Here is a 57,671-nt window from a genome sequence, read left to right as displayed (position 1 = left end):
TCTTGCTGCAATTGCAATTCCCAAGTAGCAAGCCGGAATATGAAGCAGCCAACCATTTGGAGTTGCTTTTTGCTCAGGGGTTACCATTTCAACTAAATCATCTTCATTCAGCTCAACATTTGTGAGGACAAGATCGTGACTTCCTGTACCTCTCATGGAAATTGTGTTCCAGGTTTCTTCGATTTCAACTCCAGACTTAGATCTTTCAACTAAAAACTCCCCAACTTGGTCCGTTCCTTCTATTGAGGCAATTACCCCAAAATAATCGAGGGCTGGTGACATTGTTGTAAAAGATTTTCTGCCAGACAAGACCCACTTATCGCCTTCTTTTCTAGCTGTTGTTTGAGGTTTACCTCCCCTCGTTGGGCTTCCTGTTTGAGGTTCAGTTGCCGCTCGATTATAAAGAGCACCTTGTAAAACTTCTTTTGCGTAAAATGTTCGCTTTTCTTCCGTCCAACGCTTTTTATCAAACAAATCCATAGTTGCGCCTAAATGCCATCCGATTGATAAAGCGGTTGAGCCATCTCCTACAGCAAGTCGTTCTTGAAGTAATACGAAGTCATATAAGGAAAGCCCTTCTTTCCCACCATATTCCTTTGGAACAGAAAGGCTAGTATATCCTGTATTTCTAAGTTCCTCTATATTTAATAGAGGGAACTCACCTGTTTCATCATACTCTGCTGCTCTTTCGTTAAATTTATCTGCTAATTCACATGCCAGCTTATATAAGCGTTCTTGTTTCTCTGTTTTAATAAATGAAATGGGCATTTTCACCTCTCCTTTTTCAAACACCCTTAAGTTATTTTCTTTTTATTATACTATTCCTATTGGAATAAATAAAAAAGGATGCCTTAATATGAGGATGTGATACTAAATGAGATAATGATTATTTCGCATTCAATAAAAAAAGCTAGACAAAACAGGACATGTTTTACCTAGCTAATTATTATCGATTTAGTCATTATCATTCTTATCGTCATCATCTTCGTGCTTTTTATGATGATGCATTGGGATATATCCGTGTTCTTTGATCTTCTGGTAATGTTCGTCTAACCAGTTCAGTTTTTTATCTGCTTTTTCTTTTGTAAGGACACCATATTCAACATATTTATTTATAATCTCCTTTTTTGTTTCAAGAAGATCAAGATACAGCTTATCAAGCTCTTGCTTTTGCTGATCGGTTAGATCCACCTTTGGCTTTTGGTCAACATTTCCCATTTCCGCAGATGCTTGGATTTCACCCACTAACAAAAAACTTAGAAATAAAGCTAAACCAGTAAAAATTATTCTTTTCATTATGATACTCCCTTTCTTCTTATGTACAAAACTCGTATATAGTATCCTTAGTTAAAACAAGAAATATACTTAGAAATTAGCAATAATTACCACACTGATTATTTGTAACCTTTCATTCATTAAATCGTAATAAAGGTATGATATATTAATCCCATCAAGAAACAAAGGAGGAGTTATATGTTAAAGAAGATAATAAAGACCATTCTAAAAGAGGCGTCCAAACCAAAAAAATATCACTATTCAAGTAGTGACTATAAATACAAACACAAGAAACATTCTCACTTAGGACATCAATATTATAAGAAAAACTATAAAAAGAAATTCTTCTCCAGTTAATGAATGGGCTATGGAAAATTCGTGAAAGAGCTTTAAAACCTGGAAAAATTATCTCGGATTATTTAATTGAGGATGTTATTGGAATCGGTGGTTATGGGATTGTCTATTCAGCTACATCGACCAATTCAGATGAACCTGTAATTATAAAACAACTTCGAGCACGTAAACAAAATAAAGCAGGGGTCGCCTCTTTTAACAAAGAAAAGGAGATCCTACAACATCTGGATCATCACTCTATTCCTAGCTTCGTAGACTTTTTCTATAACCGTGGTCGCTATTTCCTTGTTATGAAAAGAATGAATGGGATTACATTAGATAAATTAATTTTTGAGCATGGAAAAGCATTTACTAAAATTGAGGCCTTTCAAATTTTAGAGAAAATTTTGGAAATCCTAGACAATATACACTCTGAACGCATTGTCCACCTTGATTTACGCCCACCGAACATTATGGTGGATAATGAAGAACAAGTATCCATTATTGATTTTGGCTTATCTGCATTTATTAACTCAACCGTTAAAAAGCGAAGCAATTCATTGATGAGAGAACCCCAGCCAAAAAGTGATTTTTATGCAATTGGTCATACCCTACTTTTTATACTATATTCCGCTTATACTCCAACTTCTGAAAAGAGAAAAAGCTGGGAAGAGGAACTAGAACTTTCAGCCTTGCAAAAACAGTTTATACGAAAGTTACTTCAAATAGAAAGCCCATTCCTTCATACAAATGAGGTGTTAAGTAAAATTCGCCTTATTCTTAAAGACATAAAATAGTAAAGGCAGCCAAATGGCTGCCTTTCTTTAAGAAGCTTTTTGTTTTTCCTTAATTGATTGCGCTTTTGTTTTCTTCGCCTTTGTTCCAATAAATACAACCGCAATTACGATTAGCGCTTCAAACGCATACCTGAACCAAGGATTTTCAAAGAACTCTTGTAGAAATGGTTCTCCTACAATCATTTTTGCTGCTGTATAGGAAAGGATGGCTGCACCGATTGTAACAATAATTGGGAAACGGTCAATTAATTTAATGAACAGCGTACTTCCCCAAACCATGATTGGGACCGATATGATGAGCCCTGTTATGACCAGAACAAAGCTACCATGAGCTGCTCCCGCTACTCCTAGAACATTATCGAGTCCCATTAAAGCATCCGCTACTATAATCGTTCTAACTGCGGCTGCAAAAGATCCCTTTGCCTCTATATTATGTTCATCTTGATCATCAACTAGAAGCTTATACGCAATCCAAATGAGTAGAATTCCACCTACTAGATGTAATCCTGGTAACTCAAGGAGCCAAACAACAACTAATGTAGCTGCAGCACGAATGATGATTGCCCCAACAGTTCCCCATATGATTGCTTTTTTTTGCTGTTCCTTTGGTAAATTTCTTGCGGCTAAACCGATAACAATCGCATTATCGCCTGCTAAGACGAGATCAATTACTATAATCGAAAGTAGAGCTGAAAAAAACTCTGCTGAAAAGAATTCCATAAGTAATTCACCTCGGGATTAGGTTTCCCTAATCTTTCATGAAATTGTTCTTTAAATAATGGTATCACGATTGGAAAAATATATTATAATCATTACAACGATTCATCTTAACCACATATAGTATTAGTAGGATATTTATTTTTCCATGAGGAAATGGGGAGTATGAAATGAAGAAATTGATTCCTTTTGGTTACTTTGCTTCGATTGTTTTGGTTTTATCTGGAATTCTTTACTTTTTTGCTGCTAACTGGCCAGAATTTTCACGGTATGAAAAACTTTCACTTTCGGTTGCTGCAATGCTTTTGTTTTATTTGTTATCTGTGCTTTCCACAAAACTTCTTTCACAACAATTATTTTTAGGGAAATGGTTGTTAGTGGCAGGTGCAGTCACCTTTGGATTATCTATTGCATTAATTGGTCAAATTTATAATTCTCATGCAGACAGTTATGTCCTATTTCTTGTTTGGCTAATACCAGTTTTACTGCTTGCAATAAGCACAAATTATACTCCTTTTCCCATTATGAGCTTTATCCTTTTTCATCTCGCATATTGGTTCTATATGAATCCCTCATCGTACTTCATTGTTCACACAGATTTCCAAGAGTGGCTCATATATCTTGTAATTGCAGTACTCAATCTTATCCTCTTTATTCTTACCTTTACTCCGGTATTGGATAATAAAGCCCTTCGCTATATGTCCTATACGATGACCCATATTATGTTAATCGGAATGAGTATTTTCGAATTGTATGAACCCTATAGTGGCTGGACGAATGTCTTATATATTTTGTTTGCTGCCATTTGTTATTTTTATCTTGCAACGAAGAAAATTGATAAGTATCTTTCCATTATTCTTTTCACAATGGTTAGTATTTACGTCTGTACAAAAATTATTGAAATACCATTTTTATTCGGAGATTCAATAGGATATCTTGGCTTGCAAATAGTAGGTTCAATTGCCTCCATCGCTCTAATTATCGGCGGAATCTTATTGGCTAGGCATTTATCTTCTAAGCATTCAGAAGCTCCAATAGGTCAAGCGATTAAAGGTACATTAATCGTGATTGTTACACTCATTGGTTCTTTCATGTTTTCGATTAGCTTTGGGGGAGTTCTCTTCCTGTTATTCTCTAGCTTCTATGCCACGGTTGTTTTGAGTTTATTATTTATTACTACAGGTTTATTTGTGAAAAAGCTTGGGCCCTATGTTCGAAACACGCTACTGTTTATCGGATTTTTCTCAGGTCTACTTGAAGCATTTTTCCTATCTACACCCATTACAATTTTCTTTTTAATCGTATCTATTGTTGTAACTGTGGTCATGAAAGATGGAATCATTAGATTCATGAGTTACACAACTATCATTGGTTGTTGTGTAAATCTAATTTTAGATGAATTAGGAATGTGGGTTCATTTAGAATTTGTATTCATAGGTTTTGCACTAGTCAATGCAATAATCTATTATTTTGTTCGACCGCAAGCTGCATTAAAACGAATAAGTTTATTTTACAGCTTACTCTTGTTCTACGCTCTTACCTTTTTAGATAATTTGCTTTGGCAGGAAATTATCTATAGCTTATTGTTTTTTATCATAACAACAATACTTGTTCTTTCCTTCTCTCGAATAGACGATTTATTTCTATTTAGAATGACGTTATTGTTCTGGATTGCTCTATTTATTTCAACTTATTATGACCTTGTTTGGTCACTTGTACACAAATCACTATCACTACTTCTGATCGGCCTAATTTTCTTCGTAATCACTCAATTCTTTGAACGAAGAGCTGGAAAAAATGAATTAAAGAAAGAAAAGGTTTTTACGAAAAAGCAGTGGAGTCTTATTGGACTCATTCTTCTTTTACAGTTGACGATTGTAGGTTACCAAATTGGGACTAGTGAGTCATTATTAAAAAACGGGAAAGAAATTACACTGGAGTTAGCACCTGTTGACCCACGTTCGATGCTTCAGGGTGACTATGTGATTTTGCGTTATGAAATTGCAGAAGTCAATGAATTAAAAAATGTACAATCAGGAAATAAAGTGTTTATTCTTGCGAAACAAGACCAACACGGTATCTATCAACGGGAGAAAATACTAACTTCTATTGATCCCCGTGACTATCAACTCGATCAAGATGAGGTCCTTATTGCCGGTAAATACAACGGCTATAATGGCATTATCATCGGTATAGAAAGTTATTTTGTTAAAGAAGGTACAGGATTAGAGTTACAGCGTAATGCAAAGCACGCTAAAGTAAAAGTTTCGAAAAACGGAAATGCATTACTACAGTCGATTGAGTAGGAGGCCAAAAGCCTCCTTTTTTCATGCAAAATTACGATACTACACAACTTATCATGATATAATTTATAGGTATTATAAAGTGAAGGGGAGAATCGAGAAATGTTACAAAACCTATATGAATCTTTAGACAAAAAATATACTGAAATGGTTGATATTCGACGTTATTTACACCAACACCCAGAAGTTTCATTTAAAGAATATAAAACCGCTGAATACATCTCGAATTTTTATAAAAATTTAGGAATTGAAGTGCGAACAAATGTAGGCGGCAATGGTGTTGTGGCGAAGATCCATGGAAACAAACCAGGTCCAACTGTAGCTTTACGCGCTGATTTCGATGCCCTTCCAATTCAGGACGAAAAAGATGTACCTTATAAGTCAACTGTTCCTGGTGTCATGCATGCTTGTGGACATGATGGCCATACTGCTACATTGCTAGTATTAGCAAAAACACTTCAAGAAATGAAGGAACAACTCTCTGGAACAGTGGTCCTCATTCACCAACATGCAGAGGAATTTGCTCCAGGCGGTGCTATTTCTATGATTGAAGATGGCTGCCTTGAAGGAGTAGATGTTATCTTCGGTACACATCTATGGGCAACAACGCCTACTGGAACAATTGAATACCGCGTTGGTCCTATCATGGCTGCTGCAGATCGTTTTGAGGTTAAAATTCAAGGCTCAGGTGGTCACGGAGCACATCCGCATACAACGAAAGATGCTGTTGTTATTGGGTCTCAGTTAGTTATGAACTTACAACAAATTGTGAGCAGACGCGTTGATCCAGTTGAATCTGCAGTTGTATCAATTGGTTCGTTCGTTGCAGAAAATCCTTTTAACGTAATTGCAGACTCCGTAAAACTTGGAGGAACAGTAAGAACATTTAGTGAAGATGTTAGAGACCAAATCGAGCATGAAATTGAGCGAATTATAAAAGGAACATGTATTGCCGCTGATTCTACTTACTCCTATGCCTTTCATCGTGGGTATCCTGCTGTCGTCAATCATAAAGAACAAACGGATTTCCTAGTTGAGGCTGCTGAAAATGTACCGGGAGTGACAAATGTTACTGAAGCAGCACCACAAATGGGTGGCGAGGATTTTGCTTATTATTTACAGCATGTACCTGGAACTTTCTTCTTTACAGGTGCGAAGCCAGCTGATGTAACAGAGGCCTTTCCACATCATCATCCAAAATTCGATATTGATGAAAAAGCCATGCTTATAGCTGCCAAAACATTAGGAACAGCAACATTAAATTATCTTTCAGTCAAAAAATCTGAAGAAGCAACTGTATAAAAATAAAACGCAAGAATGATGATCATTTCACACCATTCTTGCGTTTTTATTATTGTAGTATTCGAATACGATAACAATTTTTTGCGACTTCACCTAAGTGATCGAGTAAATTGTAATTAGCATATGCCCCAACAACTGCTCCAACACCTGGGAGTAATTGAAGCATTTTTACGAAATCAATATAATCTCGGTATTCTTGCTGAAAGACACGCCAATCCATTTCCAATAAGCTTTCTTTCATTACTTCCCAATTCTCGATAATCCCAAATGTTTTCTTTTTATGTTCATCACTAGAAAAAGCCAACTGAAACACATACAACAAGAAAAGACGTTCCTCATAATTTTTCGTATCAAACCCATGAATCGCTGCTACTTCAAATAAAAACTTCATCTTTATTGAAAGAAGCAAAGGGAAATCGGCCAAGGCTAAAAAAAATCCTCCTGCACCTGTTCCAGCTCCTTCTGCAGCTGCAGTTCGTCTATATACTGTTAATTTTTCTTCTATTAGCTTTTCTTTTACCTGCAATGTCATTACATCTGGATAATTTCCCTTTGTTGTGTATTCTGACCCAACTAATGTAGCTTGAACCATCTTTTTGATGCTTTCGGTAATAACCGTATGGGCTTTTTCAGGAATCATCTCATTCACTTTTGTTTGAGCTTTTTTCGAAACACGTTGGAGCATAGTAGATTTTTTTATAAGCTTTTTTCGCCATTGAAATAATTCCTCTTCCACTTTTAACAGATATGAATCATCCATGCGCCTCTACCCCTCTTTTAATTTAATACTTACTACGATTTAAAATAGGGATAGGTTTCAAATGATTAACTATACATCCGGTCAAGCTTTTGTACCTTCCCCTTTGTATAAACAAATACAAAAAGATAGACGAACACTAGACCTGCAACCAATAATAAGAATGTTGTCGAGATTTCAACTGTTAGTAAAAGGATCACTGTAAATAAAACACATTGAACAACTAGTAACTGGAATAGAAACTGCAAATAGGAAGATAATTTCGATTCTTCACTCACCGGATATAATCGAACCCATATTTTCAAGCTATGGTGTCTCCATAATGTGATAAGCTGGTAGCCTGTTAAATACAAGAACAATATCATCACAAACGCTTTACCATATTGAAATGGGACGAAATAAATAATCAATCCGCCAATAATGGTGAGCCTCGTATACATTCCTAAGTAGTCGCTTGTCCGCAAAAAGGTACGCGTATATAAATAGCGGAATGTATTTTTCTTAGAGTATGAAATTAGACCGGTTACCCAGTTAAGCCATGGCCGTCTTTTCACCCGCTCCTTTAGTTTAGGAACATCTGTAAATAAATTTGCAATTCGATAAAAAGTAAGCATTCTCTTTGACTCTAACTCGATTAAAGTATTCCATTTTATCCCTTTTCCTTCAACTGCCTTATGAAAATAAAGAAGCAGCCCGAGCATGAGTAAAACAACACAACCGATAAAGATAATTGATGCACCAGAAAATAACAAGTACATAAGCACGATATTTAAAATAAGCCTGATTACGGTGTCAGTAAAATAAGTTGAGTTTTCCTGGTCATGCTGAGTTAACCATGTCAATAGCAGGTTCCATGCTTTGCTTAAAAGAACAATTACAAAGATAGCTGCTAAGGACGAAAAGGTTTTATCTGTAACAGCTAGATATAAAGGTGCTGCAATTGCAAACACAATTAATAATAAGTAAATTTGAGAAAACAGGCTATACCAAAATGCTTTTTGAAAATAAGCAGTTAACTTCGTTTCTATAGGCAATAAGAAAACAAGGTCAGGCTCTTTCACTAAGGTTTGAACTCGACTTCTTGTCAATATAGCTCCTAAAACAAGTGCAATTATAATCGCGTAAGGAAATTCCTTAGGAACATCCTGCAACCAATAATTATAGTAGTATGCCCCTCCCCCACCTAAAAAGAGGAGAGCGATTAGCAAATGGTCATTTAACATATACCGCAAATAACGGCTTATTTCCTTAAAATGTTGGATCTGGCGCTTTTTCCATAGTTCTTTGATATCAATCATTTTCTTCTTCCTTTGTCAGGCTGATATAAATATCATCGAGTGATGCATTCTCCATTTTAAATTGTCTACGGAGATCTTCTAAGGCTCCTGAAGCCTTTACCTTTCCGTTATGTAAAATGATAAAAGAATCGCAATACTTTTCGGCAGTCGCTAAAATATGAGTGGACATTAAGATGCCCGCTCCTTGATTTTTCTTTTTATTCATTAGTTCTAACAAGGATTGAATACCAAGAGGATCCAAACCTACAAAAGGTTCATCAATGATATAAACGTCTGGCTCAACTAAAAAAGCACACATAATCATAACTTTTTGCTTCATTCCTTTTGAAAAATGAGCCGGGAAAAACTTTACCTTTTTTTCCATTCGAAATTCTTTTAATAAAGGTTCAAGCCTTTCTTCAAACATTTTCTTATCAAGTCCATAGGCCATTGCTGTTAATTCAAGATGTTCATAAAGGGTTAACTCATCATAAAGGATCGGTGTTTCTGGAATAAAACTAAACTTGGATCGATAAGCTTCCATGTCCTCTTGAATCGTTTTTCCATGAATATGGATAGACCCTTTCTTTGGCTCCATTAGGCCAATAATATGTTTAATTGTCGTGCTTTTCCCCGCACCGTTTAAGCCGATTAATCCTACAATTTCGTTTTGATTAACTTTGAAGGAAACATCCTTAAGAACAGGATTTTGAGTGTAACCACCGGTTAGATTTTTTATCTCTAGTAGTGCCATGTAAAGCTCCCTTCTTACCTACCTATATTTCCTATATCATATCAAAAATTGCCATTTTTACATAGTTAAAAAATTTGAATAGAACATTTAAAAACGGCCATACTAATTTTTGAAGAGGGCAAGAAAAAAGCCTTTGATGTTAATCATCTACCTGGAATGAGGTGTTTGTTAAAGACAATATCCTTGTTTTAGACGACAGCTTTTTATACCTGTTATAAGGGGATGGTTACTTTGGGAAATGTGAGAGAAAAGTAAGTTCGAAACAAATTACCACTAACAAAATAACATTATTTTGTAAATGAGGTGTTTGTTAAAGGCTACCTAGTCGCTTTATAAGTTGTATTAACTTATAAACATTAGACAAGGGGATGGTCCGATTGAACTACGGAATTGACTCACTCCATTAGATAAAGACTTTCATTCCTAAAAAAAATGAGGTGTTTATCAAAGATACCGTTAACCTATAACAAAAAGCCTTCTTCAAAAACAGGATGCATCCTTTGCGATCGCATCCTGTTTTCTTTTTTTAAAATATTTATTACAACATGAAAATTTTAACATCGAATGAACATGTGATAAAATACTAGTTATTAACTGAATTTTTGAAAGGAATGGACGTAAATGAGTGATTGTATTTTTTGTAAAATCATCAATGGTGAAATTCCAAGTGCAAAGGTTTTTGAAAATGAACATGTGTATGCCTTCCTAGACATCAGCCAAGTATCAAAAGGACATACTCTTGTTATCCCAAAAATACATAAAGAAAATGTATTTGAATTAACGCCAGAAATTGCCCAAAATATCTTTGAAGTTGTTCCATCCATTGCAAATTCAATTAAAAAAGAATTTAATCCAATCGGTATGAACCTGTTACAAAATAACGGTGAGCAAGCTGGACAATCTGTATTCCACTTCCACTTACACCTCATTCCTCGTTATGGAAAAGGCGATGGATTTGGCATCGTATGGAAGTCTCATGAAAGTCAGTACTCAGCCGAAGATTTACAAAATATTGCCTCAAGCATTTCAAAATCAATCGAACAAAAAAATTAATCCTAAAAAGGCAAGACTTACGGTCTTGTCTTTCTTTATGGTTTGAAAGCGTTATTTCGTGTTTTTTCTAAAAATTTCACTTTTTTTTTCATAAAAACATGATAAGATAACTTTATTCAACTAAAGCAACAAAATAGGAGGATTCAAACATGCAACGAGCTTACAATTTTAATGCCGGTCCCTCTGCTCTCCCAATTGAAGTTTTAAGTCGAGCCCAAGCCGAACTTAATAATTTCAAAGGAACTGGCATGTCTGTAATGGAATTAAGTCATCGTAGTAAAGAATATGACCAAGTACATCAACAAGCTATTTCTGATTTACGTAGTCTCATGGGTATTCCAGATGACTACCATGTATTATTTTTACAGGGTGGCGCTAGTTTACAATTCTCAATGATTCCCATGAACTTTCTCACTCCAGGTAAAAAAGGTGACTACATATTAACTGGTTCTTGGTCTCAAAAAGCACTTGATGAGGCAAATAAACTCGGAGAAACCAATATAGTCGCATCCAGTAAAGAAGATAAATACAATTATATCCCTGAAATTGGTGAGAACGCTCATTCAGAGAACTCTGCTTATGTTCATATCACATCAAACAACACCATTTATGGGACACAATGGGAAAAGTACCCAACCTACACCAATGTGCCATTAATTGCAGATATGTCCAGTGATATTTTATGTAGAGAAATTAATGTAGAACAATTTGGGATGATCTATGCTGGTGCTCAAAAAAACCTTGGTCCATCTGGGGTAACCGTTGCTATCATTAAAGATTCCCTATTAAAAGAAGGCAATAGCAATCTCCCGACCATGCTAGATTACAAAACACATGTAAAATCTAATTCGCTTTATAATACTCCACCTACTTTTTCAATTTACATGCTTTCACTTGTGCTTGAATGGGTGAAGGAGCAAGGTGGCGTACCTGCAATTGAAGCGAAGAATAATGAAAAAGCATCTCTTTTATATCATACAATTGATGAATCAGATGGCTTCTATAAAGCACATGCTAAAAAAGGCAGTCGTTCCACGATGAATGTTTCATACACACTTCCAAGTGAAGAGCTTACGAAAAAGTTTTTAGCACAAGCAAAGGAAATGGGTTTCGTAGGATTAAATGGACATCGCTCAATCGGAGGTTGCCGTGCTTCCATCTACAATGCGGTCCCTTATGAGTCTGTTGAAGCCCTTGCCTCATTTATGAAGGCCTTTAAATCAGATAATTAGAACTGTAAATTGGTCTAATAGTCTGATATACTTATAGATAAGATTCTTGCAATAGGCAATGAGTGCACTATTGGAGAATCCAAAAATATAGCTTAGAAAAGCTGAGGAGAGATGAGAAATGAATACAAAGGTTTTAGTGTTTTTAGCATTATTAGTTGGAATGGGTGCTGTACTGCACACAGTTATGCCGGGAATTTACCTAGGGATGAAGCCTGATTTATTGTTAATCTTCATGTTTTTAGGTATTATGTTATTCCCTGAAAAGAAATACGTGTTGCTTGTAGCAATTGTCGGCGGTGTGATTTCAGCATTGACAACAACCTTCCCAGGTGGTCAAATTGCGAACCCTGTCGATAAATTAGTATCAGCATTCGTATTCTATGGCATGTTTACAGTTGCAAGAAAGCAGACACAATCACTAGTAATGGTATGTGCTATTACTGCAGTAGGAATTTTAGTTTCTGGATTTGTTTTCTTAAACACTGCACTTATTATTGCTGGTCTACCTGGAACATTCATCGGATTGTTCATTGGCGTAGTCATCCCAGCAACTGTAATGGGTACAATTGCAATGGCGATTATTTATCCAGTTGCACAACAAATTATTAGACGTACAAACTTTACAGTTAGTGCATAATCATGAATTTCTGGTGTCCGACTATTTGGCGGGCACCCTTTTTCTGTCCATTTATTTGTGAATTAGTTAAAGTCTATAGAACAGAATTAAAACTAATAGAATGAAAAAAAATTGATAGAAATGAAATAACGTCGATAGAATCAAGTGATCCACTATTTCTACTCTTCATCTCCAACAAAAATCTATGAAATTAAGTGATATCTAGTCATTTTTCATCATATAGTAGAAGTAAAAAGTGGGACAAGGAGTGGAATTCTATGTTAACAGTACCTTGGTTTGTATATGTAGCGTTATTTGGAGTTCTTTTTAGTGCATATATGGTGATTAGGACATCTAGAGAGGATAAGAAGATTGAAGACTCCTATATTGAGCAAGAAGGCAATGTATATATCGAACGTATGAATAGCGAAAAAGAAAAACGTTCTAAGCAAATGAATAAACCAGAGGCCATGTAAAAAACGGCACATAAAAAGGACCGTTCACTAAAACGGTCCTTTCTCATTATTCTGCTGCTGGAGCTTTGAATAAGTCTTTAAAATCGTCATCCTTCACTTTTACATCTGCATTATCAATTGCTTTGTCTAAAGCAGTTTGAAGGGCAGTTTGGTCTGCTTGAAGTAAAGCTTTACGAATTTCGTCCTTTTTCTCTTGTTCCATCTTATCGAAACCTTCAGTTGTTCCGGTTACTTTAATAATGTGATAGCCAAATTGGGATTCAACAATATCACTTGTTTCGCCTTCTTTAAGGGTAAAGGCAACTTCTTCAAATTCAGGAACCATACGTCCTTTTCCAAACCAACCAAGATCTCCACCATTTTGAGCTGAACCATCTTCAGAGTATTCCTGAGCTACATCTTCGAATTTTTCACCACTGTCAAGCTTAGCCTTAGCTTCTTCAATTTTCTTTTTTGCTTCTGCTTTTTGCTCTTCAGTTGCATCTTGCGGAACTTGAGCTAAGATATGGCTTGCTTTAACCACTTCTCCTTCTTTCACTTCAACTTCTTCCAATGCAGCTTTTTCTTTTAACATGTCAGACTTAAGAAGTTCACGAACGAATTCCTCTCCATTTTGCTCAACAATTGCATCAAACTGAGCACCAAGAGCAGCTTGCATTTCTTCATACTTTGCATCTATTTCTTTATCTGTCACTTCATATTTCTCTGATAATACTTTAGTATAAACTAAATCTTTAAGGATCACTGCGCCTGCTTGATCCTTCATTGCATTATATAATTCGTCTTTTGTTACATTTCCAGCTTTTGTCTCTACAAGTACTGCTGAATCGTCGGCATTATTACATGCACTTAGACCAAGAATACCTACAGCAGCCGTTAAAGCAATTATTGATTTTTTCATTACACACACTCCTACTATGTACATTTTTTATATACGGTTTGTCCAAGGGTACAAAAATTACTATAACATACTTTTAAAAAAGAAAGAAAACATTTTCGCAAGATTATTCAAAAATCTGGGACATTCGCACAGTCATATAGGCTTTATGCGAATAGGATATAGTGAACTGAATAACAAGGCTTTTGTCTTTCAAGTTCAAAAATTCAGTTGATTGTGAAAAAGAATTCCTAAAGGCGAGACACTCGCCTATTCGTTCACAAATGATTTCGCATAAAATACCGTACAAAGACATTGGAGGTGTTACTATGGGTCACGGATACGGTGGTGGATTCGCGCTAATTGTCGTGTTATTCATCCTTCTAATCATCGTTGGTGCTGCTTGGTTCTAAGAAAAGCTTAAGTGACTTGCTCAGCCCCGACAAGCATAAGAAAAGCTGGCTAGAAGGATGCCTTTTATCCTTCTTGACAGGTTGGCTAGACCAGAGAGGGGCTAGGCGCTTGAGCTAGACAATCTAAAAAACCTACTCTAAAAAAAAAGGATGGCCGAAAAATCGGTCATCCTTTTTCCATTTACGTAAACAAGACCTCTACATAGGAGGAAATAAGTAAAATGGTAATTAAAATATTAATTGTTCGATAAACTTTTGGCTGGCGGTCATCAGGAATTTCTTTTTGCTCACATAGCCGGAAAGTCATTTGATTAATGTAAAACAAAATAAAAGCAGCAAATGGAATATAAAATAAGAGCACTCCTCATCCCCCCATCTAAAATCAAACATGCCGTGGCATTTTTTCCCCTAGATTTTGTTCAATCATGAAAATCTAAGACTCCCAGAAGGCTCAACTTTATTCATTACTGAGTATCCAAAATCCCAAGTGAATAAAGTTTATTTATGAATTAAAATATCATAGCCATCCTCTACTTCTTCAACAGTACAAGATCTTGGTGCCTTAATAAACTGACCTAAATAGATAAAATCAGGAACACAGAATCCAAAATTGATCGCTGCAATAATGGAAAAATAATGTATATAGACCGGAAAAGCAACACACGCACCAAGCAGAAGAGTAGTAATCAATAAAAATGGTGTACTCATTACTAAAATGATAAACGGTTTAGAAAGTGCATCTTTTGAACGAGTAGAAACAATTGGAATGATTCCGTACATCCATTTAAATGTTACTTTTAGTTTTTTACCAGTTACCCAAAACGGTAAAACATGCAAGGTTGCATGTAATGGATAAATCAACAATAAAGCTAATAAAAAATAAATTGATCCATCTTCATTTAGTTTAATTGAAGAATACATAAGATTCATTGGCAAATAAAAAAGAATAAATGCAATGAACATTGATATCAAGGATACCAACACAATTCGATGGAATCCATAATCCTTTGAAAGATTAATGGTTTTCCAACAAGTCATACTAAATCACCATCCGCAATCATAAGAAGTAAATAATTGGAAGTCCTATCCAAATCAAAGTAAAAAAATTCTAAATTAGTTACTCTAAACTTACTAAACTACTTTACTTTGTTTCTAACAAAAATGCAATAGGTATCCAAAAGAACGATAAAATACATGTTTTTTCGACTTTTTTCGCGGTTTTTGGGCATATTATTTAAAAACAAACTTATTGTATTCATTCAACTAAAGAATTTGAGGTGTTAACTATGGAGTCAATTGAAGAGCGTTTGGAGCGACTTGAATATTATCAGTCACTCATCTTACCGTTGTTAGAGGATAAGTTATCACCGTTTCATCAATTAATAATGGAAGCAAAATTAACAAAAAAAGACGTTGAAGACTTATTGGACCTTTGTGAAGAGATGAGCATTAAATATAAAAAACAAAAAGCGGAGGGATTAATATGTTTCACGCCGCTTTTAACTCAATTTGTAGGGATGCTTCATCCCCACTTAGATCCAAAAACAACAATCGACGTATTAGCGAAAGAAAGAAAATATACCCCTTTAATGTACGAGTTTAAAGGGATAATCAACAAAATAAACTGAATCGAGATTACAACTCTATTTTTTCCTCTACTCGTTTGTAAAGCTTTCCATCTACTTCAATAAAATCATCTTCTATGTTTCGGAATGATTTCTCGAAGATTTCCATATAATCGTCTCCATAGATGTTACGGACAATGCTCATAACCTCAACGATTTCTGGGAACTTTCCGTAAAGCTTCTTAAGAGGAATTGCTCCTTCCAAAACTCCATTTTTACTAGGATTATAGCTCTCCACAATTTTTAAAAAGATTTCTTCCCCTTTTGGTGTCAACTCGATATACGTGTTACGCTTATCATTTTCCTTTTTTGAAAATTGTAAAAGTCCACGTTCCTCTAACTTTTTAGAAAAGTTAAATGCAGTTGAAACATGCATAACTCCAAACTTAGCAATCTCTGAAATTGAAGCACCTTTCAAATGATACGCTATCCAAATAATATGATGTTCATTAATATTTAAATCATAAGGCTTGATCCATTGTTGCCAGTCCTTTTCAATAGATTTCCATAATGCCTTACTTAGCTGTGCGATTCTCTGACTAAAAAGGAGCGCTTCTTTGATGGAGGCCATTTTTTCTTCATGTTTCATAGATTCACCCACTTTTCTATTTTCTCTTATTACTATTATGCCAATAAAATAAAAATTAATAAAGATGTAAATTTACGAAATTTTTAAATTAGGTTAAAAAATTTTGATTCTATGGGGTTGTAACCGCTTTTTCTAATTTTTCTAAAGCGCTTTCTATTTCCGAAAGCTCTTTTTGAATATTTTTTTGATTACCTTCAATCTCCTGTTTCCAATGATTTAGTGAATACTTAATATCACTGGAAACCTCTGCTATTGTATTCACCGCCTGTTTCGTTGACATAGAGACCTGTTCTGTTAAGGATTTTCCATCGGAAACAACCTGTGACATGGAATTAGAGATTTGCTTTTGATTATTTTTTAATGCCCTTCTAAATTCCTTGCCTGAAGTAGGTGAACTTAAAAGGACGGATACACCACCGATCACACTTCCAATTAATACTCCATATAATAGAGACTTTTTTGATGTCATCTTGATCACTCCAAATCAGAACTAGTATTTACAGAATTCTACAAAAACTGAAGAAATCCTTTTTCATTTTCATATTTTTCACAAAATTACAGTTGCTGTAATAAGTCATTTTGTTGGATATACCAACGGTCAACAATACTATTGCGGACCAGTACAAAAACGATTTGTTTTCGTTCCTTCCCTTGATTTTCCCGGTATATTTCGACTTCAACTGGTATTTCCATACTTAATAGTCCTTTTAAATCGCTTAGCGGTAAATAAGACATGTTTGTTATTGAAAAAATAGTAATTTGATTTAAGGTTTTGTAAAGCTTCTTATTTTTTGAATTCGGAATAACGGTTTGTTTGATAATTTTTCGATCTGACTGGTTAATACCGGCGACAAATATTTCAATTAGGTGATACGGATCCGCATTATTAATGTAATCGTCTAGCCTTCCTCCTGCCTTTAATAACATGAGTTTATGTGCAAAATCTGGTTCCTTCGAACTGTGGGTAGTACTTCCTAAGAAATGCACACAAAAATGGCCAGGAAAGCCGTTTTTTAATGCACCTGCACCATGTGGCATACCGTGCATGGAGGCGGCAATCATTTGATCTCCATATTTCACAATAATCGCCCTTCGCTTCCAGCTCCATTTCCCACTGTAGATTTTCTTCATGATTTTAGTGTCCTCAATTGTGAGTGGTTGAACATCAGCATGTCTGCTTCCGGCCCTTCTTTGCACACGAAATTGAAGACCCGTTTCAACGTCAATAATCGTAAAGAAGGATTTTCTAGGAAGAATCTCATTCACGATGTCCCAAGGAACCATTTCAACTTTAAAGCTTAATGGGCTATCTTTCTCATCATATTCATTTGTAACCGCAATGGCTGTATTATGAAAGACAAATAAAAAAAGAAAAAATAGAAGTATTGCTTTTGTCATTCTTCAGAACCTCTTTTTTTACATAGCTTTCCATAAATGATGAAAATCTATTTATAAAAAAACTCGACTCATTAAAAAAAGTGAGTCGAGTTTTGATTGATTATTTATGAAAGGTTGGTTTATAAAAACTTCGATTATCCAATGCAAAGACACGGTCTGAGAATTCGCCTGGTTTTACACGTTCTAATGCACGATCCAACATATTCATTTTTGCATCTAGGTTATCTATATAATGTAGAATTTCCGCTTCCTTAATCATTGGTGGCTTAGGGCTTCCCCATTCTGCTTTTCCATGGTGGCTTAAAATAATATGCTGCAAGACAGTAACTTCTTCACCTTCAATACCGAGCTCTTTTGCGGCTTGTCCGATTTCATTTACCATGATTGAGATATGTCCTAATAAATTTCCTTCTACTGTATATGTTGTTGAAATAGGGCCTGACAACTCGGTAACCTTGCCTAGGTCATGCAGAATGATACCTGCATACAATAAGTCCGTATCAAGTGATGGATATAGATGAGCGATTGCTTTTGCTAAGTCAAGCATTGAGACAACATGATAGGCTAAGCCAGACACGAATTCATGGTGGTTCTTAGTTGCTGCTGGATATTCATAAAAGGCAGCTTGATGTTTTTTCAGTAAATGTCTCGTAATTCTCTGGATATTCGAGTTGTTCATTTCAAAAATATATTGTGTGATCTTTGAAGCCATCTCATCCTGCGGTACAGGTGCAACTTCAAGAAAATCGGAAATAGTAACTCCATCTAAATCAGTTATAGGTCGGATATTTCTGATTTTCAACTGATTTCGTCCTCTGTAGCTATTAATTTCGCCAGCAAGTCTTACGATTTGTTGAGCAGCATAGTTTGTCTCATCCTCAGGTGTTGCATCCCAAAGTTTTGCTTCAATTTCTCCACTTTTATCCTGAAATACTAAAGTTAAGAATGGTTTTCCATTACTTGCAATGCCTTTAGTTGATGATTTAATAAATAAATATACGTCAACCTGTTGTCCCACCTCATAATGTACAATACCCTTCACCATATTTTCTCCCCCTGCTTATCTATTTACTCTCATTTCTATAAATGAGGACTATGAAAATAACAAATTTCTTACAAAAATTATAGCATATTTTTATGGTTTTCTAAGATACCTTCGTTACCTAGTATAATAGGTTTGACTTCACCAAATCCTTCCAAAACATGTTGATGACAAGTAAATAGGAGGACTTGATTTTCTCTTGACAGCTCTTTAATCAAAGAGATGACATTTGATAAACGTCCTGAATCAAAATTAACAAAGCTATCATCAATAATAAATGGAAATGATTGACTGGGATGCATCGTATTAGCAAGCGAAAATCTGAGCGCTATGTACAATTGCTCTGAAGTGGCCTGGCTAAGTTCATTCGGCGTATAGCGTACACCCTTATCGCTCTCGACAATAAAACCATCGATTTCATTGTCAAGGTAGATTCTTTTGTACTTCTTATCTGTGAGAATAGAAAAATAATGCTCTGCCCTTTTCATTACCTTAGGTAAGCGGAGCGTTCGATAGTGGTCAACAGTTTTAGCTAGTATATCTTTTGCAACTGCTAGTGTTGCCCAGTTTTTAGCATAGTTTTTAACTAACGAATTATTTGCCTCATAAGAATGAAGTAAATCTGCATAGGTTCCACCTTCTTCTAGTTCTTGTATTCGGTGGATTATTGCTGACAGTTGACCTTGCCTTTCTTTTTCAATTGCATGAAGTCGAGTGATTTCAGCTGACATCTCTTCAATTTGAACTTCATAATTTGTTTCTATATTACAAATTGCAACTAATTCTCCAAAGCGTTCGAGTTGCGCTATAAGGAGATTCATTCGTTCATTAAGTTCTCGTGCGGTATCATTTGCTTGTCCCTTTGCCCGAAACTCTTCTTCATTCGAAACTTTCGCGATATCCCATAGAACTTGAATTTCCTTTTGAAGATGCTCGATTTCAATAGTAAGTTTTAAGATCTGTTCTTCTGAATCCTTTATTTTCGCATCGATCTGTATAAGCTGTTCATATTTCTTTTTTTCTTCTTGTAATCGAAACGCCATCTGGTCAACTTTGATGGAACTTTGGTCTTCTATGTTTATCTGCTTTGCAACGGTGTAAATTTTAGATTGGAAGTTAGAAATCTCATTTTGAAGCTCTTCTTTTGCTACAGCAAGTTTTTGTTTACTTAATGCTTTCTCCTTGATGGCTTCAAGAATTTGAAAAGCATCCAATAATCGTTCATTTGAAATTTGCATTGGAAGTCCATATGTTTTCTTGATGTTTGTAGCTTTTTCCTCTAAGGAGTACTCAGATTTCTCCCATTCCTCAAAGTCTTTAAATACCTTATCTAATGCAAGTTCGTTTTGAAGATGTGTGGCTTTTTCAATTTCAATCTGCTGCATTAAATGCTTATCACGAATAAGAATTGCTGTTAGCTCTTCATGCTCTGAATAGTTGCTATGTGTTAGTTGCTCTTTAATAGCCTCCAGTTTTTTGATGAGTCTTTCTCTGTCTTCCTGGAGTTCATGTATGTATGAGGAAGACATCTGGGAGGTTACTGTATTCCCAACTGGCCACATGAGAGCACCGAGTATAGTTAATATCCCACCAATTATCCATTCTTTGGTAACATAGAAATATATCGAGATGATCAATAATGAAAGACCGATTCCATAAAACAAACGAGTATACTTTTGTTTGTTTTCGGATTCCTTTACTGTAACTCTTTTTATTTTTTGGTCGATTCTTTTTACCTCTTCCTCAATCAACAGCTTTTCATTTTCTAGGTTTTCCTTCGATGTATATTGACTTTTCTTTTTTTCATAGCGTTTTCGTTGATCCTCAGGGAGAACTTGTTGCTTTAAGACACTTAACTTTTGTTCACTATGATCTAGCGCTTCCTTTACTTGCGTAAAGCTATTATCTAAGAAATGCTTCTGTTGCCTATGTCGTGCTGTTTCAGAAACAATTTCAGAAAACATATCTTTTGCAGAAATGCTAAGATTTAATTTCAAAACATCTGACTCTGGTAATGTTAAATTTATTCGATCTTTTAGTTGATTTAATTCATCTTCTATCTCTTGAAGTTCTTTAGTAGTGAGTTGGAATCTGTTTTCTTTTTCAGTAAATAGGCTTTTATTTTCAACCAATTCCAAAATCCGTTGTTCGTTATCGATGTATTGTTTGGCCAATCGGATTTCACTTTTTTCCTTGTTCCATTCTATAATTTGGCCATTTATGGCAGTTAATTGTGCCTGATACGGTTTTATCTGCGCATGCAGTTGTTCTAAGCGTTTCAGCCCATCTTCGGGGTAAGGCTCAAACTCTGGTAAACCTTGCAATCGATTTTGTAAGGTTTGATATTCTTCTACGATTGGTTGAATTGATTGGAGTTTCTCTGATTCTTGAATTTTTTGCTTTAAAGAATTTATTCGGGTATCATAGGACACAAGTTCCTTTTCGATTTGTTGTTGTTCGTTCAGGAGAGATTCATATTCACTATTTTTCTCCTGCCACTTCGTAACTTTTGCATGTTCCTCCTTTAGTCGGATAAGTTCCATATTCAGTGGTGGATTCTTTCCTTTTGGTTTATATAAACCATCCATTTCCTTCACTAATTTACTCTGTAATTCAAGTAATGCGTCTGTTCCAACTGTCCCCGCAGAAAATAAAAACCTTCCTACATCCTCACTCTTTAAATTATGTAGACCTTGTAGTCCATGAATATTGAAAGAATAAACATTTTGAAAAAGATTTTTATCCATTCCTTGGAATAGCTCTGATATAAATTCTTCTCCTTTAACTGTTCCATCTGGCATAAATACAGATACGTCTCCTGCAGCTTTCCCAGGCAATCTTTCAATCATAATTGTTCCATATTCGTCGGTTTGGAGAATGAGCTTTCCACCATATTTGTTTCCTGTTTTAGGGATATAACGTTGCTCATTTTGTTGTTTTGTAGGAAATCCAAATAAAACGCTATGAATAAACGACATAAGCGTTGATTTTCCAGCTTCATTTTGACCAAAAAAGACCTGAAGATGTGGAGATAGGTCTCCAAGTTCCAAGTTTTCAAGTTTTCCATATCCATAGACCTGAATACCAATGATTTTCATATCGTCACCTCCTATTGGAAAAATAGAGTTCTCGTAAAATTAAGTTCTCCGCATCGTGAAGTATTTCCTGTAGTTCTTCACTTGTAAAAGTATCAATATGCCTTCGGAAGCTTTGATTGTTCCTTAAAGGGAGTAGTGCCTGGTCAAAGTCCTGATATGTTTCCATGTTTTCTAATAAATCACCAATAAAATGTGAATCCTGTTTTAATTTTTGACGATTGATTTCTATTTGGAAATTTTGTTTAAGTCCTACTACATAAACAAAATTCTTTTCTTCTATATCATCGTTTAGAAGAGATAGGAGATCTGCTTTTATAGCATTTTCTTGAAGTTGTGCGTGCAGTGGTCCGGTTCCTATATATTCAATCGTTGCAAATAAGCCTTGGGTTTCTTTACGGAGGGAATCAAGATGAGAAAGTGATCTGTCTACAAGTTGGTCAAAACTAGTAAGCTCAGAAATATCGATGGTCGTATTTTCCCAAATTAAATCCGATGTTGGGAAAAATTTATATTCTGTTTTAGCTTTTGAAAGCTTTATAAGATAACCACCCTTTTCACCTGTTTCCTTTTTATGCCTACCTTGAATATTGCCAGGATAAATAATAGGAGGGTCTTCAGCTAAAATTTCCCTTGTGTGAATATGTCCAAGAGCCCAATAGTCAAATCCTTTTTGCTGGAGATCTGATAACAAAAACGGAGCATAACGGCTATGGGAGCTCTCCCCTTCTTTACTTCCATGTAAGATGCCTATATGATATGTAGCACCGTCTTTCTTTTCATAGAAATGGGTCTTGTTTTCGAGCACAGCTTTTTTTGCATAGCTAAACCCATAAATATTCGCAACGGTTTTTCCATTTTTTTTATAAGGAATGACCTCGACATTTTCATTTTGAAACACATGGACATTGCTTGGCCATTCAAAATGTGGCCAATTCCCACCAAGATGGTCATGATTCCCATGGACGATAAAAGCTTCTATGTCATGGTCTTGAAGTCGTTCCATCTCCTTACGAAATCGTGATTGTGCACGAAGGCTTCGGTCTTCTCCATCGAACAAATCACCTGCGATGATGATAAAATCAACCTTTTGCTCAATCGCAATGTTGATTAATCTTTTCAAAGAGGTAAAAGTACTATCTTGTACACGTTTAAAAACTTTCGCTGGCAGATTGGTTAACCCTGAAAACGGGCTGTCCAAATGTAAATCCGCAATATGTAAAAAAGTAAGTGCATCCATTAAATAGCTCCTTTAGACTCATTTACCTATATTCTAACACCTTCTTGATACGAATGCACGTTCTTATTTTTTTGTGAAATATCAGGGTATTTATAGGTTTAAAACACATAAAAACCGAGGGGAATAACCCTCGGTCCAATTCTAGCAGCTTATTTATCATTCTTTGTGAGTTGTAAGGCTTTTTTGATGTCTTTGAAGGAGGAAGATTTACCGTACATAAGGACTCCTCCGCGGTAGACTCTAGCTCCAAATATCGCAAGTAGAGTAATTGTTGAAACTAGTATCCCGATTGATAACGCAATTTCCCAGGTTGGAAGTGTTAACATACCAACTCGAAGGAACATAATCATTGGTGCGAAAAATGGAATATAAGAAGTGATTGTAATCACGGATGATTCTGGTTTTGTTAGCCCAAACATAGCAATCATAAATGCGGCTACGATTAATAAGGTCATCGGTGTGATCATTTGTTGAACATCTTCAATTCGACTTACTAGAGAGCCTAAGAAGGCTGCAAGTGTTGCATATAAGAAGTATCCCAAAATAAAGAAAACACCAGCGTAAACAAAGGTTGATACAGGCAAATCGCCAAAACCAAACACTTCAAAAAATCCGCCTTCCATTCCACTCATGCTTTGCTTCAAGGAGCCATATCCAACCAATAAAATCACAGCAAATTGAGTTAGACTCAAAAGTGCAATTCCAAGAATCTTACCGAACATTTGCTTAATCGGAGAAACACTTGAAATCAATATTTCCATAACACGAGATGATTTTTCAGTAGCAACTTCCATCGCAATCATATTTGCATACATGATGACTGCAAAATAGATAACAAATAAAAGGACATAAACTAAACCACGCGCTTGATTAAGTTCTTCTTCCGTTTTTGCATTTTCTTCAAGGGCCACTTTATCAAATTGAACAGGTGCATACAGTTGATTAATCTGATCTGGAGTTAATCCCGCTTTTGTGGTTGCGATTGTCACCTTCAACTGTTGAAGAGCCTGTTCTAGTTGCCCAGTGATTTCTGAATCCGTTATCGACGGTGCCTTATAAACTCCCTCTGGTAGTCCTTCAGGTGTTTCCGTTAGAATAAGATAACCGGTTAATTCTTCGGCGGTAACCCGTTCTTGCGCATTCTCTTCTGACCCTTCCATCTTTTCAATGACGATATCAGTAGACATTGCTGTTAAAGTCTGCTCATAAGCTTGATAAAGTTCCTCTGACTCGCTTAGAACTGCTACATGGTTTGTTTCATCTTCATCAAATTTTTCAATAATGGATTGTATATTTGCCAGTCCAAAGATAATGAGTGCTGTTATCAATGTCGTAATAATAAATGATTTTGTTTTTAATTTACTCACATATGTGTGAAAAAGGATAATCCAAAACTTATTCATAAGAAGCACCTACCTTTTCGATAAAAATATCATTTAAGGAAGGTTCCTCTAATACAAACTTTCGAACAAAGCCTTTTCCCGCAATAGAATCTAATATTTTTTGTGAAATTTGTTCACTTTCAACCTGTAAATGGAGGCCCTCCGCAGTTTCCTTCGCCCTTGTTACACCTGCTAATGTTTTTAAATGACTGATATCAAAATCGGCATGTACAATTACATTTTTCTTTCCAAAAGAACGCTTAATTTCTTTTAGAGAACCATGTACAACTGGTTTACCATGATGCATAATGCATAAATGCTCACATAATTCCTCAACATGTTCCATCCGGTGACTTGAAAATACAATTGAGGTTCCAGCATTTTTCAAATCTACAACGGCTTCTTTTAGAAGCTCAACATTCACGGGATCAAGCCCACTGAATGGTTCATCAAGAATAAGTAGCTTCGGCTTATGAATGACAGATGCAATAAACTGTATTTTTTGCTGGTTCCCTTTTGATAATTCTTCAACTTTTTTCGTTGCATATTCAGGTACTTTAAATCGTTCTAACCAGTAATCAATCTGTTGTAAAATTTCTTGTTTTTGCATTCCGCGCAGTCTCGCTAGGTACACAAGTTGATCACGTACCTTCATTTTTGGGTAAAGTCCTCTTTCTTCTGGTAAGTACCCAATCATATGGCTAGTCTCATAATTAATCTTTTTACCATCCCAACTAATTCGGCCATCACTGGCATCTAGTAATCCGAGAATCATCCGAAATGTTGTTGTCTTTCCTGCCCCATTGGCACCTAAAAAACCAAACATTTCACGCTCAGGTATTTCAATTGATAGATTATCAACAGCTGTGAAACTACCAAATCGTTTTGTCACATTTTCTAGCTGTAATGCCATTTCGATTCCTCCTTCTCCTGTTGTTTTTACGAATGAGTTAGGAAAAAGTTTCAAAAATTATCATAACACATTTATTCATTGTTTTTATTGCGCTGAATCTTGCAATCAACTACACTTTAAGTATCTGAATTTTAACTTTATTTATGGGGAGGCTCTGACATGAACTATGTGTTAACAGTGTTTGATAAAACGGGAGAAAAATTACTTGAGGAAACATTCGAAGCTGCTACTGAAAAAGAGGCAAAGGAAACTGGTGAAAGAATTCTGAAGGAAAAAAACTATTTAGAAACGACACATCGCTGCACAAGCTCATCAGGAAAATTAGTGTTATTTCATCGATAAACAGGTACCAAATTCTGGGTACCTGTTTTTTTTTATTAAAAAAATCCCGCTGTGCTTTCAACGGGATTTTCTTCATTATTCGCCTTTAAAAATTGGCTTTCTTTTTTCTAAAAAGGCTTGAATGCCTTCGCGATGGTCCTTTGTATTTCTCATTGTATACTGTCCGTGTTTTTCTAATTCCAATATTTTTTCAAGCTCTGGTAAGTGCATTTGATTGTAGATAAACTTAGTTTGAATCATGGCAAGTACAGGTTTCTTTTTCCACTTTTTCACCTTATGGATGACAGCTGTTTGCAGTTCTTCCTCTGCAACCTCATCAATTAATCCAATATGTAGAGCTTCTCCTGGTGATAATGGCTTCCCTTCCCAAATTAAATGTTTGGCTCTTGCTTCGCCTAGTCTTTTTTCAAGGAAGAAATGTGCACCACCGTCAGGAATTAGGCCGATCCCGATAAAGTTCATAGCTAATCTTGATTGTCGATCGGCGATGATGTAATCAGCTCCTAACGCAAAGCTTAACCCTAGTCCAGCAGCTGGTCCATTTATTGCACTGAGTACTAGTTTCGGTAACAAATAGAGCGTTTTCATTATTTCTGAAATAAGTTCCATCACAGGTGCAAAAGCACTTTCGTCAGTGGAACTTAACATTGTTTTAATATCTCCTCCAGCTGAAAAGCTACGTCCACTACCAGACAATACAAGGATATCCACTTCATCGTTGGCAGCTACTTCTTTTAAACTATGTAAAATTTGATTAAGCATTTCAATATCCATCGAATTAAGTGCCTCTGGGCGATTTAGAGTAAGATAGGCTACTCGCTCATCCATATGAAGAAACACTTTTTCTACTTGTTCGATTGCCATTATAAAGCCCCCTTAGTGGTGTTTCTACTATTATATAATTATATTACTTTAAAAGAAACCGTTTTCAATAAATTAATAAGGTCATCCAGAGTTTATTGGATGACCCTTTTGCGCGTTCGGTATCTACCAGTTTTATCCATATGAGGACCTCTTTACCATGTTTGCAGGTTTTGTATCTCCTAATTTTATCCAATGCTGAACCTCTTTACCACGTTTGCAGGTTCGCTATCCCCTAGTTTTATCCAGTTACGAACCTCTTTACCACGTTCGCGATTCGCCATCTCCAAGTTTTATCCAGGTGCGTGCCTCTTTACCATGTTTGCGGGTTCGATGTCTCCTAGTTTTATCCAATCTCGAGCCTCTTTACAACGTTTGCGAGTTCGCTATCCCCTAGTTTTATCCAGTTACGAACCCCTTTACAACGTTTACGGGTTCGCCATCTCCTAGTTTTATCCAATCCCGAACCTCTTTACCATGTTTGCGAGTTCACCATCTCCTAATTTTATCCAGAGACGTACCTCTTTACCCTGTTTGATGTAAAGTCCACCTACATGTTCACTTAACTTGTGATAGATGGTCTTTCAGTTGGTCTCGCAGGGCTCTTTTCAGGAACTTTCCTACTGATGTTTTCGGGATTTCATCCATAAAGATGATATCATCTGGCAACCACCATTTCGCAAATTGTGGCTTTAGAAACTCAAGTAACTCATCCTTTGTGATTTGGTCCTTTGCAGCATCTTTTAACACTACACATGCAACTGGACGTTCTTGCCATCTTTCATGCGGTACTGCAATAACAGCTGCTTCAAACACTGACTCATGAGCCATGAGTGCATTCTCAATATCAACGGAGGAAATCCATTCTCCACCACTCTTGATAAGATCCTTTGTTCGATCCACAATCTTCACAATTCCTTCTTCATCTACTGTGACTACATCTCCGGTATGTAACCACCCATCTCGGAACGCTTCATTTGTTCGCTCATCCCTATAATACTCATCAGCAATCCAATTTCCTCTTAACAATAACTCTCCCATTTCTTTACCGTCATTGGCAACTTCTCCATTTGCCCCGACTACCTTCATTTCAACTAAAGGGACGATAGACCCTTGTTTCGACCGAATTTCTAGTTTTTCTTCTTCTGAAAGGTCATTTTGATAGCTTTTTAGACGAGATAACACAACAAGTGGTGTTGTTTCTGTCATCCCATAAGCATGGATAAACGGGATTTTGTATTTTGATTCAAACGCTTGAATAAGCCCCTTTGGAGCTGCAGAACCACCACATAAAATACGAGTTAAACTACTTGTATCGTAGTTGCCTTGCTCTAGTTCATTAAGAAGCCCAAGCCAGATTGTTGGTACACCCGCAGTTATTGTTACTTTCTGGGAATCTATTAATTCAGCTAATACCTTTGGAGTAAAATAGGGTCCTGGCATAACGAGAGTGGTTCCAAACCACACCGCCGCAAAAGGTAATCCCCAGGCATTTACGTGGAACATCGGAACAACTGGCATCGCAATATCACTTTCCGTCAATCCTGAACTATCAGCTAGACCGAGTGCCATACTATGTAAGACAACTCCTCGGTTTGAATAGATAACCCCTTTCGGATTACCTGTTGTTGCAGATGTATAGCACATCCCTACCGGATCATTTTCATCAAGGTCTTTCTTAAATTCGAATGCAGGATTTCCTTCATTTACAATTTCTTCATAATGATAAAGTGGCTCTAAGTTTGATTCAGGCAATTCATCCTTATCAGTCATTATGACGAACGCCTCAACTGTTTTTAATTGATCCTTAACCTTTTCTAATAATGGAAGTAGATCTTCATCAAAAAGCAGTACTTTATCTTCAGCATGATTGATGATGTAGACTATATGCGCGGGTGAAAGGCGGATATTGATGGTATGAAGAACTGCACCAATACCAGGTATCGCAAAATAAGCTTCTAGATGACGATGGTGATTCCATGCTAGTGTTCCAATACGGTCACCTTTACTGACCCCGATTTTGTCTAGGGCACTTGATAATCTCCTTGTTCGTTCACCTATCTCTTTATAGGTATGAGTTACAATACCAGTTGTAGTTCTCGAAACTACGGTTTTCTTTGGAAAATACCTCTCTGCACGCTCGAGCATTGATGAAACTAGCAATGGTACATTCATCATAATCCATTCCCCCACTTCAAAATAATTTGAAAAAATCAAGTTACGCTTGTAAACTTATAGTCCCATATTTTTCGCAATTATCGTTTTCATGATTTCATTTGTCCCTGCATAAATCGCGGATACTGGTGTGTCACGATACCGTCTCGCAATCTCGTATTCCTCCATATATCCGTATCCACCATGTAGGTGCATACATTCAGCTGCGACTTTTTTTGCCATATCGGTTAACCACCATTTGGCCATGGAAACCTTTGTCACCACATCCTTTCCTGCGATATGTTTCTCAATCAAATCATCTAAAAAGGTTCTGCCTATTTCAACTTCAGTTGCCATCTCTGCAAGTCTAAATTGAATATGTTGGAATTTACTAATCGATCGTCCAAAAGCCTCGCGATCTTTAACATATTTCAATGTTAGCTTTAGCATTGTCTCAGCTGCTATTTGAGCGGATATTGCAACAATTAGCCTTTCTTGCTGGAGCTGCTGCATTAAGTAATAAAAGCCCTTCCCCTCGATTCCAATTAGATTTTCAGCAGGGACAACTGCATCTTCGAAAATCAGTTCTGCCGTATCTTGTGCATGGAGACCAACCTTATCGAGTTTCCTTCCCCGAGTGAATCCAGGGGTATCTTTTTCAATTGCTAACAAACTAATTCCTTTATGTTTTTCTTTTGGATCTGTTTTACAAACAACAACGACTAAATCCGCATGAATGCCGTTTGTTATAAATGTTTTCTGACCGTTTACAATGTAATGATCCCCTTTCTTTACAGCAGTCGTTTTAATCCCTGCCAAATCCGAACCAGCACCTGGTTCTGTCATCGCTATTGCTGTAATCATTTCACCTGATATACATGTTGGCAGCCATTTTTGTTTTTGTTCCTCTGTGCCATATTCATTTATATAAGGAACCACGATATCACTATGAAGACCTATTCCTATCATGCTTGCGCCAACTCGTTCAAGCTCTTCGTTAATGACGACAGTATAGCCAAAATCAGCATTAAGTCCTCCATATTTTTCATCAACCCATGGACATAAAAAGCCATTATCCCCCATTTTTGTCCAGAAAGAACGAGGGATTATCCCGTTTTTTTCCCAATCGTTATAATAGGGATATGCTTCTTTTTCAAGAAACTTTTGAAAGGCATCGCGAAATATATGATGCTCGTCTTGTAAATAACGTGCGGTCATTATTATCCCTCCTAGTTATAAGGGTTTGTTTTTATCAATGTATGTTTCATAATGGATAAATATAATGTGGTATTTTTGTGGAAGTCTTGTCTAATAGAAACAAAATAGAAAGCGTTTACATTTTAATGAAAAGGAATCTGTTTAACTTTATGAGTTCTAGTACTTGAATAATTCCTCATTATAAAGAAAAATCCTCCTTTTTGAACGAAAAAAAAGAGGCATAGTTTCCTATACCCCTTTTACTACTCCAAACAAATCGTTTAAAATATCGATTTTTTTGTTCGTGTATTCAATAAAATGATCATTGTAGGATTTCGGATCCTTCGGGTTTGCAAACTGAGTAATCTTTCCTGTCACAGGATCAATAAATTTGCTAGCTGCTCCACAGCCTAGACCAATGATTGTTTGCATTTCTTCCATAATCATAATATTGTAGATACTCTCTTGCCCTGGTAGTGAATAGCCAACATTCTCTAGGTTTCCAAGTATGTTCTTCATTCGATATAAATAATATGGAACATACCCGTTTTCCTTTGTCCAAGTTGAAGCATTATTCATCATCTCTGTAATTTCTTCACGGCCGGCAACCTTATATTTTTTCTTGTTTCGTGTCATTTCAGATGCACGCTTAAAGGATAAAGTATGAACGGTTAATGACTCAGGCATAAGCTTTTCTGTTTCTGAGAGGGTATAATTGAACTCTTCTACCCCTTCACCCGGAAGGCCAATGATTAAGTCCATGTTGATATTGTTCATCCCCATATTTCGTGCAAGATGAAACTTTTCAACTGTTTCTTCAACCGTATGATGACGGCCAATCGCTTTTAGTGTTTCCTGTATATAGGACTGCGGATTAATACTGATACGGTCAATATTCCACTTTTTTAGGACGTCAAGTTTTTCAGGTGTAATCGTGTCAGGTCTTCCCGCTTCAACTGTGATTTCACGTATGTTTTTCACATCTGGGAAGGACTGGTACATTTCTTCATATAGCATGTCCATCTCTGCTGCCGTGATACTTGTTGGAGTTCCGCCACCATAATATACAGTAGTAATATTGATATGATTTTCCTTTAACCAACGCCCCATCTCACGCATCTCATAATGAAGTCCTCCAAGGAAGGAATTGACTGATCCTTGTCTTCCATTGATGGCATAGGCAGGGAATGTACAATAGGCACATTTTGTTGGGCAGAAAGGAATCCCAATATAAATACTTACTTCATTTTGTAATTGATATAAATCAGAAACCATTGTGAGTTGACGGTCGACAATTTGGCGCATTAATTCGAGTTTTTCGTCTGTAATTAAGTAATCTTCTTTCAGCTCTTTGTGTGCTACCTCATGAGATTTTCCATCTCGAATCTTATTGTGTAACAGCTTTGTTGGGCGTATGCCAGTGAGCATTCCCCACGGTTGAATAATACCTGTAAAATCTTGCATGACCATTACATACACATGTGAGACTGCATTTTTTATCTTTTTAAATAGTTCTTTGTCATTCTCAAATGGAGGAAATTCCTTACGATAGCTTCCCTTAAATTCGTTGCCGGATTTGATGTCAGTCAGTTTGGCATATGTTGTTATGAAAGGACTATTATATTCATATTGGAAGTCTACTAATAGCTCAGGATTTTCTAACTCTGTGATTGAGAGTTCACTCTCCTCATAAAAAAGATTCGTGATGAGCTGTAAAGGTCGCATAAACCGGTCATCCTCGAGCCCTCTGAATAAAATTCGCATAATTTGTATCACCTTTTCAAAAAAATACTTATTTAAGTGTACAGAATGTACCTTTTTAAATCAATATTAGAATTTTGGGTAGTTTTTGTTTCTGCATATCTTCTCAATAAAAATACCCCCACAAACCGTGGAGGCAAGCCCAACCTTATTTTTCAATCTTAATTTGTTTTAAGAAGTCAATTCTTTGCTGCTTACGGAAATGCTCTTTAATCATGTAGGAGACGCCATTCATATTATTTGACCGAGTCACCCAGTCTGCAGCAAATTTCACTTTCTTCGGTGCATTCCACATTGCAACTCCTAAGCCAGCAGATTCAATTATTTCAATATCATCTAGTGAATCGCCAATAACAACTGTTTCATGCAATGGAATATCTAAGTGATTTGCTAAAGTTTTTAATCCATTAAGCTTAGAAACACCAAAAGGAGTGATTTCTAGCTTATGCGGTTCTGTTAGTTCAACTTGAATGTCATTGAAATGCTCATTCACAGTGTCTCTAATTGTCTTCAGTTCATTTTCACTTTGTGCATAGACCTCAATCTTAGGTGGTCCAACAGGATTGTCTGTTAAATAATCCCCAAGCGAATCGACAAACTGCATCGGATAAAAGAGTGGATCACCAGAACCAAACATTGCTTTTGCGATTAAATTGCCAGGGAATCTAACGCGATTGCCAATTGAAAACTTTTCATGTTGGAGGCGAATGCTACACTTAAAGTTTTCTAATACCTGGACAATATTAAATGTTTTCTCCTCTGAAATACGTTTTACATAAATAGGATCATCTAGGTTATCACTGATGAATCCTCCATTATGCGTAATTAGCAATGAGTTCAGTTTTAGTGCTTTTGCGATTTTTTTCGTCGATGGGAAGTGACGTCTTGTAATGAGAGTCACATAAACTTCCTTTGCACGGACGAAATCGATGGCTTCCTTGGTACCACTTTGAAGCCGACCGTTTGGACGTAGTAATGTGCCATCCACATTTATTGCTAGTAACCTATACATATAGCAGGTCCTCCTTCTCAGTTGGGCGTCCCTATACATATGGTTATGAAAAAAAGAAACTGATTAGAACAAAAGTATAAGATAGAAAAATAGCCGACGTACATGGTACTTAAAGTTTACATAAATGAGCAAAAAAAGAACCCACGCCAAATTCGCGTGGGTTCCTAGAAAGTCTTATTGTTGGTCCATACTACCATATAGTTCTTCAAGTGGCTTAAGCATGATTTGATTTAATTCGCCGACGACAACGCTCATTCGCTGCTCAGCTTCCATTAGTTTTGCAATTGTATCATGTTGTTGAACAAGTGCAACTTGTCTTTGAGCTTGTTCTACTTCTTCTTGTGAAATATCTTCACCCATCATTTGTTTTTGTTGAAGGGATAACTGAATGTTTCGGAAGCTTTCAAATAATTTCTTTGCACCTTCGTCATTATTCACTTGATCATATAATTGCTTTAGTTGTTTAAACTCATCACTCTCACGAATCGCCTTCTCAACACCATAAGCAACATCATATAAATTTACACCCATTTTACCTACCTCCTTTGTCCAGATTTATTACGAGCAAAATGGTTCTTTTCCACTATAACAAACATTTCCATATAATTCACCCTCATCTAGAAATTAGAGAGGTTATATTATGAAATTCTATACAGAGCGTTTTGCTTATGTTTAAGTTTATTGCAGAAACTGTGCAATAATCCCTTGAAAAATTCCGATGATTCCACCTAGAAGCGCTCCTAAATAGGTTATCATTTTGAATTCCCGTTTAGAAATACCTAACACCATTTCCTCTAGTCGCTCTACAGAAAATGTTCCAACTTGATCCTTTACAATTTCCTCGAGCTTGAGGCTTTTCATCAATTTATCAATACGAGTTACCACGAATTCACCTGCCATCTCAATTCCTTTAGGAACTATCTGCTCAAGAATTCTGTCTTTGTAAGGTAGTAATATCCCATTTGCGGGTGTTTCAAGATACTTCTTAACAGGGAAGATGTTTAGAGTTTGTTCCTTTAAGAATGAAAGAATTTTTTCCGAACCTACCTGTTCGACAACTCTGTTAACCTCCCAGGTTTTCACCTTATTCCATTCTTTTTCAATTAAAGATTGTAAAAGCTCCTTTGTTCCTGGGTTAGATAGAAATTTAACAATTTCAGGTTGAATCTTATCTATTAAGCTTGTGTTTCCTAAAAACATTTGCACCATATTTCCAAGCATTCCACGGGTGGCTAGGAACTCGTCGATCATTCTTTTTAGACGATGTTTCCCTTCCTCACTTTCGAAATACTCGATACCTTTTTCTGTTATATATTCCGCAACCGCTGGAAACCTCTTTTCGATAGTTGAAAGTAGCTCCTCTGGAATGACATCGCCTATTTCCTTTTGGCCCATTTCATGTATAAGGCTTTTAAATTTGGTTTCAATAAAGCTCTTTAGTTGCTCCTCTGCGCGTTCATCAAGATTATGTATCCCAACTTGTCCAGCTATCTCGATAAAATTTTTCTCAGTTTCCAGAAGTTTAGAAACCTCTTCCTTCGCCCAGCCCTCGATGTTTGCGACAAAGCTTTCATCCTGTAATTTTTTCTTTAGACTTTCAGGTGTTAAAAGATGCTCTACCACGGTTCTCCCCATCTGCCTTGCTAGCTCTTCCCTACGTTTCGGGATTAATCCAGGAGTAAATGGAAGGCGTTTTCCACCAATATAGATGGCTTTATATGGCCGAAATAACATCTTGATGGCCAATGAATTCGTAACTCCTCCAATAATGGCTCCAATCACCATCATTAATACAATCATTAAAAAAACGTTCATACAAATCACCCTTTGTTAATACAAGTTAATTTTTTTTTCACAGTTTTTATTGTCTTTTCATACGATACGATATCAGACATTTGCCTATATATTTAAGCGAAATGTTTTTTCTGGATTGAATCATCACCTTATTAATTATAGTGTTTGAACGTCAAGTTACGCAAATGGGGTTATCATGATGACGGAAAAAATTCTTATCGAGGTGATTCCTGTTTCTGACGAGCAGGATTCCTTTTTACAAATAAAAATGAGTGACATCATTATTAAGAAGTTTGGCTTACAAAAGGAACAGCCAATTGAATTATACTGTAACAGGAATAGTCTTATGGTAAAAATCGTATCTATTAATGAGAGCGAGCCTGTCATTCAATGTCCAACTTTCATATTAAAGGAATTACAGCTTCCTTCTGAGAATTTTTCAATAACGTTATTCAAGAAAGCATATAACAAACTAGAAATGGGTCCAGTTATCGGACTATTAACGGAAGCAAATGAAAAAAACAACCAGGTATCATTTGGTTCAATCGGAGAGTTTTGCGAGGAACTGTCACTCTATGCAAGCGAAATCGGAGTACTTTTCTATGTATTCTCCTTAAATACATTTTATGAGCAAAAAGGGTACATCTTTAACGATGGAAAATGGAAAAAGTCTACTGTTCCTTACCCTCATGTGGTTCATAACCGGATTCACTCACGCAAACGGGAGCAACACCAAAGTTTTATTGATTTTACAAATGAACTGCAAATAAACAATGTCCCATATTTTAATGATCATTTTCTAAATAAATGGGAAGTACACGAAATGTTATATGAAAATGAGCATCTCCATTCTTATCTACCTGATACCGTGCTTTTAACAAATAAAGATGTTCTCTTTGAATTGCTTGAAAAATATCAATGTGTGTTTGTAAAACCGGTCCATGGGAGCCAGGGGAGAAATATTTTCCGAATCCAAAAAACGGATGAAGATACGTATTTTTTAGATTATACAACGTTCTCAGGTGACATTGAGACGGTCCATCAAAGCTTCCCATCCCTCTTTCAATCCTTACTCTCAAGGCTAAAACAGCATACTTTCATCGTTCAACAATGTATTCCGCTTCTTTCCTATAAAGAAAAGCCATTGGATTTTCGCGTGCTCTGTCAAAAACAATCCAGTGAAAAATGGCAACTAACCTCAATTGTTGCCCGTGTATCATCAAAGGATGAATTTGTTTCCAATCTGGCAAGAGGTGGAGAAATTCAAAAGGTTCATAACGTTCTTCTAGAAAACTTTGAGATGAAAGAGATTCCGCATATTAAGAGATTAATAAAGGACTTAGCACTTGAAGTTGCTGAAATTATTGATGGAACATCGGACGGAATTTTTGCGGAATTAGGGATTGACCTAGCACTTGATGAAACTGGAAAGCCAACCATTATAGAGGTTAATACGAAACCATCAAAAAATCAGGAACAGGATAAATTGTCTACAAAAATTCGCCCAAGCGCAAAAGCGCTTCTGCAGCATTGTATCTTCCTTTCCAACCTAACATGATCAATCAAAAATAGTATAAAAGAAAGGGGAGAATCTTGTGATTTCACTGGGATTTGTCACGCTTTATCCAAACCAGGAAAAAGGTTATGCAACGGAGCTTGCTAAACGTGCACCTGATTTCGGGGTTCAACTTTTCCGATTCACACCAACCTCCATCGAACCAGCCTCCGAAATGATTCAAGGAGAAAAGTACAATGCGATTTCACATACTTGGGAAAAAAGCCTATTTGAAATTCCGACATATTTATATGACCGCTGTTTTTACTCAGAAGATGAAGTCTCTAAGAAAAGTCAGCCGATTATGAACTGGTTAAAAAGGAGGCCCGGCAATCTATTTCTAGGGCAAGGGCTTCCAAGTAAATGGGAGATTTATAAAATTTTAAGTCAAGATGAGAAATTATCACCTTATATCCCTACTACTGAACAAGCACTCTCCTCACCTACTATCCTTCGAACCCTAATGAAAAAACATCAACTCATTCTAAAACCAGAAAAAGGTTCGATGGGAAAAGGGATTATTGGTCTCTTTCTTCACCAGGATTATGTTGAAGCAATCTATAAAGATGCTAATCAACTAAAAAAGCAGCAGTTTACAACTAGAAGGGATTTAAAAAAGTGGCTTGATATGATCATTTCTAACCAGCCCTATTTATCTCAAACCTATTTACCTCTCCATGATGCAGACAACCGCCCTTTTGATATTCGAATTCTACTTCAAAAAAATGGGCATGGGGCATGGATTGAGCAAGGTCGTGGAATCCGCCTTGGATTGCCTGAACATCTCATTTCAAATTTAGGTGGCGGTGGTGAAACTTATTCCTTTGAGATTTGGACAGAAAAAATGTCTTTCAATCAAAGGCAATTACTTTCGGATAATATTCATACAATTATTAATAGGTTACCAGAGGTTCTTGAAAAACATTTTGATCTATTATTCGAACTTGGAGTTGATTTAGGTCTTACAAAGGACGGTGCCATCTGGATTTTAGATACAAATTCAAAACCAGGTAGAAAGGTAGTTATAGAAACGAGTCCGGAACAAGAAGAAACCCTTTATAAGACATTATTAGAATATTGCACACATCTACATTCTACTTAGAAAAGCACAAGGCGCCCGCTAATCGGCGACAAGCATAAGACGAGCGCTGACAGAAGGTGTCTTTTACCTTCAGAAGCGATTGGCTTAGACCAGAGAGCCGATGGCGCCTGAAGCTAGACACTTATAAAAAGGAGCTGTAAAAAATGCGTACACCGCTACCACTGAAAATTACGGATCAAGTAAATGGAACCGTGAATATTCCTAAAACATTCAAACTAAAAACACCAATCAAGCGTATCTTTTTTGGTACGTCCTCCTGTGAATGTAAGGTCGTCCAAAAAGACCAACAGGAAATTAAAATGTCCCAGGATATTTTTACAGACTTAAAAATTCCCTATTCAAGTACAACACAAGTGATCATCCATGAGGATCATCTCTATATTGGACCTTTGGTTGGGATTTTCACAGCTGGTTTTAGTGAGTCGATGATTCGCCCAATTGGGGAACGAACACTGTTTTTTGCGAAGCTTTTGGCCCAAGAAAAAGCTGTCGGAGCATACGTTTTTATTTTTGGTGCGAAACATATTGATTGGGATAAGGGTACCATTCACGGACTTTTTCATAGCCATAATGGCTGGGAAACGATTGAAATTCCGTTTCCTAATGTTGTCTATGACCGTCTTCCAAACCGTCGTACCGAAAAACATAAAGCATTAAGTGAAATTAAACAACGTTTACATCATGAATACTTAATTCCATGGTTTAATCCTGGATTTTTTGATAAATGGGAAATTCACCAGTTATTAGAGGGTGACCACCGCGTTGCTACGTATTTACCGGAAACCCATAAAAACCCGACCTTTTCGCTAATTGAACGAATGCTTTCGAAGTATCAGCATGTATACATTAAACCAGCAAACGGAAGCCTTGGTTTAGGGATCTATCAAATTCTGTTTGATCGTGAAACAGATGAATATTATTGTCGATTTCGTGATGCGGATGGAAAAAATCGTCTCCAACGTTTTTCTTCAATTGAGGCATTTGTCAACACTCATTTCCGTAGTAGACGATTGGAGCATTATATTGTCCAACAAGGCATTCATTTAATAAGAAGTGATCATAAAACGATTGATTTTCGTATTCATACGAATAAAGATGAAAAAGGAAAATGGCAGGTTAGCGTGATGGCTGGAAAAATTGCAGGTCGTGGCAGTGTTACAACGCATTTAAATAATGGTGGTGTGGTGCGAACACTTACCGAAATTTTCCCTGATGTTGAAGAGTGCAAAAAAGTCACTGATTCACTAAGCCAGGCAGCCCTTTTATTAAGTGAAGTTATTGATTCTCGGCAAAAAGGGCATATAGGGGAACTTGGTTTTGATTTAGGTATTGATAAAAATGGAAGTGTATGGCTTTTCGAAGCGAATTCAAAGCCGGGTCGCTCGATTTTCTCTCATCCAAAGCTAAGGAAATACGATAAACTCTCAAGTAGACTACCACTACAATACGCTGTTTACTTAACGGAAACGACGATTAAAGCCCCTGAGGAAGTGTTCAAATGAGCACCATATACTATCACATCGATAAACAGGAATGGTATCAATGTGAGGAGGATAAAGGACTTTTAATCGGAACGGAAAATACAATCATTTCTTATGTTGGGAGCAGGCAGGAGCATTCGCTCCCTTTTTCTGTTACTAAAAGTGGAAAGCGTGTTGGGCCATTAATAGGGATTCTCACAGGCTCTTCAAAAGACAATACCTTTATTGGAAATCTCAAAGATTTAAAAAGAATACTTTTGTCCTTACAATCCGAAGGTGCGTTAGGAATCGTTATGACACCAATTTCCATACACGAACATTCAGTTGAATGCTTTACCTTTTACCAGCCTATACAAAAATGGATCAAACTCCGGACACCACTTCCAGACGTAGTGTATAATCGTGTTCCTTATCGTCGCATGGAGAAATCGAAGCATTTCACTGATACAGTTTCTTTTATTAGAACAAAGGGTATCCCCTTTTTTAACCCTTCCTTTTTTTCAAAATGGACTGTTTATCAAATTTTACGAAATAATGAATTTGTTTCATCATTTCTTCCGGACACCACACTTCTTAAACAAAAAAGCGACCTTGAACAAATGATAACAAAACATCAGGATCTCTATATTAAAAGTTCAAACGGACATAAAGGTATTGGCCTTTACCGGATAAAAAAATGGAAGAATCTTTTTATTGTAGAAACACCAAACGAAAAACAAAGCTATTCTTCCCTTACCTCATTTTGGGAGAAAAATAAGGAATCTTTTAAACAAGAGGAATATCTATTGCAAAAAGCCATTCAGGCTGACACATTTAAAGGCAAACGGTACGACCTACGTCTATTATGTCATTATGACGAAAGTGGATATATCATAAGCGGTATTGGAGTCCGAGTTGCAGGCGAGAATGAAGTAACCACACATGTTCCAAATGGTGGGTCAATTATTCCATATGAATCGGTAAGTAGCCGTTTCAACGAAGCCATTTTACAACAGCTTGTTCTTGATATTGGAAAAGAGCTTGTGGAGCAAAGCGGCGAATTTATCGGAGAATTCTCAATTGACCTTGGGCGTTCTGTGGATGGCGAAATTTATATATACGAAATCAATTCAAAGCCGATGGTATTTGATGAGACATATATTCGTGAGAAAGGACTTGAAAATTTAACCAGACTCCTTATAATGAAAGGGACAAAAGTGTAAGCGAGCCTTAAACTGCTTATACGAATCGTTCAAAAACTACCTAAGGAGAGCTTATTGATGATCTCACATTTTCAGTGGAAACCTCTATATAATAGCAGTAAAATTCCTGGTTGGAGCTTTTCCTTCTATTATCAAGGAACGAAGTATAATGGAACCTATAATAAGGATGGAAGCATCGATTGGCATGGCAATCATCCTGATTTAAAAGTAATAAATGATATAACAAAACAAATTCATGAATTAATGCTTTTTCATGTTTATGATAATTAACAGGATATTCTATTCACCTCCTTCACAGACTAATGAAAAGGAGGTTTTTTTATGGCTGAAAAAGGAAAAGAGCGCGAAGACCTTCAATATGAAGGTAAAGATGAGGTATTCATGGATGTCGATCGCTTCATAAACGAAGGGATGGCTGGTGGAAGCGTCTATCGTTTTCATGGTCAAACAAATATAGAAGAAGCACGTGATTTTGTTGACGAAGAACCACCAAAAGAAATTGAATAGCAGTTAGCCACACCTTCTCCTTCTGTTATAATAGAAGGAGATTTTTTACGTTGCAAGATAAGGAGTCTTTTATATGATTGAAAATTTAAAGAATCACTATAAGGATGCGTTTGTAACATCTGAAACGCCATTTAATACAGAGAAATACATGTGGTTTTTAACAGATTCAGGACCTTTGTTTGGGATAAAAAAGGAGCAACTTTCGTCAAAAGAGGCCTCCCTTTTAGTTTCTCTGTTTACACCATACGGCACTCATGTAAATGATATGACTGATACCCAGGCATTCTGGTATAATCTATTGTTTTTGCAACAAGGAAACCTTTCGCCAGATCAATTTTCTTTTACACAATGTCGGATTATCCAATTTCATGCAGATCAACCGATTACCGACAAACTTGAATTCCAGGAAGCTATTCAAGCGCTATTACCGCGGGATACGATCTTTTTATGGGAAAATGACTCGAGTGGAGTTCTAATTGAAACAAGAAATGAGGAAATGATTGAGGATGTCATTTACGATGAAATTACCGTTACATTAACTAGTGATTTCTATACGGATATGAATTTATTCATCGGACAAACCCATCCCCTTTCTGACAATATCTGCTCACTTTTTCAAAATGAAAGAGAATGGTTTCGTAAAGGAATGCATTTTTTGCATAAACAGAAAGTCTATCGGCTTCACGATATTTTGCCTTTTCTACTATTAGAAGGATTGGATAGTGGTTTTCGAAACCAACTTAAAAATATAATTCCCGAGGAACTTCAAGGTGACCATGAATTACTTGAAACAATCAAGGTATTCTTTGAAAGTGATTTAAACGTGTCTAATGCAGCCAAACGGTTATACATGCATCGAAATAGCTTACAATATCGTATTGAGAAATTCATCGAAAAGTCGGGAGTCGATATAAAACATTTTCATGGTGCTGTTACAACGTATTTAGCAATTCTAGAATTAGAGCACTATTCGGATTTGTAGACATGCACGAAAACCCTTTCAAAGTTTTGTGCAATTTACACATTTACGATTTTGCCCTCTCTAAAGTAAACTTTAACTATCGAAAACGTTTACACTAGGAGGAGAAACAATGGCTGAATTAGTATTAGACCATATTTACAAAGTATATGATAATAAAGTAACAGCAGTAGAAGATTTTAACCTTCATATTCAAGATAAAGAATTCATCGTATTCGTAGGTCCATCTGGTTGTGGTAAGTCTACAACTTTACGTATGATTGCTGGACTAGAAGAAATTTCACAAGGTGACTTCTTCATTGATGAAAAACGCGTGAATGATGTCGCTCCTAAAGATCGTGACATCGCGATGGTATTCCAAAACTATGCATTATATCCACATATGAGTGTTTATGATAACATGGCATTCGGATTAAAGCTTCGTAAATTCCCTAAAGACGAAATTGACCGTCGTGTGAAAGAAGCAGCGAAAATTCTTGGCCTAGAAGAATACTTACAACGTAAGCCAAAAGCATTATCGGGTGGTCAACGTCAGCGTGTTGCATTAGGTCGTGCGATTGTTCGTGACGCAAAGGTATTCTTAATGGATGAACCTTTATCGAATCTTGATGCAAAGCTTCGTGTACAAATGCGTGCTGAGATTTCTAAACTTCACCAACGTCTGCAAACAACTACTATTTACGTAACGCATGACCAAACAGAAGCGATGACAATGGCTACTCGTCTTGTTGTTATGAAAGATGGGATTATTCAACAAGTTGGTGCACCAAAGGATGTTTATGATAACCCTGAAAACGTATTCGTTGCTGGTTTCATTGGATCTCCTGCGATGAACTTCTTCCCAGGTACTTTAAAAGATGGTACATTTACAATCGGTAATGTAAATATTGCTGTTCCTGAAGGTAAAATGAAAGTTCTTCGTGAACAAGGCTATGTAAACAAAGACATCATCCTTGGTATTCGTCCGGAGGACATCCATGATGAACCTGTATTCATCGAGTCTTCTCAAGGATCTAAAATTAATGCACTTATTGAAGTATCCGAATTAACTGGTGCAGAAACAATGCTTTATTCACAGCTAGATAATACTGACTTCGTTGCACGTGTAGATTCTCGTACACAAGCAAAACCAGGTGAAACAATTGAACTTGCATTTGACATGAACAAATCCCACTTCTTCGATGCTGAAACTGAAAAAAGAATTCGTTAATCTTAAAATAGAAAGTCGCCCACTTGGGCGACTTTTTTACATTGGTCCAGAATTGCTATTCGTTGATAAGGATCGTTTCTTGGTTATGACAGATTGGACAATAAAATAGATGAGCACATTCATTGTTTTGAAAGGTTGTTTGGATGCCGTCTATTTTTTTCATGTCATCAATTGGCATATAAGCACTATAATCATCAAAATAATCGATAATACGTCCTGAATCCTCTAAGGAATTCCCACATTGTGCACATGAGAAGCTAGCATTGTTAAAGCCATTACATAATGGACAAATTGGCATGGTCTTCTCTCCTATATTCTTAATTACTTACCGATAGTTTTTGATGAAACTATACTGTTATGCTTTCTTTTTCATAGGAATTAATTGGTAGATAAATTTTCGAATATAATCTTCTCTTCGTCACATAATACTTAGTACAAACACAGCAACAACAACTCACCAAGCAACACCGAAACTATCTTTAAACAGTTTTTACTCGGGTTAGCCTAGAGGCTAAGGAAACCCTTATATCTGGTGCAATTCCGGAGTAACCCACCAAATAAAAATCAGTTTAAGGAGATGAAGGAAAAATGGCAAACAACAATAGCAACAACAGTAACCAATTATTAGTACCAGGTGCAGAACAAGCTATCGACCAAATGAAGTATGAAATTGCTCAAGAATTTGGTGTTAACTTAGGTGCTGACACTACATCTCGCGCAAACGGATCAGTTGGTGGAGAAATTACAAAACGTTTAGTATCTTTCGCTCAACAATCTATGAGTGGTCGTCAAGGTTAATAAAAATTAAATATTTTGGCTTAAGAGGCACCCTTTAAGGGTGTCTCTTGTTTTATATAAGGATAATGTTCCAACTTTTGACTTGATTTATTAGATATTGTTGTTGGGATACTAAGCTAGAAGATATTATTTTTAGGAGGGTTTTGCTTTGAAGGATAAAATACAAAACAGTACTGATGAATTAGCTGCAAGACATTATCAACCAGAAGATTATGGTAAGAATGATCAATTATCTTCCGGCTTAGCTACAACTCATGAACAAGTAAGTGATTCTTATATGGAAGGCGAGATTACAGCCCCTTACAATAGCACGAATGAAAAAAAGGCTGAATCATCTAATGAAGGCTACCAGGATTACTATTCATAAGACTAGAAATTCCTATTAGGAGAGATCCGCTTTGAGTGAAGTAAATCAAATTATTCGGGATATAACAACAAAGGCAAAAGATACGCTGACAACAACATCCCAAATGGTAAAAGAAAAAATAAACACTGTCTTAAATCGGCCAATGTCAACGATAGATGAACTTGCAGAGTATATTTCGACCCACCCAGACACGAGTTTTGATGTCAAAGAATTTCTTGGATTCCAGTATCATTTTTATCATCTTAAGATTGCAGATACTACCTTTTATCTAGAGACAAAGGGCGATCACGGTGACTATATTCTAGAACTTACCGTGTCTTCATCCGAAGGGACACTTTTTGAATATCACTCGTTTGAGAAGAAATATGGTGCTGATGACAAAGTCCCCATACCCCAGACTGTGGCAAGTATCATCCAATAAAGTACAAAGGGGGCGGTTCTACAGGTTTCCACTTTCATGAAAACCAAGAGAACCGTCCCCTGAATATTTTAATTTTCGATATCTAATATAGGTTGGTTTACTTCTACGAAAGCCTTTCTAATGCGGCGGTTTTCAACCTCTGTGACTTTTATTGTGAGATGCATGTAATCAAAGGTATCTCCGACAACTGGAATTTTTTCAAATGATTCAAATATCCAACCGCCTACTGAATAGTGTGAGCTTTCAGGCTCTTTAATTCCAATGATATCAGCAAAATCATCAAGTGGCATATCTGCATTTATTTCATAAGTATTTTCATCTATTTGTGTAATATATTTAATCTTTTCATCATGTTCATCCCAAATTTCTCCTACAATTTCCTCTAGAATGTCCTCTAGAGTAATCAAACCTGATGTTCCACCAAATTCATCCACAACAATTGCTAGATGTGTTTTACTTTTTTGAAGTTCAGGGAGTAGAGTTGAGATTTTCATTGACTCGACTACAAAGAATGGTTTACGAATAATTGAACGGACATTAATGTTCTTTTGTTGAACGAGAAGGCTTAAAAATTCACGTTCTGATAAAATCCCAATAATATTATCAATGTTGTCCTCATAAACCGGTACACGTGAAAAGCGTTCCTCTAAAAACATATCTCGAATATTTTCAATCGAATCATTGACTTCAACCGCAACCATGTCAATACGTGGTGTTAAAATTTCTCCCACTAAAATATCATTAAAGTCGAGTGAACGATGTACTAGCTCTTTTTCTTTATTGTCAATAACTCCTTCTTCCTCACTTAAATCAACCATTACTTTAATTTCTTCTTCTGTAAAGGACGGAGTCTCATTATTACTTTTGATGAGCTTAGCTGCCAATGCTTTTAGTAGTCCAAAAAGATATGTAATTGGTGTCAGAATCTTCATTAATGTAAATAAAATACCGGAGACTCTTAATGAGAAGCTTTCCGCATTTTCTTTTGCAAATGACTTTGGAAGAACCTCCCCGAATATTAATATAAGTAATGTCATCACAAATGTACTGACAACAAGTCCCGTATTCCCACCAAAAAGATCTGTTGCTACTTTTGAGGCTATTGATGCAGCAGCAATATTAACGATATTATTTCCAACTAATATTGTTGAAAGGGCGTTATCAAAGTTCTCAGTAATAAAAAATGCTTTCTTACTTCCACGTCGCTTTTCATCCACATAATTCTTCAGTCTTATTCGGTTAACACTTGAATAAGCTGTTTCACTTGCTGAGAAAAACGCTGATAACATGATAAGAATGAGTAGCAAAATAATGGTACTCAGTGGCAAATCGTCCACGTAATTTTCACACTCCTAATTGTAATTACCTTTGTATTTGTTTAAGATAAAACAAAGGTATTTGTTAAATGTTAATATAAATTCTTCCGGTTATTTTTATAATAGCAAACATTCTTTTATATGGGAATCATTATCTATGACCTGTGATTCAAATCACACCAGATTGTTTTTAGTATTGATATAGTACTTATAAAGAAAAATTAGCGGCGGGTGATAGTATGGACTTCAAACTTAATACAGTATATGAAGAGATTGGTGGCGCAGAAGCCATTCATAATTTAGTAAATGCATTTTATCCAAAGGTATATGCAGATCCAGATTTAGCTCCTTTATTCGAAGGAGATATTGAGGAAATTAAACGAAAGCAATATATGTTCTTAACTCAGTTTCTAGGTGGACCCACATTATATAGTAATGAATTTGGTCCTCCAGCCATGAGACATCGTCATATGCCTTTTGAAGTTACACCAACTCGTGCAAAAGCTTGGCTACGTTGCATGAAAGAGGCATTCGAGGAAACGGAGCTTACTGGTGAGGTAGCAGAGGCCTTCTATGCTAGACTTCAACAAGTAGCAGGCATTATGGTAAATACACCAGACTAAAAAAATCCACGATAATCGTGGATTTTTTTATGATTCGATCAATATTGCACCGATAAAGAAAACTAAAACTAGTGCTGCAGCAATATTAAATGTAATTGATAATTCTTCCACATTGACTCCCCCATTATCTTTAGATGATTTTATAGTATCATCTAATGTGGAAAAATCAGGCTAATTTTATGGCGGATTTTTGTCAAAGGAATGAACATTTTCTGACTCCTTTTTCTTAGCCTGCGATTGAATTCTTACCTTGCTGCAGCTGATACATTTGATAGTACTTCCCTTTCCTTTGCATCAGTTCGTCATGGTTTCCTTGCTCGACGATTTGTCCTCGGTCAAGAACAAGAATTTGATCCGCATTTTTTATAGTCGACAAGCGATGAGCAATAATGAAGGTTGTTCGTCCCTTCTTTAATACCTCTAACGCATCTTGAATAATTGCCTCTGTTTCTGTATCAATACTGGCCGTTGCTTCATCAAGAATGAGAATGGCAGGATCGAAGGCAAGTGCTCGCGCGAAGGAAATAAGCTGCCTTTGTCCTGATGACAATGTACTTCCTTTCTCGATCACGGGCTCATCATATCCTTTAGGCAAGCTTTTCAGCAGTTGGTCTGCCCCAACATCCTTCAATGCCTTTTCAAGCTTTTCTCTTGATATTGAAGGGTCATCTAGACTCACATTCGTTGCAATCGTCCCAGTAAAGAGGTAAGGATCCTGCAACACAATTCCCATGTGCTTACGCAGTTGCTGTTTTGGAATATCATTTATATTTTTCCCGTCAATCAATATTTGACCTTCCTTTATATCATAAAAACGGAACAGTAAATTCATGATTGAGCTCTTTCCAGAACCCGTATGACCTACAAGCGCTATTGTCTCTCCTTGCTTTGCTTCAAATGAAATATCTTTTAAAACATATTCCCCTTCTTTGTAACCAAAGTTAACATGATTAAACTCAACATTTCCTTTGTAGCGAGGTATCTTCTCCTCATTCACATCGACACCTTCTATGTCAAGAAGCGTAAAGACTCGTTCACCCGCTACCAATGATTGTTCTAAAATCGCCAATTGGTTGACCATTCCAGTAATTGGCTGAAAGAGTCGGTTCAAATAATCAACAAAAGCATATAAAACACCTAAAGAAATAACGCTGTTTGCTGACAAGGATGCTCCTCCAAAATACCAGATTAATGCAACGAATGAGACATTTCGGAGAACCCCAACAAGATTAAATGATGTTAAAGCATTTAAGCTTAGCAGCTTATTTTGATAAGAAAAATGTTTCTCATTAAGCTCTTCAAATTCCTTTCGGGATTCTTCCTGCCTTTTAAAGGCCTGGATAATACTCATCCCTTGAATAGACTCATTGATCATTCCATTGATTTCACTTAAAAGTGAGCGAATCTTATGATTGTACTTTGAAGCATATTTTCGGTAGACCTTAATCCAAATAACTAAGATTGGAACAAGGATTAAGCAGATTAGAGCAAGCTTTACCTCTAATAAAAATAACGCGATAAATATCCCCGTGATGTAAATAATACTTGAGAAAAAATTAGCTAAAACTGTTACATACAGTTCTCGGATTGCCTCCGTATCATTCGTGATTCTTGAAACCACTTTACCAGCTGGCAAATTATCAAAATACTGTATCGGTAACCGCTGAATTTGCGCAAATACATCCTGGCGCATCTTTTGAATAATGCGATTTGAGGATGTCTGTAATAACAAGCGTTGCCCAAAGTGAAAAATGGATGCAACTACTAAGAGACCAAAATAGGCCACTATTAATTTAATGAGCTTTGGAATCTCAGGTCGATAAAAAGCGAGCAACTCATCAACGGATAATTTTGATGCAGGGTATACGAGTGTTTCACCATTTCTTGTAATTTCAAGATTCCCGTTTTTTACTGTTCGTTCCCCATCAAATTCGATTGCCCTATCCACAAAATAATAAGAACGGCCAACCTGTAAAATACGGGATTCTTCCCCCTTATCCTCACCCTCTGAAAAATTATCAGAACGTTTATACCAGGTGTTGTTGTATTCTACAGCTTCGGTATTTTCAGTCGTTACATACCATTTATTCTCGATTCCTAAAATATGGTCATCAATCATCGTCTTTGCAATGAATGGACCCGTTAATTCAGCTGCTACTGCGAGCGACAGCATAAATAGCGCTGAAATAATCATTTTCTTATAAAGGAGTGCATAAGATACGAGACGTTTTCCTACGTTCATGCTGTCACCCCACTTTCTGTTAATTTTTCTACCTGTTGTCGGTCAAATTGTTCTTTGTACCATCCGTTCATGGCTAATAGCTGTAGGTGTGTTCCCTCTTCAATTATTCGACCATCCTCTAACACAACAATCCAATCCGCGTGCTCTACGGCTGATAATCGGTGAGTCGTAATAATAGTTGTTTTTCCAGCACGCTCTTTTTGAATATTCTCGATGATTTTTGTTTCTGTTTTCGCATCAACCGCTGATAATGAATCATCTAAAATTAGAATTTCCGGATTAATGAGTAATGCACGTGCTATTGAGATTCTTTGCTTTTGCCCACCTGATAACGCTACCCCTTTTTCACCAACAAGAGTCTGTAAACCTTCGGGTAGCATTGTTAAATCTTTGGTAAACGCTGCAAGTTCGATCGCCTTTTCAAGCTCAGCATTTGTTGCATCCTTATTGCCAAATAAGATATTCTCACGAACTGATCGCGAAAATAAAATATGGTCCTGTGGTACATAGCCAATCCAACCGTGAAGTGTCTCCATTGGAATGCGGTCAATTGGTGTCCCGGAAATCATAAGTTCGCCTTTGCCAACAGGATATTCACGAAGCAACTGCTTAACAAGTGTTGTCTTACCGCTTCCTGTTTTACCTACAACCCCTAATGTGCCCCCCTTATTTAATGTAAGAGTAACATCTTCAAGATTTTTCACTGTTGATGTAGGGTATTGAAAAGTCACTTGACGATATTCGATTTGTTCAGGCAACTTAACTTCTATTGTATTTTTGTGATTAGCAACATCTGGCTGATAGGCCAGTGTATCATTCACACGGTCGAGTGATGCATTTCCCCGCTGCATGATGTTGATGAGTTCACCGATTGCTAACATCGGCCAAATCATCATTCCAAGATATACGTTGAAAGAAACAAGTTCCCCAAGGGTAATTACATTATGAAACACGAGATAGGCCCCATATCCAAGGCCAATTAAATAACTTAATCCCACTAATATCTTCATTGTTGGATCAAACAAAGCATCAATTTTTGCTACCTTAATATTTTTTTGAAAAACATCTTCAGTCAAATGACTGAAACGTTGTTCATCTGCTTTTTCTTGAACATATGCACGAATTACACGAATTCCAGCAATCGATTCGAGTACTTGGTCATTTAAGGTTCCAAACGAGTCCTGAGCTTCCATAAACCGTTGATGAATTTTCTTTCCGTAAATATTCATAATGATCGCCATAATCGGAAGTGGAATCAGTGCAGCAAATGTTAGCTTCCAGCTTATTAAAAATCCCATCGTAAGAAGAATTGTCAGCATAAAAATACTGGAATCCACTAAAGTTAAGATCCCAAACCCGGCTGTTTGAGAAACAGATTTTAAGTCGTTCGTTGCACGAGCCATCAAGTCACCGGTTCGATTTTTCTCATAGAAACTGGGCTTCATGATTAGCAAATGCCTCATAAATCGTCCTCTATAGATTCTTTCGACAAGATAGGCACCGCCAAATAATTGATACATCCAAATATAGGTGATTCCATAAATAACAAGAGCTAAAGCTACTAAAAATAATAGATATTGGACTATTTTTTCGGAGGTTAGTGTTCCGATATGAATTTCATCAATCGCAAGACCAATAATCTTAGGTGGTATGATTTCTAAAATACCTACTATTGTTAGCAATAAAATTGCAACGGTGTATCTTTTCCAATATTGTTTAAAAAACCATCTTAATTTTCCTAAAACTGAAAACATAGTTGTCCTCTCCCTTCACGTTCCACTGTTCTATCCGCTTTCTGGATCTCCGACATATTTAAATGCAATAATCACATTCATTTCAACTTCCTCCCTTAGTTGTTGTTCAAAAAGTGCGGTGAATATGACGCTTCGAATTTCTGCGTTGTCTTGCTTTTCCGTTCCTCACGTATTAACTGCATACGCTCCGGTACTCAAAGCTGCGTCGCCTTGAAATTCTTGGTCCTCTTCATCCTCCTTTTGAACACTTATTCTTATTGTATTTTTATAGTAAACAACCTTGTAGTTGTTGTACCCAAAAAGGCGCAAAAAGGGCATACCGGCGCAAGCGCGATATGCCCTAAAAAGCACATAAAAACACAAGTCCTCATAGCGTGACCTGTGTATCCTTTGTGTAATACTTAATTTTGATAATCGTGGATTATCAAACTATATTTACAATTGGAAGGGTCACGAATTGTATAAAGTTAATTGGAAAAATATTTAGCTTTTTCATTTCGTTACCCTCCCTTCCATTTTATAGTAGTCTTAATACTTTGTTAGATTACCACCGTGGACATGTTATTGTCAATCACTAGTTTTTCGACAAGTTTCTCAATTCGAAATTATCCCAAATATCGATGGTAAAGGCTTTTAGCTTCTAATAGATCCTTTGTTCCATGAATGAGAACACGTCCATCTTTGAAAATAACCATTCGGTTTTGACCTTTTTGAAATGATAGTAAGTATGGGTTTCTTTCGACTTTGCCTCCTTGGGCGGATAAAAGTTCGGCAAGAGAATGTAAATCCCTTTCGATTTTTTCACTAGGTCGTATTTGAACAGAATCCCTTCCACATAAAACAGCTGACTTCGTTTGATTTTCATAGGATAAAAAAGGATAGGTTGGATTTTTTCCACAGGAAAGACAGCTTTCCTTTTTCACACGATCAACCTTAATTGCGGTATGTTGATTTTTCCATAAATCAAATGAAACTAATTTACTGCGTAATGCATCGTAATCCTCAACTAATAATTTAAGGGCTTCGGTTACCTGATAGGCTACCACCATCTGTACAGCTGGGCTGATGATCCCCACCGTATCACATGTTAGTCCTCCCATCGGTACAGTTTCTAAGAGGCAATGCAGACATGGTGTTTGACCTGGAAGGATTGCATAACTAATCCCATAGCTCCCTACGCATGCCCCGTAAATCCAAGGAATCTTATATTTTTGTGAAGCATCATTTAAGAGCATTCTTATGTCAAAATTGTCGGTCGCATCAATTATTAAATCAACATGATCAATGATATTTTCAATCTCTTGAATGGAAACATCCATGACATGAGCCCGGATATCGACCTCCGAATTTATTTTTTCTAATCGTTGTTTTGCCGCAACTGCTTTTGGTAAACGATTGGCTGCATCTTCTTCACTATATAATTGCTGTCTTTGTAAATTTGTCCATTCTACATAGTCCCGGTCCACGATTGTTAACTTTCCTATACCTGCACGAACCAGTCCCTCAGCGCTGCCCGTACCAAGTGCACCAGCACCTACAATTAACACATGCTTACTTCTGATTTTCTTTTGTCCTTCCAATCCAATTGGAGTAAATAACTCTTGACGAGAATAGCGTTCAGTCACCCCATATCATTCCTTCCTTTAAACTCCTGTAAATCCCAAAATAATTTTATTTTTAGCTTGAAGTTATCGTAACACATCTAGTTCTTTTCCATGAAGTAACGGGACTTCTACATTAAGAATAATGGACTGGAGAGATAATAGCCAAGACTTAACATAATCACGAAATAAAGAATAAAAATCAAATCATACTTTGAAAGAGTTAGTTCATAGTAAAAGGTACGATTTCTATGGTTCGAAAAGCGTTTTGCCTCCATTGCAACTGCAATCCGATGTGCCCGCCTAATACTTTGTGATAATAACGGAATCGAATATGCTTTCAGTTTAAAAAAGATAGAGCGAATCCCTTTTTGGTGTTCAATCCCACGAACGCGCAATGCATTTTGAATTGTTTGGAACTCCTCCATCATAATAGGAATTAACCGTAATCCAGCCATAAAGCTATATGCATATTTAGGCGGCAACTTTAGTTGCTGCATCAAGGAATAAAAAAGAAACACGGGCCGTGTAGTTAAAGCGAACGTTAAGCCTAGACCCGCAAATATAATTCCTCTAAAACCAACAACTAGTCCTTTATAAATACTTTCCTCTGATATTGTAATGAGTCCCCACTTAAAAAGTACCGTCTCTCCTTTACCAAATAGAATCATAGATGATGAGGTTGAGAGAAAAATAAGCAAAAATGGTAAAGTATATAGAATGATTCGTTTAAATGAATGTCCTGTGAATCCAAAAAATAAGATAAAAACGACCAATGAGATATGAATGAATAGATGAATAGTATCAATGAATAATACTGCAATACATAAACTGACTAGCACGAACAGCTTAATACTTGGATTTATTCGATGTAGCCATGTATCTTTACTTAAAATTTCCATGAGTAAATTCCTTTCCCTTACTACACTTGCACGAGGCTAAGGTTTACATTTGCCTGATTTAACAATTGATCTTTTATTAATCTCCCATTTTCAATGGTCCAACTTCTAGTCGCAAAATACTCTTCAATTTTTTCATCATGAGTAACCATAATGATCGTCTTGTTCTTGTGTCTATAATTTTCTAGTAAAGTAAGAAGTGCAAACGTATTTTTTGAGTCAAGTCCAAATGTAGGCTCATCTAGTAGAAGTATTTGCTGACCTCTTACAATCGAGGCTGCTACACTTAATCTTCTTTTTTGTCCCATAGATAACTGGTAAGGATGTTTGTTTTGATGCTCTATGAGGTGAAAGATTCGAAGTAGTTCCTCTACGGTCTCAGATATTTCTCGTTCATTTCGTTTATCAATTCTTAATGAATACGCAATTTCTTCATAAACAGAGTTTGTTACAAATTGAAGCTCAGGGTTTTGAAAAACAAAGGTCATGAGTTGATCGAGCTTTTTTGAAGTTGTAACTACTTCTCCAAATAATGAATAGTGACCTTTTGTTTGAATGAATTGCATTAGGGAGTGAAGCAAGGTACTTTTACCAGCACCATTTCTCCCCTTGACCACAATCCACTCTCCTTCATGAACTTGAACATCGTTAACATATATCTTTTCCTTTTTCTGTCTATATCCCCTAAATTCCTCAAGGCGAATAGATGGATGATTAAAACCTTCTTTATTTACATATTCCATCCATTTAAAGTCTTGAACAAATTGATCCCAGACCCCTGGATACCAAATACCTTGCTCTTTGATGAGCGTATTATAACTTGAGAAAATTTCAGATTTTGAACCATCAGCAATGATTTCTCCAGCTTCATTGAAAAGGATGATTCGATCAACAATTGGAAGGACATGGTCCAGTTTGTGCTCTACGATAACTACTGTTTTATCCTCCACAACATTTCTGATAACTTCCCAAATTTCCTTTGTCCCCTCCGGATCAAGCATGGATGAAGGCTCATCTAAAAATAATACATCTGGCTCTAATGCCAAGACAGATGCTATGGCTAAACGTTGTTTCATGCCTCCAGACAAAGTTTGAATGTTTGTGTGGATATCTTCTAAATCTAATCCAACTTGCTCTAAAAGGCTTTTTATCCGTTCGTCCATTTGGTCCCTAGGAATTTGTAGATTTTCTAAGACAAATGCAAGTTCTTCATCAACAAAAGGCATGCAAAACTGTGAATCAGGATCCTGAAAAACATAGCCCCATTGTTCGGGAATCTGTAATTTATTTACCTTCATTGGTAATTCGATTGAGTTTGGAATAATCCCGCTTAATACTTGAAGGAGTGTCGATTTCCCACATCCTGAAGGTCCGAGAATTAATATCTTCTCTCCTTTTTTAATATGGCAAGATAAGTCCTTAAAAAGCAAGGCCTTATCCCCAGGAAATGTTAAACGAAGGTTTTCTACAAAGGCAATTGATTCCATATTCTACCCCTTTTATTTTTGATCTAGTGCATCAAAATCACTGTTGGATAGTGGGCGAACAAGTTTTGTTACTCCTGTCATTTCCAAGGCACTTACTAGATAATAAGCAAATATACCTGCAAAAAGAATAGAACCTACGAATCTAGCAACAAGGAACAAAGTGAGATTCCATGCAGTTAAGTCACCTATTTCCCCATATGCAAAATCCATTATTACCGATCCTAGACAAGAAGCTAGAGCTGCCAAGACGACCACAGCAACATTATATTTCTTATATCGAAAAAGCATAAACACTGCTTCAGCAAACAACCCCTGTACAACACCGTACAGCAGAACGGTTAGGCCCCATGGAGAGCCTAAAATAAATTCACCTGAGGCAGCTGCAATTTCTGCTAATAATGCAACACCAGGTTTACGAATCACAAGATACGCAACAGTCGCCGCAATAAACCACATTCCATAGATTAACTGATCAGCATGTAGCCCAATTGGCTTTACAACATAATATAAAGAACCCCAAACAATATAAACTATTCCGAATGCAATGGCGATTACGATTGTAACCAAAATATCAGTTAGTTTTAATCCTTTGCTCATTAATACCTCTCCTCTTCTCTTCTCTTTGTTTATACAGACAGTTTTGGTTGAACTGGCCAGTTCTCTAATTGGTACGCCATTTCCCAAAAGGAGTACTCATATTGACTGCTAATCATAAAATGTTCCTTCATGCGATCACGATCCTCTTGTGTAGCTTTTTCTGCTAATTCATTTACTCTATCAATCTGTTCTTCAACTAGTTCTTTAAACCAGTCCCCACCATACGCCGCAATCCACTCCTGGTAAATCGGCTCTTCTGGTTTGCAATCTTTAAGTCTTTCACCAATTTCATAATATAGCCAATAACAAGGTAATAAAGCAGCAATTATATCACCCAAATGACCAGAATAAGCGGCTCTATACAAGTGTGATGTATATGCATATGCTGTCGGTGCGGGTTTAAAGTTTTTTCTTTCTTCTTCCGTAATCCCAAGTCTTTCCGAAAAACTTTTATGCAGCGCTAGTTCGGCCTCGTAAGTTCCTTGAGCATGAATAGCAAGCCGGTTTGTCGTATGTAAGTCCTCTGCCTTTGCTGCACCTAAAGACTGCACTTTTGCAAAATGAGTTAAGTAATAGGCATCCTGCATGACATAGTAGCGGAAACACTTAATTGGTAATGAACCGTCTCCAATCCCTTTGACAAATGGATGATCAAAGCTTGCCTCCCAAATATGGTTTGCCTCTTGACGTATTTCTTCTGAAAATAACATTTTCATTTTTCCTCCCTTTACTGTTGTTTGCAAAATAAAAAACCACCTTCTTTAACAACGTAAAGAAAGTGGTTTGGATTTAGACAAATAAAAATAAAGAGACCCGTCTACCCACTTCCCTACGCTGGTATCAACCAGATCAGGTTCTAAGGGTCTCAAGGTTATGATAAATCAATCCTCAATCTCAGCCTTACAGTAAACGATTAAAAGGTATAAACCCATCCATACATTTACCTTTTTTAAAGGCACCCCTAGTGGAATTACAATTATTTATGCAATTTTCTTATTTCCAATCATATCATGTTGGTAATAATTATCAAGGCTTTTTTTAGGTTTACTTGTCACTCTACATAAACTGCTGTTCCATATGCGATAATTTCAGATGCATTTTGCATAACAGCTGAGGTTTGTAATCGCAGCCCGATTACCGCATTTGCTCCTTTTGCTTTTGCATCTTCCACCAATCGACCAATTGCTTTTTGGCGAGCTTCTTCCAGCATTTCAGTATAGTCGGAGATTTCTCCTCCAACGATTGTTTTTAATCCTGCCATTATGTCTTTTCCAATATGCTTTGACTGAACAGTCCCCCCTCTTACAAACCCTTTTAGTTCTTTTACTTCTTTGCCTGGTACAAAATCAGTAGTCACGATAATCATTTTCGTCATCCTCCTCTTTCTCACGTTTTCGTTCCCATACTAATAAGGCAAATAATAGAATAATGGCAACCATGTAAAAGGCATAGAACGTCAGCGCCTTTGAAATATCAATGAACAAAAATACAATTCCTACGATTTGTCCAACAATGGCTATCATTAATACAATATATTTTGCTATATTCCTCATCATTCCCTACCTGCTTTACGTCGATAAATTTTCCTTGCAAAAATGAGATAAAAAATAAGTGGTAGTGGCGTTTGGATTAATCCCCATATCCCCCAAAACCAATAATTATGGCCCCTCTTTCTTGCATCTAAAAATAGCCACAAACCTTGAATAAGTACGATAATCACAACTACAAATAAAAGCAGGGTATTATTCGTATTCATGGACAATCACCCGTTTTCGATAACGAAAGAAGCTATATACTGGCAAGCTAATAGTTGCAATGCCTTGAATGATGATAAATACTAACGGTAGCTGGAAGAATGCAGATATTAGACATGTCATCAAGAATAAAGCAACCAATATAAATGCGGTTAAATCTCTTCTAAATTTCTTCTTTTGTTTTTGTTGTTCAACTGCAACCATTTGTTCAAATACTTGTAGGTCCGGAGTGAAAACCGAGTAATGATTATCTATTTTATTGAGAGCTTCATTTATATCTTGAATCGTTTCCTGATCGTCTTCAAGTCGTTGTTCGTTTTTTAATAGGGCTAGCTTGTTTTTCTTCATTAGGTCTCAACTCCTTTCTCACTGTATGAATTCCATTATGTATTCTTGATTTAACAGTACCAATGGCGATATGAAGCATATCAGCGATTTCTTCATACGAATACCCATAATAATGTTTGAGAACAATTGGAATACGGATTTCATCAGAAAGCCTTCCTAGTGCATTAAGAACATCATTCCAATCCTCAGATTGGTTATCGAATTGCCACTTCATTTTGCGTAATGCTTGCTCCTGTTGCTGATAATTTTGTTCGCGTTTCTTTTTACGGATATGGTCTATGTATAGGTTCGTCGCAATTGTTATGAGCCATGAGGAGAATTTTGCTTTACCGTTATACATTTTGATTTTTTCCATACTTTTCATCATTGCCTCTTGTGCGATGTCTTCAGCAATATCAGGTTTCATTGTAACTTTTATTAAATACTTAACTAAAAAAGGATAATGCTCTTTAAAAAGCATCGCAAACGCGAGTGAGTCACCACGCTTTGCACTGCGAATTAGTTCCTTTTCATCCATGCATTGAATTCTCCCCCGAGAAAATTTGGTTGTTTTTTATTTTTCACTAATAATACGTATGAAGTCATTTAAAAGTTCACTTTCAGTTTTAAAAAATTATAATATGTTCATTTTCTACAGTTTAACCCATCCTATAGAAAATTACATTCACTCATTTTGACATAATAATGGAGTTTTTATCTGGTCTTGTTAGAATCTTGCTATCATTCGGACTCGAGCTTGGAGTTTCTGCTCTTTCCTTGTCACAATCACACCCTCATTCGGACTCATGCTTGGAGATTTCCTTTGGCCTTGTCACAATCACACCCTCATTCGGACTCTACC

60 protein-coding genes and 1 riboswitch (1 of these 61 running past the window's edge) are annotated in these 57,671 nt (G+C 36.5%); of the genes, 22 read left to right on the top strand and 38 right to left on the bottom strand.

Annotated features, from left to right (window positions below; translation table 11 throughout):
* A protein-coding gene (locus tag CKJ95_RS10650) for an acyl-CoA dehydrogenase family protein (protein WP_099353401.1) crosses the window boundary here: on the bottom strand, nucleotides 1–768 show its 5' portion. The gene continues 393 nt to the left of window position 1, outside the view; 768 of the gene's 1,161 nt are visible here — the first part of the coding sequence; the start codon lies at nucleotides 766–768; its stop codon lies beyond the left edge, outside the window.
* Between the two features lie 186 nt (nucleotides 769–954).
* Nucleotides 955–1,296 (bottom strand): YckD family protein, encoded by a 342-nt coding sequence (locus CKJ95_RS10645; RefSeq protein WP_099353400.1) that lies wholly within the window; start codon nucleotides 1,294–1,296, stop codon nucleotides 955–957.
* Between the two features lie 335 nt (nucleotides 1,297–1,631).
* On the opposite strand from CKJ95_RS10645, the gene CKJ95_RS10640 reads away from it, so the two are divergent.
* On the top strand, nucleotides 1,632–2,405 hold the full coding sequence (locus CKJ95_RS10640) for a serine/threonine protein kinase (RefSeq protein ID WP_099353399.1): 774 nt from the start codon (nucleotides 1,632–1,634) through the stop codon (nucleotides 2,403–2,405).
* Nucleotides 2,406–2,432: 27 nt separating this feature from the next.
* On the opposite strand, the gene CKJ95_RS10635 is transcribed toward CKJ95_RS10640, so the two are convergent.
* The gene (locus CKJ95_RS10635) at nucleotides 2,433–3,125 is read right to left on the bottom strand and encodes a TerC family protein (protein ID WP_099353398.1); all 693 of its coding nucleotides are present in this window, start codon (nucleotides 3,123–3,125) and stop codon (nucleotides 2,433–2,435) included.
* A gap of 167 nt (nucleotides 3,126–3,292) precedes the next feature.
* Between CKJ95_RS10635 and CKJ95_RS10630 the strand changes: the two genes are divergently transcribed.
* Entirely contained in the window at nucleotides 3,293–5,428 is a 2,136-nt protein-coding gene (locus tag CKJ95_RS10630; protein ID WP_099353397.1) for a GDYXXLXY domain-containing protein, read from the top strand.
* A gap of 99 nt (nucleotides 5,429–5,527) precedes the next feature.
* Nucleotides 5,528–6,727, top strand: coding sequence for a M20 family metallopeptidase (locus CKJ95_RS10625; RefSeq protein ID WP_099353396.1), 1,200 nt, complete (start codon nucleotides 5,528–5,530; stop codon nucleotides 6,725–6,727).
* Nucleotides 6,728–6,776: 49 nt separating this feature from the next.
* On the opposite strand, the gene CKJ95_RS10620 is transcribed toward CKJ95_RS10625, so the two are convergent.
* The 3 genes from CKJ95_RS10620 to CKJ95_RS10610 form a co-directional block, all read right to left on the bottom strand.
* Nucleotides 6,777–7,487: an EcsC family protein gene (locus CKJ95_RS10620; protein ID WP_099353395.1), complete on the bottom strand. Its 711-nt coding sequence runs from the start codon at nucleotides 7,485–7,487 to the stop codon at nucleotides 6,777–6,779.
* 65 nt (nucleotides 7,488–7,552) lie between these two features.
* Nucleotides 7,553–8,782, bottom strand: a complete 1,230-nt coding sequence (locus CKJ95_RS10615) for an ABC transporter permease (protein WP_099353394.1) — start codon at nucleotides 8,780–8,782, stop codon at nucleotides 7,553–7,555.
* A complete protein-coding gene (locus CKJ95_RS10610) occupies nucleotides 8,775–9,515 on the bottom strand; it encodes an ABC transporter ATP-binding protein (protein ID WP_099353393.1) in 741 nt (246 codons plus the stop codon). Before CKJ95_RS10610 ends, CKJ95_RS10615 begins: the two co-directional genes overlap by 8 nt.
* Nucleotides 9,516–10,136: 621 nt before the next feature.
* On the opposite strand from CKJ95_RS10610, the gene CKJ95_RS10605 reads away from it, so the two are divergent.
* The 4 genes from CKJ95_RS10605 to CKJ95_RS10590 all read left to right on the top strand — a co-directional run bounded on the left by CKJ95_RS10605 (nucleotide 10,137) and on the right by CKJ95_RS10590 (nucleotide 12,892).
* Nucleotides 10,137–10,568, top strand: coding sequence for an HIT family protein (locus tag CKJ95_RS10605; protein ID WP_099353392.1), 432 nt, complete (start codon nucleotides 10,137–10,139; stop codon nucleotides 10,566–10,568).
* Nucleotides 10,569–10,717: 149 nt separating this feature from the next.
* Nucleotides 10,718–11,800 carry a 3-phosphoserine/phosphohydroxythreonine transaminase gene (gene serC / locus CKJ95_RS10600; RefSeq protein ID WP_099353391.1) on the top strand — a complete coding sequence of 361 codons (1,083 nt, stop codon included), beginning with the start codon at nucleotides 10,718–10,720 and terminating at the stop codon, nucleotides 11,798–11,800.
* A 118-nt stretch (nucleotides 11,801–11,918) separates the two neighbouring features.
* Complete coding sequence (locus CKJ95_RS10595; protein WP_099353390.1) at nucleotides 11,919–12,437, top strand: tryptophan transporter; 519 nt, start codon at nucleotides 11,919–11,921, stop codon at nucleotides 12,435–12,437.
* Nucleotides 12,438–12,694: 257 nt separating this feature from the next.
* Complete coding sequence (locus CKJ95_RS10590; protein ID WP_099353389.1) at nucleotides 12,695–12,892, top strand: sporulation YhaL family protein; 198 nt, start codon at nucleotides 12,695–12,697, stop codon at nucleotides 12,890–12,892.
* A 46-nt stretch (nucleotides 12,893–12,938) separates the two neighbouring features.
* Here CKJ95_RS10590 and CKJ95_RS10585 read toward each other — a convergent pair whose 3' ends face one another.
* The gene (locus CKJ95_RS10585; protein ID WP_099353388.1) at nucleotides 12,939–13,793 is read right to left on the bottom strand and encodes a peptidylprolyl isomerase; all 855 of its coding nucleotides are present in this window, start codon (nucleotides 13,791–13,793) and stop codon (nucleotides 12,939–12,941) included.
* Nucleotides 13,794–14,098: 305 nt separating this feature from the next.
* On the opposite strand from CKJ95_RS10585, the gene CKJ95_RS10580 reads away from it, so the two are divergent.
* Complete coding sequence (locus tag CKJ95_RS10580) at nucleotides 14,099–14,182, top strand: YjcZ family sporulation protein (protein WP_139339540.1); 84 nt, start codon at nucleotides 14,099–14,101, stop codon at nucleotides 14,180–14,182.
* A 181-nt stretch (nucleotides 14,183–14,363) separates the two neighbouring features.
* On the opposite strand, the gene CKJ95_RS10575 is transcribed toward CKJ95_RS10580, so the two are convergent.
* Nucleotides 14,364–14,543, bottom strand: a complete 180-nt coding sequence (locus CKJ95_RS10575) for a hypothetical protein (RefSeq protein ID WP_099353387.1) — start codon at nucleotides 14,541–14,543, stop codon at nucleotides 14,364–14,366.
* Between the two features lie 137 nt (nucleotides 14,544–14,680).
* Entirely contained in the window at nucleotides 14,681–15,220 is a 540-nt protein-coding gene (locus CKJ95_RS10570; RefSeq protein ID WP_099353386.1) for a DUF3267 domain-containing protein, read from the bottom strand.
* A 248-nt stretch (nucleotides 15,221–15,468) separates the two neighbouring features.
* On the opposite strand from CKJ95_RS10570, the gene CKJ95_RS10565 reads away from it, so the two are divergent.
* Complete coding sequence (locus CKJ95_RS10565) at nucleotides 15,469–15,810, top strand: DUF1878 family protein (protein WP_099353385.1); 342 nt, start codon at nucleotides 15,469–15,471, stop codon at nucleotides 15,808–15,810.
* A 7-nt stretch (nucleotides 15,811–15,817) separates the two neighbouring features.
* Here CKJ95_RS10565 and CKJ95_RS10560 read toward each other — a convergent pair whose 3' ends face one another.
* From CKJ95_RS10560 to CKJ95_RS10525, 8 genes are all read right to left on the bottom strand, one after another.
* Nucleotides 15,818–16,396: an HTH-type transcriptional regulator Hpr gene (locus CKJ95_RS10560; RefSeq protein ID WP_180271217.1), complete on the bottom strand. Its 579-nt coding sequence runs from the start codon at nucleotides 16,394–16,396 to the stop codon at nucleotides 15,818–15,820.
* Between the two features lie 109 nt (nucleotides 16,397–16,505).
* Entirely contained in the window at nucleotides 16,506–16,865 is a 360-nt protein-coding gene (locus CKJ95_RS10555) for a YtxH domain-containing protein (RefSeq protein ID WP_099353383.1), read from the bottom strand.
* Between the two features lie 86 nt (nucleotides 16,866–16,951).
* Nucleotides 16,952–17,794, bottom strand: a complete 843-nt coding sequence (locus tag CKJ95_RS10550; RefSeq protein ID WP_099353382.1) for a hypothetical protein — start codon at nucleotides 17,792–17,794, stop codon at nucleotides 16,952–16,954.
* A 100-nt stretch (nucleotides 17,795–17,894) separates the two neighbouring features.
* Nucleotides 17,895–18,839, bottom strand: a complete 945-nt coding sequence (gene yhaM, locus CKJ95_RS10545) for a 3'-5' exoribonuclease YhaM (protein WP_099353381.1) — start codon at nucleotides 18,837–18,839, stop codon at nucleotides 17,895–17,897.
* 77 nt (nucleotides 18,840–18,916) lie between these two features.
* The gene (locus CKJ95_RS10540) at nucleotides 18,917–21,934 is read right to left on the bottom strand and encodes an ATP-binding protein (RefSeq protein WP_099353380.1); all 3,018 of its coding nucleotides are present in this window, start codon (nucleotides 21,932–21,934) and stop codon (nucleotides 18,917–18,919) included.
* A 4-nt stretch (nucleotides 21,935–21,938) separates the two neighbouring features.
* Entirely contained in the window at nucleotides 21,939–23,171 is a 1,233-nt protein-coding gene (locus tag CKJ95_RS10535; RefSeq protein WP_099353379.1) for a metallophosphoesterase family protein, read from the bottom strand.
* A gap of 149 nt (nucleotides 23,172–23,320) precedes the next feature.
* Entirely contained in the window at nucleotides 23,321–24,574 is a 1,254-nt protein-coding gene (locus tag CKJ95_RS10530; RefSeq protein WP_099353378.1) for an ABC transporter permease, read from the bottom strand.
* Nucleotides 24,567–25,466: an ABC transporter ATP-binding protein gene (locus tag CKJ95_RS10525; RefSeq protein ID WP_099353377.1), complete on the bottom strand. Its 900-nt coding sequence runs from the start codon at nucleotides 25,464–25,466 to the stop codon at nucleotides 24,567–24,569. Before CKJ95_RS10525 ends, CKJ95_RS10530 begins: the two co-directional genes overlap by 8 nt.
* A 159-nt stretch (nucleotides 25,467–25,625) precedes the next feature.
* On the opposite strand from CKJ95_RS10525, the gene CKJ95_RS10520 reads away from it, so the two are divergent.
* Nucleotides 25,626–25,808, top strand: a complete 183-nt coding sequence (locus CKJ95_RS10520) for a YhzD family protein (RefSeq protein ID WP_099353376.1) — start codon at nucleotides 25,626–25,628, stop codon at nucleotides 25,806–25,808.
* Nucleotides 25,809–25,883: 75 nt separating this feature from the next.
* Here CKJ95_RS10520 and CKJ95_RS10515 read toward each other — a convergent pair whose 3' ends face one another.
* The 7 genes from CKJ95_RS10515 to CKJ95_RS10485 all read right to left on the bottom strand — a co-directional run bounded on the left by CKJ95_RS10515 (nucleotide 25,884) and on the right by CKJ95_RS10485 (nucleotide 34,608).
* The gene (locus CKJ95_RS10515; protein ID WP_099353375.1) at nucleotides 25,884–26,672 is read right to left on the bottom strand and encodes an enoyl-CoA hydratase; all 789 of its coding nucleotides are present in this window, start codon (nucleotides 26,670–26,672) and stop codon (nucleotides 25,884–25,886) included.
* Between the two features lie 555 nt (nucleotides 26,673–27,227).
* Nucleotides 27,228–28,847 (bottom strand): long-chain fatty acid--CoA ligase, encoded by a 1,620-nt coding sequence (locus CKJ95_RS10510; protein ID WP_099353374.1) that lies wholly within the window; start codon nucleotides 28,845–28,847, stop codon nucleotides 27,228–27,230.
* Nucleotides 28,848–28,901: 54 nt separating this feature from the next.
* Nucleotides 28,902–30,041 carry an acyl-CoA dehydrogenase family protein gene (locus CKJ95_RS10505; protein WP_099353373.1) on the bottom strand — a complete coding sequence of 380 codons (1,140 nt, stop codon included), beginning with the start codon at nucleotides 30,039–30,041 and terminating at the stop codon, nucleotides 28,902–28,904.
* A 228-nt stretch (nucleotides 30,042–30,269) separates the two neighbouring features.
* Nucleotides 30,270–31,784, bottom strand: a complete 1,515-nt coding sequence (locus CKJ95_RS10500) for a coproporphyrinogen III oxidase (protein WP_099353372.1) — start codon at nucleotides 31,782–31,784, stop codon at nucleotides 30,270–30,272.
* A gap of 145 nt (nucleotides 31,785–31,929) precedes the next feature.
* Entirely contained in the window at nucleotides 31,930–32,793 is an 864-nt protein-coding gene (locus tag CKJ95_RS10495; RefSeq protein WP_099353371.1) for a Cof-type HAD-IIB family hydrolase, read from the bottom strand.
* Between the two features lie 174 nt (nucleotides 32,794–32,967).
* A complete protein-coding gene (locus CKJ95_RS10490; protein WP_099353370.1) occupies nucleotides 32,968–33,324 on the bottom strand; it encodes a YlbF family regulator in 357 nt (118 codons plus the stop codon).
* Nucleotides 33,325–33,471: 147 nt separating this feature from the next.
* Complete coding sequence (locus CKJ95_RS10485; protein ID WP_099353369.1) at nucleotides 33,472–34,608, bottom strand: DUF445 domain-containing protein; 1,137 nt, start codon at nucleotides 34,606–34,608, stop codon at nucleotides 33,472–33,474.
* Between the two features lie 178 nt (nucleotides 34,609–34,786).
* Here CKJ95_RS10485 and CKJ95_RS10480 point away from each other — a divergent pair, with 178 nt between their 5' ends.
* The 8 genes from CKJ95_RS10480 (at nucleotide 34,787) to CKJ95_RS10445 (ending at nucleotide 42,623) form a co-directional block, all read left to right on the top strand.
* Nucleotides 34,787–36,145, top strand: coding sequence for a YheC/YheD family endospore coat-associated protein (locus CKJ95_RS10480; RefSeq protein ID WP_180271475.1), 1,359 nt, complete (start codon nucleotides 34,787–34,789; stop codon nucleotides 36,143–36,145).
* Nucleotides 36,146–36,182: 37 nt separating this feature from the next.
* Nucleotides 36,183–37,244: a YheC/YheD family endospore coat-associated protein gene (locus CKJ95_RS10475; RefSeq protein ID WP_099353367.1), complete on the top strand. Its 1,062-nt coding sequence runs from the start codon at nucleotides 36,183–36,185 to the stop codon at nucleotides 37,242–37,244.
* 143 nt (nucleotides 37,245–37,387) lie between these two features.
* Nucleotides 37,388–38,746, top strand: coding sequence for a YheC/YheD family endospore coat-associated protein (locus CKJ95_RS10470; protein WP_099353366.1), 1,359 nt, complete (start codon nucleotides 37,388–37,390; stop codon nucleotides 38,744–38,746).
* Nucleotides 38,743–39,927, top strand: coding sequence for a YheC/YheD family endospore coat-associated protein (locus CKJ95_RS10465; RefSeq protein WP_099353365.1), 1,185 nt, complete (start codon nucleotides 38,743–38,745; stop codon nucleotides 39,925–39,927). The genes CKJ95_RS10470 and CKJ95_RS10465 overlap by 4 nt, the downstream gene beginning before the upstream one ends.
* Nucleotides 39,928–39,984: 57 nt before the next feature.
* Nucleotides 39,985–40,197 (top strand): YheE family protein, encoded by a 213-nt coding sequence (locus tag CKJ95_RS10460; RefSeq protein ID WP_099353364.1) that lies wholly within the window; start codon nucleotides 39,985–39,987, stop codon nucleotides 40,195–40,197.
* Between the two features lie 51 nt (nucleotides 40,198–40,248).
* The gene (locus CKJ95_RS10455) at nucleotides 40,249–40,434 is read left to right on the top strand and encodes a hypothetical protein (protein ID WP_099353363.1); all 186 of its coding nucleotides are present in this window, start codon (nucleotides 40,249–40,251) and stop codon (nucleotides 40,432–40,434) included.
* Between the two features lie 73 nt (nucleotides 40,435–40,507).
* The gene (locus tag CKJ95_RS10450; RefSeq protein WP_099353362.1) at nucleotides 40,508–41,416 is read left to right on the top strand and encodes a PucR family transcriptional regulator; all 909 of its coding nucleotides are present in this window, start codon (nucleotides 40,508–40,510) and stop codon (nucleotides 41,414–41,416) included.
* A 109-nt stretch (nucleotides 41,417–41,525) separates the two neighbouring features.
* Nucleotides 41,526–42,623 (top strand): ABC transporter ATP-binding protein, encoded by a 1,098-nt coding sequence (locus tag CKJ95_RS10445; protein ID WP_099353361.1) that lies wholly within the window; start codon nucleotides 41,526–41,528, stop codon nucleotides 42,621–42,623.
* 55 nt (nucleotides 42,624–42,678) lie between these two features.
* On the opposite strand, the gene CKJ95_RS10440 is transcribed toward CKJ95_RS10445, so the two are convergent.
* Nucleotides 42,679–42,921, bottom strand: a complete 243-nt coding sequence (locus CKJ95_RS10440; protein ID WP_099353360.1) for a hypothetical protein — start codon at nucleotides 42,919–42,921, stop codon at nucleotides 42,679–42,681.
* 290 nt (nucleotides 42,922–43,211) lie between these two features.
* On the opposite strand from CKJ95_RS10440, the gene CKJ95_RS10435 reads away from it, so the two are divergent.
* The 3 genes from CKJ95_RS10435 to CKJ95_RS10425 all read left to right on the top strand — a co-directional run bounded on the left by CKJ95_RS10435 (nucleotide 43,212) and on the right by CKJ95_RS10425 (nucleotide 44,209).
* Nucleotides 43,212–43,421, top strand: a complete 210-nt coding sequence (locus CKJ95_RS10435; protein WP_010283556.1) for an alpha/beta-type small acid-soluble spore protein — start codon at nucleotides 43,212–43,214, stop codon at nucleotides 43,419–43,421.
* Nucleotides 43,422–43,569: 148 nt separating this feature from the next.
* Nucleotides 43,570–43,788 (top strand): YozQ family protein, encoded by a 219-nt coding sequence (locus CKJ95_RS10430; RefSeq protein ID WP_099353359.1) that lies wholly within the window; start codon nucleotides 43,570–43,572, stop codon nucleotides 43,786–43,788.
* A gap of 31 nt (nucleotides 43,789–43,819) precedes the next feature.
* Nucleotides 43,820–44,209 carry a hypothetical protein gene (locus CKJ95_RS10425; protein ID WP_099353358.1) on the top strand — a complete coding sequence of 130 codons (390 nt, stop codon included), beginning with the start codon at nucleotides 43,820–43,822 and terminating at the stop codon, nucleotides 44,207–44,209.
* 68 nt (nucleotides 44,210–44,277) lie between these two features.
* Here the strand turns inward: CKJ95_RS10425 and CKJ95_RS10420 are convergent, their stop codons facing one another.
* On the bottom strand, nucleotides 44,278–45,546 hold the full coding sequence (locus CKJ95_RS10420) for a hemolysin family protein (protein ID WP_099353357.1): 1,269 nt from the start codon (nucleotides 45,544–45,546) through the stop codon (nucleotides 44,278–44,280).
* 218 nt (nucleotides 45,547–45,764) lie between these two features.
* Here CKJ95_RS10420 and CKJ95_RS10415 point away from each other — a divergent pair, with 218 nt between their 5' ends.
* Nucleotides 45,765–46,148, top strand: a complete 384-nt coding sequence (locus CKJ95_RS10415; protein ID WP_099353356.1) for a globin domain-containing protein — start codon at nucleotides 45,765–45,767, stop codon at nucleotides 46,146–46,148.
* Nucleotides 46,149–46,374: 226 nt separating this feature from the next.
* Here the strand turns inward: CKJ95_RS10415 and CKJ95_RS10410 are convergent, their stop codons facing one another.
* The 12 genes from CKJ95_RS10410 to sigY form a co-directional block, all read right to left on the bottom strand.
* Nucleotides 46,375–48,390 carry an ABC transporter ATP-binding protein gene (locus CKJ95_RS10410; protein WP_099353355.1) on the bottom strand — a complete coding sequence of 672 codons (2,016 nt, stop codon included), beginning with the start codon at nucleotides 48,388–48,390 and terminating at the stop codon, nucleotides 46,375–46,377.
* Nucleotides 48,387–50,144 carry an ABC transporter ATP-binding protein gene (locus CKJ95_RS10405; protein ID WP_099353354.1) on the bottom strand — a complete coding sequence of 586 codons (1,758 nt, stop codon included), beginning with the start codon at nucleotides 50,142–50,144 and terminating at the stop codon, nucleotides 48,387–48,389. Before CKJ95_RS10405 ends, CKJ95_RS10410 begins: the two co-directional genes overlap by 4 nt.
* 605 nt (nucleotides 50,145–50,749) lie before the next feature.
* Nucleotides 50,750–51,769: a thiazole biosynthesis adenylyltransferase ThiF gene (locus CKJ95_RS10395; protein ID WP_099353352.1), complete on the bottom strand. Its 1,020-nt coding sequence runs from the start codon at nucleotides 51,767–51,769 to the stop codon at nucleotides 50,750–50,752.
* Between the two features lie 107 nt (nucleotides 51,770–51,876).
* Nucleotides 51,877–52,647, bottom strand: coding sequence for an energy-coupling factor transporter transmembrane component T family protein (locus CKJ95_RS10390; RefSeq protein WP_099353351.1), 771 nt, complete (start codon nucleotides 52,645–52,647; stop codon nucleotides 51,877–51,879).
* Nucleotides 52,648–52,667: 20 nt separating this feature from the next.
* Nucleotides 52,668–54,131, bottom strand: a complete 1,464-nt coding sequence (locus tag CKJ95_RS10385) for an ABC transporter ATP-binding protein (protein WP_099353350.1) — start codon at nucleotides 54,129–54,131, stop codon at nucleotides 52,668–52,670.
* 12 nt (nucleotides 54,132–54,143) lie between these two features.
* The gene (locus tag CKJ95_RS10380) at nucleotides 54,144–54,728 is read right to left on the bottom strand and encodes an ECF transporter S component (RefSeq protein WP_099353349.1); all 585 of its coding nucleotides are present in this window, start codon (nucleotides 54,726–54,728) and stop codon (nucleotides 54,144–54,146) included.
* Nucleotides 54,729–54,757: 29 nt separating this feature from the next.
* Nucleotides 54,758–55,438, bottom strand: a complete 681-nt coding sequence (tenA, locus tag CKJ95_RS10375; RefSeq protein WP_099353477.1) for a thiaminase II — start codon at nucleotides 55,436–55,438, stop codon at nucleotides 54,758–54,760.
* 99 nt (nucleotides 55,439–55,537) lie between these two features.
* Nucleotides 55,538–55,701, bottom strand: a riboswitch (TPP riboswitch).
* A gap of 78 nt (nucleotides 55,702–55,779) precedes the next feature.
* Nucleotides 55,780–56,094: a YbjQ family protein gene (locus CKJ95_RS10370; RefSeq protein ID WP_099353348.1), complete on the bottom strand. Its 315-nt coding sequence runs from the start codon at nucleotides 56,092–56,094 to the stop codon at nucleotides 55,780–55,782.
* Entirely contained in the window at nucleotides 56,075–56,284 is a 210-nt protein-coding gene (locus CKJ95_RS10365) for a hypothetical protein (protein ID WP_257215761.1), read from the bottom strand. Before CKJ95_RS10365 ends, CKJ95_RS10370 begins: the two co-directional genes overlap by 20 nt.
* A complete protein-coding gene (locus tag CKJ95_RS10360) occupies nucleotides 56,281–56,484 on the bottom strand; it encodes a sigmaY antisigma factor component (protein WP_099353346.1) in 204 nt (67 codons plus the stop codon). The genes CKJ95_RS10365 and CKJ95_RS10360 overlap by 4 nt, the downstream gene beginning before the upstream one ends.
* A complete protein-coding gene (locus CKJ95_RS10355) occupies nucleotides 56,471–56,830 on the bottom strand; it encodes a YxlC family protein (RefSeq protein WP_099353345.1) in 360 nt (119 codons plus the stop codon). The genes CKJ95_RS10360 and CKJ95_RS10355 overlap by 14 nt, the downstream gene beginning before the upstream one ends.
* Entirely contained in the window at nucleotides 56,784–57,347 is a 564-nt protein-coding gene (gene sigY / locus CKJ95_RS10350) for an RNA polymerase sigma factor SigY (protein ID WP_099353344.1), read from the bottom strand. The genes CKJ95_RS10355 and sigY overlap by 47 nt, the downstream gene beginning before the upstream one ends.
* Nucleotides 57,348–57,671 lie beyond the last annotated feature (324 nt).

The organism is Fredinandcohnia onubensis, assembly GCF_002734285.1.
GTDB classification, from domain to species: domain Bacteria; phylum Bacillota; class Bacilli; order Bacillales; family Bacillaceae_L; genus Ferdinandcohnia; species Ferdinandcohnia onubensis_A.
This window is presented reverse-complemented; position numbering and strand designations above follow the sequence as displayed.

Bases quoted from the DNA above. Each gene is read 5' to 3' on its own strand.
- CKJ95_RS10580 (WP_139339540.1), top strand. From the start codon at position 14,099: ATGGGTCACGGATACGGTGGTGGATTCGCGCTAATTGTCGTGTTATTC.
- CKJ95_RS10585 (WP_099353388.1), bottom strand. From the start codon at position 13,793: ATGAAAAAATCAATAATTGCTTTAACGGCTGCTGTAGGTATTCTTGGT.
- CKJ95_RS10460 (WP_099353364.1), top strand. From the start codon at position 39,985: ATGATCTCACATTTTCAGTGGAAACCTCTATATAATAGCAGTAAAATT.
- CKJ95_RS10480 (WP_180271475.1), top strand. From the start codon at position 34,787: ATGACGGAAAAAATTCTTATCGAGGTGATTCCTGTTTCTGACGAGCAG.
- CKJ95_RS10520 (WP_099353376.1), top strand. From the start codon at position 25,626: ATGAACTATGTGTTAACAGTGTTTGATAAAACGGGAGAAAAATTACTT.
- sigY (WP_099353344.1), bottom strand. From the start codon at position 57,347: ATGGATGAAAAGGAACTAATTCGCAGTGCAAAGCGTGGTGACTCACTC.
- CKJ95_RS10440 (WP_099353360.1), bottom strand. From the start codon at position 42,921: ATGCCAATTTGTCCATTATGTAATGGCTTTAACAATGCTAGCTTCTCA.
- CKJ95_RS10555 (WP_099353383.1), bottom strand. From the start codon at position 16,865: ATGACATCAAAAAAGTCTCTATTATATGGAGTATTAATTGGAAGTGTG.
- CKJ95_RS10510 (WP_099353374.1), bottom strand. From the start codon at position 28,847: ATGATGAATGTACCATTGCTAGTTTCATCAATGCTCGAGCGTGCAGAG.
- CKJ95_RS10625 (WP_099353396.1), top strand. From the start codon at position 5,528: ATGTTACAAAACCTATATGAATCTTTAGACAAAAAATATACTGAAATG.
- CKJ95_RS10495 (WP_099353371.1), bottom strand. From the start codon at position 32,793: ATGTATAGGTTACTAGCAATAAATGTGGATGGCACATTACTACGTCCA.
- CKJ95_RS10455 (WP_099353363.1), top strand. From the start codon at position 40,249: ATGGCTGAAAAAGGAAAAGAGCGCGAAGACCTTCAATATGAAGGTAAA.
- CKJ95_RS10635 (WP_099353398.1), bottom strand. From the start codon at position 3,125: ATGGAATTCTTTTCAGCAGAGTTTTTTTCAGCTCTACTTTCGATTATA.
- serC (WP_099353391.1), top strand. From the start codon at position 10,718: ATGCAACGAGCTTACAATTTTAATGCCGGTCCCTCTGCTCTCCCAATT.
- CKJ95_RS10470 (WP_099353366.1), top strand. From the start codon at position 37,388: ATGCGTACACCGCTACCACTGAAAATTACGGATCAAGTAAATGGAACC.
- tenA (WP_099353477.1), bottom strand. From the start codon at position 55,438: ATGTTATTTTCAGAAGAAATACGTCAAGAGGCAAACCATATTTGGGAG.
- CKJ95_RS10590 (WP_099353389.1), top strand. From the start codon at position 12,695: ATGTTAACAGTACCTTGGTTTGTATATGTAGCGTTATTTGGAGTTCTT.
- CKJ95_RS10490 (WP_099353370.1), bottom strand. From the start codon at position 33,324: ATGGGTGTAAATTTATATGATGTTGCTTATGGTGTTGAGAAGGCGATT.
- CKJ95_RS10540 (WP_099353380.1), bottom strand. From the start codon at position 21,934: ATGAAAATCATTGGTATTCAGGTCTATGGATATGGAAAACTTGAAAAC.
- CKJ95_RS10415 (WP_099353356.1), top strand. From the start codon at position 45,765: ATGGACTTCAAACTTAATACAGTATATGAAGAGATTGGTGGCGCAGAA.
- CKJ95_RS10465 (WP_099353365.1), top strand. From the start codon at position 38,743: ATGAGCACCATATACTATCACATCGATAAACAGGAATGGTATCAATGT.
- CKJ95_RS10550 (WP_099353382.1), bottom strand. From the start codon at position 17,794: ATGACAAAAGCAATACTTCTATTTTTTCTTTTTTTATTTGTCTTTCAT.
- CKJ95_RS10605 (WP_099353392.1), top strand. From the start codon at position 10,137: ATGAGTGATTGTATTTTTTGTAAAATCATCAATGGTGAAATTCCAAGT.
- CKJ95_RS10535 (WP_099353379.1), bottom strand. From the start codon at position 23,171: ATGGATGCACTTACTTTTTTACATATTGCGGATTTACATTTGGACAGC.
- CKJ95_RS10525 (WP_099353377.1), bottom strand. From the start codon at position 25,466: ATGGCATTACAGCTAGAAAATGTGACAAAACGATTTGGTAGTTTCACA.
- CKJ95_RS10530 (WP_099353378.1), bottom strand. From the start codon at position 24,574: ATGAATAAGTTTTGGATTATCCTTTTTCACACATATGTGAGTAAATTA.
- CKJ95_RS10405 (WP_099353354.1), bottom strand. From the start codon at position 50,144: ATGTTTTCAGTTTTAGGAAAATTAAGATGGTTTTTTAAACAATATTGG.
- CKJ95_RS10500 (WP_099353372.1), bottom strand. From the start codon at position 31,784: ATGCGAATTTTATTCAGAGGGCTCGAGGATGACCGGTTTATGCGACCT.
- CKJ95_RS10615 (WP_099353394.1), bottom strand. From the start codon at position 8,782: ATGATTGATATCAAAGAACTATGGAAAAAGCGCCAGATCCAACATTTT.
- CKJ95_RS10370 (WP_099353348.1), bottom strand. From the start codon at position 56,094: ATGATTATCGTGACTACTGATTTTGTACCAGGCAAAGAAGTAAAAGAA.
- CKJ95_RS10610 (WP_099353393.1), bottom strand. From the start codon at position 9,515: ATGGCACTACTAGAGATAAAAAATCTAACCGGTGGTTACACTCAAAAT.
- CKJ95_RS10570 (WP_099353386.1), bottom strand. From the start codon at position 15,220: ATGACTTGTTGGAAAACCATTAATCTTTCAAAGGATTATGGATTCCAT.
- CKJ95_RS10595 (WP_099353390.1), top strand. From the start codon at position 11,919: ATGAATACAAAGGTTTTAGTGTTTTTAGCATTATTAGTTGGAATGGGT.
- CKJ95_RS10450 (WP_099353362.1), top strand. From the start codon at position 40,508: ATGATTGAAAATTTAAAGAATCACTATAAGGATGCGTTTGTAACATCT.
- CKJ95_RS10620 (WP_099353395.1), bottom strand. From the start codon at position 7,487: ATGGATGATTCATATCTGTTAAAAGTGGAAGAGGAATTATTTCAATGG.
- CKJ95_RS10645 (WP_099353400.1), bottom strand. From the start codon at position 1,296: ATGAAAAGAATAATTTTTACTGGTTTAGCTTTATTTCTAAGTTTTTTG.
- CKJ95_RS10640 (WP_099353399.1), top strand. From the start codon at position 1,632: ATGAATGGGCTATGGAAAATTCGTGAAAGAGCTTTAAAACCTGGAAAA.
- CKJ95_RS10365 (WP_257215761.1), bottom strand. From the start codon at position 56,284: ATGATGAGGAATATAGCAAAATATATTGTATTAATGATAGCCATTGTT.
- CKJ95_RS10355 (WP_099353345.1), bottom strand. From the start codon at position 56,830: ATGAAGAAAAACAAGCTAGCCCTATTAAAAAACGAACAACGACTTGAA.
- CKJ95_RS10560 (WP_180271217.1), bottom strand. From the start codon at position 16,396: ATGAAACATGAAGAAAAAATGGCCTCCATCAAAGAAGCGCTCCTTTTT.
- CKJ95_RS10565 (WP_099353385.1), top strand. From the start codon at position 15,469: ATGGAGTCAATTGAAGAGCGTTTGGAGCGACTTGAATATTATCAGTCA.
- CKJ95_RS10390 (WP_099353351.1), bottom strand. From the start codon at position 52,647: ATGGAAATTTTAAGTAAAGATACATGGCTACATCGAATAAATCCAAGT.
- CKJ95_RS10410 (WP_099353355.1), bottom strand. From the start codon at position 48,390: ATGAACGTAGGAAAACGTCTCGTATCTTATGCACTCCTTTATAAGAAA.
- CKJ95_RS10385 (WP_099353350.1), bottom strand. From the start codon at position 54,131: ATGGAATCAATTGCCTTTGTAGAAAACCTTCGTTTAACATTTCCTGGG.
- CKJ95_RS10505 (WP_099353373.1), bottom strand. From the start codon at position 30,041: ATGACCGCACGTTATTTACAAGACGAGCATCATATATTTCGCGATGCC.
- CKJ95_RS10485 (WP_099353369.1), bottom strand. From the start codon at position 34,608: ATGAACGTTTTTTTAATGATTGTATTAATGATGGTGATTGGAGCCATT.
- CKJ95_RS10435 (WP_010283556.1), top strand. From the start codon at position 43,212: ATGGCAAACAACAATAGCAACAACAGTAACCAATTATTAGTACCAGGT.
- CKJ95_RS10515 (WP_099353375.1), bottom strand. From the start codon at position 26,672: ATGGCAATCGAACAAGTAGAAAAAGTGTTTCTTCATATGGATGAGCGA.
- CKJ95_RS10360 (WP_099353346.1), bottom strand. From the start codon at position 56,484: ATGAATACGAATAATACCCTGCTTTTATTTGTAGTTGTGATTATCGTA.
- CKJ95_RS10380 (WP_099353349.1), bottom strand. From the start codon at position 54,728: ATGAGCAAAGGATTAAAACTAACTGATATTTTGGTTACAATCGTAATC.
- CKJ95_RS10445 (WP_099353361.1), top strand. From the start codon at position 41,526: ATGGCTGAATTAGTATTAGACCATATTTACAAAGTATATGATAATAAA.
- CKJ95_RS10630 (WP_099353397.1), top strand. From the start codon at position 3,293: ATGAAGAAATTGATTCCTTTTGGTTACTTTGCTTCGATTGTTTTGGTT.
- yhaM (WP_099353381.1), bottom strand. From the start codon at position 18,839: ATGGTGAAGGGTATTGTACATTATGAGGTGGGACAACAGGTTGACGTA.